This window comes from Microvirga subterranea, from assembly GCF_003350535.1.
Taxonomy (GTDB): Bacteria; Pseudomonadota; Alphaproteobacteria; order Rhizobiales; family Beijerinckiaceae; genus Microvirga; species Microvirga subterranea.
Map to the genome: position 1 here is coordinate 1 of NZ_QQBB01000005.1, position 56,098 is coordinate 56,098.

Here is a 56,098-nt window from a genome sequence, read left to right on the forward strand (position 1 = left end):
TTGCCTACGCCGGTCAGCGCGCTCCCGACGTGGTCGCCAACATCAAGTATGTCGGCACCTGGGGTGGCGCTCAGCTCTCCGGCGCGGTTCACCAGCTCCGCTCGGACAACCTGTTCACGAGCCCGATCACCGGTTTCTCCGACTTCCCGGACACCGAGTACGGCTTCGCCATCTCCGGTACGGCTCACGTGAACCTGCCGATGCTCGCCCCCGGCGACGCGGCCTGGATCGCGGCGACCTACGCCCGCGGCGCAGTGGCCTATCTCAACGGCGGCAACTCTGCTCTGAACTCCAGCCCGTTCAACGTGATCGGTGTTGGTGGTCCCGTTGCTCTGGTCGATGCTGTCGTGAACGCCACGACGGGTGATATCGACACGACCACTGGCTGGTCGGTCGCCGGTGGCCTGCGTCACTACTGGACGCCGCAACTCCGTCAGAACGTGTTCGGTTCGTACATGCGGATCGAGTACGGTTCGGGCGCTCAGGCGATCAACCCGGCAGGCTTCACGGTTGGTTTGGCCGACTTCAACGAGTGGCGCCTCGGCACGAACCTGATCTGGCAGCCGGTCTCCGGCCTGGATCTCGGCGTCGAGGTCATGTACGTGAACCTCGATCCCCGCGGTCGTGCGTTCATCCCGTCCTTCACCCCTGGCGTGCCGGGCGTGTCGTACGGCTCGGACAGCGCATGGGAAGGCCGTCTGCGCGTCCAGCGCGACTTCTGATCGGCTCTACCCGATTGGTTCAGAGAACCCCGGTGGCGACACCGGGGTTTTTGCTGCGCGCCTCTTTCCGGGCCCAGCCAGAAACGGGATCAGCCGCGGCGGCCTCGTAAGGCCGTATGCGTGCCGGGCGTCACGCGAACCGCTTGGCACCGGCGACGCACAGGACCACGAAGGCGGTGGCGGCGATCATCGTCCACGCGACGGGCTCGCGCAGCAGAAGGCCGGCGAGGGTCAGGCCGAAGAAGGGCTGGAGCAGTTGCAGCTGGCCGACGCCCGCGATGCCGCCGAGCGCGAGGCCGCGGTACCAGAACACGAAGCCCACCAGCATGCTGAACACCGACACATAGGCGAGGCCGAGCCAGGCGGGACCGCCGATCCCGGTCCAGGAGCCCGGCATCGTGGCGAGCGCGAGTGCGGCCATCATCGGCAGGGCGAGGAGCAGGGCCCAGGAGATCACCTGCCAGCCGCCGAGCCGCCGCGACAGCGCGGTGCCCTCCGCATAGCCGAGGCCGCAGAGCAGGACCGCCGCCACCATCAGCAGGTCGCCCGTCAGCGAGCCCGCGCCCCCGCCGGCGAGCGCGAAGCCCGCCACCGTGGCGGCGCCGAGCACCGAGAACAGCCAGAAGACCGGCTTCGGCCGCTCCCCGGCGCGCAGGACGCCGAAGAGGGCGGTCGCCAGCGGCAGCAGGCCGATGAACACGATGGAGCGGGCCGAGGTGATGTGCTGCAGCGCGAGCGCCGTCAGCAGCGGGAATCCCACCACGACGCCGAGCGCCACCACGGCCAGCGGCCGCAGGTCGCCGCGCCCGGGCCGCGCCTGCCTCAGGGCGACCAGGAAGGCCGCCGCCAGCAGGGCGGCGATCACCGCCCGGGCCGATGTGAGGAAGAGGGGCGAGAAGCCCCCGACCGCGACCCGGGTCGCCGGCAGGGAGCCGCTGAAGATGATCACGCCCAGGAGCCCGCTGCCCCACGCATCCGTCGTCCGATCCATGCCGCCTCGCTTTCGGACCGGATGCTAGGAGATCGAGGCTGGCCCGCACAGGCACGATGCCATACGATTTGGCAGAACTGTATGGATATGGACACCCACACACTCGGCGGAGCGCACATGACGAACGGGAACGAGACGCGCACCGGCGCCGTGATGGCGGCGATCCGGGCGAAGGTGGTGGGCCGGGCGCTCGTCTCCGGCGACCGGCTGCCCTCGATCCGGCGCTTCGCCGCGGCCATGGGCGTCTCGCCGTCCACCGTGGTCGAAGCCTATGACCGGCTCGCGGCCGAGGGGCTGATCCGCGCCCGGCGCGGGTCCGGCTTCTACGTCGCCGGAACGGCGCTGCCGCCCCTTGCCCTGGCGGAGGCGGAGCCACGGCGCGACCGGGCGGTCGACCCGTTCTGGGTCTCGCGGCAGTCGCTCGATGCCGATCCCTCGGCGATGAAGCCGGGCTGCGGCTGGCTTCCGGCGGAGTGGATGCCGCACGCCGCGCTGCGTCGCGCGATGCGCACGCTCGCCCGGGGAGGGGACGCGGCGCTGGTCGACTACGGAAGCACCCGCGGCTCGCCGGCCCTGCGCCGACTGCTGCTCGGCCGGTTCGCCGAGGGTGGGCTCGAGGCCTCACCCGACCGGATCATGCTCACCGGGTCGGGCACGCAGGCGATCGACCTGATCTGCCGTTTCCTGCTGCGGCCCGGCGACACGGTGCTGGTGGACGATCCCTGCTACTTCAACTTCCAGGCGCTGCTGCGGGCCCATCAGGTCCGGATCGTGGGCGTGCCCTACACGCCCGCGGGGCCCGATGTCGGGGCCTTCGAGGCGGCGCTGACGGCGGAGCGGCCGCGGCTCTACATCACCAACTCGGCGCTCCACAACCCGACCGGGGCGACGCTCTCGCCGCGGACCGCCTACAGGCTCCTGAGCCTCGCGGCGGCGCACGACCTGACGGTCGTCGAGGACGACATCTTCGCCGATTTCGAGCCAGAGCCCTCGGCGCGCCTCGCGGTGCTCGACGGGCTCGACCGGGTGATCCGCATCGGCAGCTTTTCCAAGACGCTCTCGGCCTCGATCCGCTGCGGCTACATCGCCGCCCGTGCCGATTGGATCGAAGGCCTGGTCGATCTCCAGGTCGCGACCAATTTCGGCGGGCCGAGCCCGGTCGCGACGGAGCTGATCGCCGGCGCTCTCGCGGGCGGCGGCTACCGCAAGCACATGGAGGAGCTGCGCCGGCGCCTCGCGCGGGCCCGGCACGACATGGCGGCCCGGCTGGAGCCGCTCGGCATCCGGCCCTGGCTCATGCCGCGCGGCGGGTTCTATCTCTGGTGCCGCCTGCCGGACGGCCAGGACTCCGCCGCGCTCGCCCGCATGGCGGTGGCGGAGAACGTGGTGCTCGCGCCGGGGAACGTGTTCAGCGTCTCGCAGACGGCCGGGTCCTTCCTCCGCTTCAACGTCGCGCAGTCGGGCGACCCGCGGATCATCGCTGTCCTCCGGCGCGCGATGGAGGCCCATCGGGCCGCATGACGGCCACGCCGTCGCGGCCGCTCCGGAACCGGGGCCGAGGCTGGGCCGTCTACCGACGGCAGCCATTTCACCGCGCCGGTGAACGCGCGACGCAGGGAGGATCCGGATGAACAAAGGGTTTGGCGTGACGGTTACGGTGTCGCGGCTGGGGGAGACGAAGACGGCTCCGCTGGTGGTCGTCGCGCTGGACGAGCAGGATGCCGAGCTCGTCGCCGTGCAGGCGGCCGGCCCCGACGCCTCCGCCGAGACCCTTCGCCAGCTCACCGACGAGGAGGTCGAGGCCTATGGCTTGGACCTTAAGGCTCACGGCACCGCGAAGGTCCTGCCCATCCTGAACCTGTGACGGGGTTTGCGCCCGTCGTCAGCTTTTCGTTGCGGCGATCGCGTAGCGGTGCTGGGTGGCGCGCTCAAGGCCCTTGAGCATCGACATGTGCTTCGCCTGCTCCCGGTGGATGCGCTTGAGGTCGTGATCGACCGCAATGTCGGCGAAACCGGCCTTGCGCAGCAGGTCCGCCACCTCGGCGGCCCGCGCCCCCTTGGAGAAATAGACCTGGCGCAGGATCCGCTCATGGGTCTCGCGCATGGCGTCCGGCCGATGGGGGGCCATCGTTCGTCCGGTCACCCGTTCGAACAGGCGGATCATGCGCTTCACCAGCGTGTCCGACACGAAGTCTCCGTCGACGATGAGGACCTTGCCGCCCGGCTTCAGGAGGGAATGCCATTCCTTGAAGGCGGCCTCGGGATCGACGAGGGTCCAGACCAGATGGCGCGTGACGATCACGTCGTAACTCTCGGGTTTTTCCAGCGTGCGCTCGGCATCGCCCACCACGAACCGGATGCGGGCGCCGCGCGAGGCTGCCTTGGCGCGGGCGCGGGTGAGCATCGCGTCCGACCAGTCGAGGCCCGTCACCTTGAAGCCCAATCCATCGAGCAGGTGCGAGATCACGCCCGTGCCGCTGGCGAGGTCGAGGGCGCTGCGTCCCTCGCCGGGGCCGAGATGGCGCAGGAACAAGTCCTGCCAGGCCTGTCGCTCGGCTTCAGAGAAGATCTCGTGTCCCACCTGCTGGTCGAAGGTCGCGGCGCGGGCCGACCAGTAGTCGCGGATTTCATCTCGAAGGGTGTAGTTCGAACTCATCGGACAGGCCTGTTCCGGTCATGCAATGCGGTGCGCTTTACATTTCGATTGCAACTCCGTCAAATTATAGTTGTTCTAAACTGTAGAATAGATCCATTCTAAACTGCGTATCGACTAGCGTTCATTGTAGAAGTTCTAAAAGATAATCCTTGCTATACTTGCGCTCCGGTCATAGGAGGAGCCGCCTTTTCCTCTCGGTGCGAGGTGCATCATGAAGCTTCCCCAACTGGCCGTCTGCGCCGCCCTGGCGCTCGTTTCGTTCCTGCCCGTGCCCTCGCGCGCGGCGGACAAGATCACGGTCACCGACATCACCGGCCGGACGGTCGAGGTCAAAGCGCCCGTGAACAAGGTGATCCTGGGCGAGGGGCGGCAGGTCTACTTCGTCGCGGCCCTCGACACTGAGACACCGTTCAAGCGCGTCGTCGGCTGGCGCGACGATTTCGAGAAGGCGGATCTCGACGGCTACAAGGACTACCTCGCCAAGTATCCGGAGATCGCGAAGCTGCCGACCTTCGGCGGCTCAAAGGAGGGGACCTTCGATATCGAGCAGGCCGTGGCGCTCGCCCCCGACGTGATGATCATGAACGTGGAGGCGAAGACCGCGACCGACGACGCGAAGCTCACCGAGAAGCTCGCCAAGGTCGGCATCCCGGTCGTGTTCGTGGATTTCCGCGACAAGCCGTTCGAGAACACCGAGCCGAGCATGCGGCTGATCGGTAAGCTGTTCGGCAAGGAGGCGAAGGCCGAGGAGTTCATCGCGTTCCGCAAGGAGCAGATCGACCGCGTCACCGAGCGCCTCGCCAAGGCCAATCCGGCAAAGCCCGTCGTCATGATGGAGCGCGCGGGCGGCTACACTGACGATTGCTGCATGTCCTTCGGCAACGAGAACTTCGGCAAGATGGTCGAGATCGCCGGCGGCATCAACATGGCCGGCAAGATCATTCCCGGCACCTTCGGGGTCGTGAACCCGGAGCAGGTCATCGCCGCCAACCCCGACCAGGTCATCGTGACCGGCTCGAACTGGGAACTCTACGTTCCCGGTGGCGCCTGGGTGGGCGTTGGGTCGGGAGCCGACGAGGCGAAGGCCCGCGACAAGCTCGCGGCGCTGATGAAGCGCCCGGCCTATACGGGCGTGAAGGCGGTGCAGAACAGGCAGGTTCACGCCATCTGGCACCAGTTCTACAACAGCCCCTATCAGTTCGTCGCCATCCAGCAGATCGCCAAGTGGCTGCACCCAGAACTGTTCAAGGACCTCGATCCGGACCAGACCATGAAGACGCTCTACGAGCGCTTCCTGCCGGTCGCCTACAAGCCCGGCTACTGGGTCTCCCTGACCGACAAGGAATAAGCCCTTGGCTCACGCGGCATCCGTTGCGGCACGACCGGGGCGCGGGACATACCGCGCCCTCGTGCATCGCAAGAAGCTCCTCCTCCTGGCGCTCGGCATCGTCCTCGTCTTGTCCGTCATCGCGGATCTGGGACTGGGGCCCGCGCGCTACAGCATGCGGGAGGTCGTGCTTGCGCTCGCCGGGTCCGAGGAGGTGTCGAACCAAGTCCGCGTCGTGATCTGGGACATCCGCATGCCGGTCGCCCTGATGGCGGTGGTCGTCGGCGCGGCGCTCTCGGCCGCGGGCGCGCAGATGCAGACGATCCTCAACAACCCGCTCGCCAGTCCGTTCACGCTCGGAATCTCGGCGGCCGCGAGCTTCGGGGCGTCGCTCGCCCTCGTGTTCGGCGTCGGCCTTCTGCCTTTCGCCATCGAGTACGTGGTGTCGATCAACGCGCTGCTCATGGCGATGGGCGCCGCCCTGTTCATCCACCTCATGAGCCAGCGGCGCGGCGTGACGGTCGAGACCATCGTGCTGCTCGGCATCACCCTCGTGTTCACCTTCAACGCATTGCTCGCCCTCGTGCAGTTTCTCGCCTCCGAGCAGGCGCTGGCGGCGGTGGTGTTCTGGACCATGGGCAGCCTCACGCGCGCGACCTGGCCGAAGCTCGCCATCACGACCGCCATTCTGGCCGTCGCGCTCCCGCTCTTCTTCCGCCGCGCCTGGGCGCTGACGGCTTTGCGCCTCGGCGAGGACAAGGCCGCGAGCTTCGGGGTGAACGTGCGCCGGCTCCGGCTAGAGACCATGCTGATCGTCAGCGTGCTCGCCGCCGTGCCCGTCGCCTTCGTAGGCACGATCGGGTTCGTGGGCCTCGTGGGCCCGCACATCGCCCGCATGATGATCGGCGAGGACCAGCGCTTCTTCCTGCCGGCCTCGGCGCTTGCGGGAGCCGCGATGCTGTCGCTGACCTCGGTGATCAGCAAGTCGCTGATCCCGGGCAGCATCATTCCCATCGGCATCATCACGGCACTGGTCGGCGTGCCGTTCCTGTTCAGCCTGATCATGACCAACCGGAGGCGCGCATGGTAGCCACCCTGCAACTCAACGACGTCGGCGTCCGCTATGGCAGGCAGGAGGTGCTGTCCGGCGTCACGACCCCTGTGATGAAGGGCGGCGAGGTGACGGCCGTGATCGGCCCGAACGCGGCCGGCAAGTCGAGCCTGTTCCGGCGCATCGCCGGGCTCCTCGCCGGGCCGGGCGAGATCGCCATCGGGGGCGTCTCGTCCTGCGGCGTCTGCTACATGCCGCAGGACACGTCCGTGAACACGGTGCTGACCGTCTACGAGTCGGTGCTTCTCGCGCGCAAGCAGGGCGGGCATCATCGCGTCCGCGACGACGATCTCGAGTCCGTGGACGAGGTCCTGGCGGACCTGCGGATCGAATCCATCGCCTTCAGGGGCCTGTGCGAGCTCAGCGGCGGCCAGCGGCAGCTGGTGTCGCTCGCCCAGACGCTGGTGCGCGAGCCGCAGATCCTTCTCCTCGACGAGCCCACGAGCGCCCTCGACCTGCACCGGCAGGTCGAGGTCCTGTCGCTGATCCGGTCCCTGTCGCGCAAGCGGCAGATGTGCGTCGTGCTCGCCGTCCACGACCTCAACCAGGTCCTGCGCGTGGCGGACCGCGTGCTCGTGATCGACGGCGGCACGATGGTGCGATGCGGTCCGGCCGAGGCCGTGATCACGCCCGACCTGCTCCGGGACATCTACAAGGTCGACGGCCGGATCGAGCGCTGCTCCCGCCTCTGCGCCCAGGTGATCATCGACGGTCCGGCGGCCCATTAGACCCGAGCCGGGCCAGCGCCCGCCGCCGAGGCAGGTCACTTCGCCCGCGAGCGGATTAGGAAGCTGTCGTAGGCGTATTCGGCGACCTGGAACCAGAGATATTCCTCGTTCCGGAACGCGCGGACGCTCTCGTAGATCTTCTTGAAGTCGGGGTTCTTGGCCGAGATCTCGTCGTAGAGCTCGTTGGACGACTTGAGGGCCGCATCCATGAGCTCCTGGCTGAACGGACGCAGCTGAGCCCCTGCCGCGACGAGCCTTCGGACCGCGGCCGGATTGCGGGCGTCGTACTTGGCCAGGACGTCGACATAGGTCTGCGCGGCGGCGGCATTGACGGCCGTCTTGTAGAGCTTGGGGAGGCTGTTCCAGCGGTCGATATTGATCATCACGTGGATGAGCGGCCCGCCGTCCCACCAGCCCGGATAGTAGTAGAAGGGCGCGACCTTCGCGAAGCCGAGCTTCTCGTCGTCGTAGGGGCCGACGAATTCCGCCGCGTCGATGGTGCCGCGCTCGAGCGCCGGATAGATGTCGCCCGCGGAGATCTGCTGCGGCACGGCGCCGAGGCGCTGGAGAACCTGCCCGCCGAGGCCGCCGATGCGCATCTTGAGGCCCTGGAGATCCTGGACGGTCTTGATCTCCTTTCGGTACCACCCGCCCATCTGGGCGCCGGTGTTGCCGGCCGGTACCGCGTACATCTTGTGCTTGGCGAAGAACTCGTTGCACAGGTCGAGGCCGCCGCCGTGGTACATCCATGCCGTCTTCTGCCGCGCATTCGGCCCGAACGGAAAATCGCACGGCAGCGCGAAGGTCGGATCCTTGCCGACGTAGTAATACGTGGTGGCGTAACCGGCCTCGACCGTGCCGTCCGCGACCGCGTCGGCGACCTGGAAGGTGCCGACGATCTCGCCCGCCGCGAAGGGCTGGATCTGGAAGCGGCCGTCCGTCAGCTCCGACACGAGCCGGGAGAACGTCTCGGCGCCTCCCCACAGGGTATCGAGCGACTTCGGAAAGGCGGATTGCAGGCGCCAGCGGATCTCCGGCGCGGACTGGGCGATCGCGGGCGCAGCCAAGGCGCTTGCGGCAAGGCCGCCGGTTGCGGTGGCCAGGAACTGACGGCGTTTCATAGGCGCTCCTCCTGTGGGCTCCAGGGTGCCAACTGTCCTGGCCGTCCGCTGCAGCCGAATCGTCATTGTGACGCGGGAAGCGAGGCTGGCAATTTCGCCAAAAGGGGGCACCCGGCCGTCCGCCTGGCTCTTTAGGGATGACGGGGGACCGGTCGATCCGGCCCGATGAACCCGCGTCCCTCAGGATTTCTCGCGGGGATTCGGAACAGATGACCGCATGGGTGGTTGAGGTCTGGATCATGCACCACGCTGCTGTCGTGCACGGGACTCGGGCATGCCGACGCGCGGCGGGCTTCCACTCCTCGTGAACGGTGCCTCCGGCCGCATCGGGCCCGGCTTCGCGCGTGCCTGGCGCCATGAAGCATCGGCCCGAGAAGGAGGGACCCCATGCGGCATGCCGACCCGACTGTTCCGACCCCCGCCTCAAGGGAGTTTCCCGTGCGCGATGCCACCTCCGGCGGCCCGCTCGCCGCCGCATGGCAGACCGTCGCGTCGTTCCCGGCGGTCTGCTTCATCCTGGCGCTGTTGAACGACATCGCCTATTGGCGCACCGCAAACCTGCAATGGCAGAATTTCGCCGAATGGCTGCTGTTCGCCGGGCTCGTCGTCGGTGGCGTCGTCCTCGTGGTCGAGGTCGTCGGGCTGCTGTTTCGCCGCCGCCTGCGGCCCCAGGGGTTCGGCTGGCTGCACGCCCTCGGCCTGCTCGTCGTGCTCGGTCTCGGGTTCGTCAACAGCCTCGTCCATGCGCGCGACGGCTGGACCGCGGTCGTGCCCCAGGGCCTTGCCCTCTCCGTGGCGATGGTGATCGTCATGATGATCACCGGCTGGCTCGGCCACGCCTCGGGCCGCCGCCGCACCGAGAAGGTCCTTTCCCATGGCTAGGCACGCCCGATCCCTCCGCGCCGCCGCACGATCCGGCTGCTGCCTTCTCGTCCTCGCCCTGGCCGCATGCAACGACGGATCGGATTTCGACACCTCCCAGCAGATCGGCCCGAATCCGGTGCTGCCGGAGCCGAACGGGCCGCTCTTGCAGGACCTCAAGGTCGCGACCATCGTCGGCTGGCGCGACGGCCAAACCCCCAAGGTCCCGGCGAGCCTCAAGATCACGGCCTACGCCAAGGATCTGTCGAATCCCCGCACCGTCCACACGCTGCCGAACGGCGATGTGCTCGTCGTCCAGGCCCGCGGCCCCTCCGGCGAGCCGAAGGTGCGGCCCAAGGACATCATCCGCGGCTGGATCATGTCGATCGCGCACGGCGACACGGGCACCCCGAAGCCGAGCAACATCGTCACCCTGCTGCGCGACTCCGACCGCGACGGACAGGTGGACGAGCGCCACGATCTTCTGAGGGACCTCCACTCGCCCTTCGGCCTCGCCTGGGCGGACGACACGCTCTACGTCGCGGCGACGGACGCCATTCTGGCCTATCCCTACGCCCTCGGGGCGAATGCGATCACGGCGCAGCCGCGCGTCCTGACGCCCCTTCCGGGCGGGCCGATCAATCACCACTGGACCAAGGACCTCGCGCTCAGCCCCGACGGCCGGTTCCTGTATGCGTCGGTCGGCTCGAACTCGAACATCACGGAGAACGGGCTGGAGGCCGAGAAGGGCCGCGCCGCGATCTGGCAGGTGGACCGGCAGACCGGCGCGGCGCGCGTGCTCGCGTCGGGCCTGCGCAACCCGAACGGGCTGATGTTCCATCCGCAGACGGGAGTGCTCTGGGCCGTCATCAACGAGCGGGACGAGCTCGGGCCCAACCTCGTGCCGGACTACCTGACCTCGGTGCAGGACAGCGCCTTCTACGGCTGGCCCTGGAGCTATTACGGCAATCATGTCGATGTGCGGGTCCATCCGCCGCGCCCCGACATGGTCGAGCGGGCGATCGCGCCGGACTACGCGCTGTCGAGCCACGTGGCGGCCCTGGGCATGACCTTCTCGACGGGCTCGGCGCTGCCGCCGGAATTCGCCAACGGGGCCTTCGTGGGCGAGCACGGCAGCTGGAACCGGACCGCCTACAACGGCTACAAGGTCGTCTACGTGCCGTTCGAGAACGGGCGCCCGAGCGGCAAGGCGCAGGATGTCGTGACGGGATTCATCGAGGGCGACGACGCCCATGGACGCCCGGTCGGCGTGGGCATCGACGGGACCGGCGCGCTGCTCGTGGCCGACGATGCCGGCAACAGGGTGTGGCGCGTCGCGGCGGCGGACGGGCGCGTCAGCCCGGGCCCGGTCGGCACCGACCAGGTGGCGCCCGGACGAGCGGATCTGGCGCCCGCGGGCCAGCAGCCCGCCCCACCCATGCACCGGGCGAGCCTCACGCCGTCGCCGACCGAGGTCGCACCTGCGGTGCTTCCCTACGGGGCGGGCAGCGGCGAAAAATCCCCGCCGCCGTCCCACTAGCGGGCCCGCAGGGCGGCGCGGAGCCGCACGAAATTCGCCTTATCGAACGGGCCTCGACCCCGTATGGTCCCCGGCGAACCAAGGCGGGCGCCATTCATGAGCATCGCGGATTTCGTCGGGCTGATCGGGGTTGCGGCCTATCTGTCGGCCTATGGGCTGCTGCAGCTCGGCGTCCTGAAGGTCGAGGACGGCCGCTACGCCCTGCTCAACGGGGTCGGCGCCCTCGCGATCCTCTATTCGCTGATCTTCGACTTCAACCTGCCGTCCTTCATCACCCAGACCGCGTGGCTGATCTTTACGGTCATCGGCTATGCGCGCTCCCGCTCCCGGCGGACGCGTCCGGAAGCCGCCCTGAAAGCTCCGGCGGCGGATTCGCCCGGCCGAGGGGCTGCGGTGCGCGGCCGTGCCGGATGACATGCCACCGGCCGTCCTCGTCCTGCGCCACGCCGTAGACGGGCAGGCTCCTGCGAGCCTCGGGCCGGAGAGGGAGCCTCATGGCGGCAATGTCGCGCAAGGCGCGCGTCACGAGCCACGTAACTCCGAGGACCGTCGCCGCCCGGGCGAGAAGCCACAGCGCCTAGATCGGAGGCGTCGCCCTGTGAAACTTGTTCAAGAGATCGGCGAACGCGCTGTAGGCCTGCGGCTCCATCGGCAACTCCCTCGGTGAGGTTGCCACCAAGGACGCCCTGGAGGCCGGGAGTAGTAAGAACCGCCGCTAGACGGTTCGCATTGGCTTTTGGGCTTTCGCCTTGGACATGCGCCAACACCCCCTGGCCATAGGGGCAGGAAGGCATCGTTTGCGGCCGATGCCGGCCGCTCAGGCGGGGCTTCTAGACTCCGGAGCCGGATGTGCCCGGCTTCATTGCCGAGATAACACGGGGAGAGGGCAGGGGGTCAATGGTTGCGTTACGGCCTTCGCGTCACCAATCGACCATCGTCGGCATTCAAGCTCGAAGACGTCCGCCTCGCGCCAGGGGCGCTCGTTCGATCATGCCTGTTGGACGTGCCTCCGCCAGCGGAGCTCAGACTCACAGCGGGTCTTTCCATCCGCCCGTCCGCTCAGAACGACCCGCCCGTCCTGAAGTCCCCGCCGCCGAAGGACCCACCAGTCCCGAACCCGTCGGGGGGCGGGATTGGCAATCCGCCACCAAAGCCCGAATCCCATGGACTCGGCCCATGGTGGAAGCCGCCGCGCAGGACCTGTCCCAGGATCGCGCCGCCGATCGCGCCCGTCAGGACGCCGCCCAGCACGTTGCCCAGGGCCGCCTCATTGCCGAAGGTTCCGTAGGGCGTGTCGTAGCCCTGATTCCGGAGCTCCTCCCATTCATGCTCGATCATGGCCCGTCGCTGGGCGGTCTCCTTGAGCTGACGATGGGCGTCCACCGCTTGGCGCAGCGCACGGGTGATCATCACGTCGACGGCCTGGATGCGCCGGACGATCTCCTCGTCGCGCGGCGTCGGCGTTACCAGGGCTTCCCGATAGAGCTGATCGAGATCCTCCCGTTCGTCGGCGGCGGCCAGCAGTTCGATGGCGTCGTGGTAAGGGGCATCTCCTTCCAGCACGGAGGTGTCGTAGGAGCGGTCCAGCTCCGTGAGGGACTGACGTGCTTCGGCGAGCCTGCGCTCGGCTTCCGCCAGCGCCGCGTGCGCCTTGGCCGCACCGGCCTCGGCCGCCTCGATGCCGGCATCGACGAGCGCCCGGCGCTCCAGCATCCGGAGACGATCCCTCTCCTGCCTCAGGTCGTCGAGGACGCGCCGGGCATGCTCGCGCAGCCGTTCGGGGATCTCGTTGAGCAGGGCGTAGTTGGCGCGCGCCCTGTCGTAGCCGACCACCCGCGCCACCAGACGGTCCATGGCGCGGGTGAACGGGTTGACCCGGTAGGCCGCCGTGCCGAACTTCCGGTTCCACAGATACATGAACAGCAGGTCGGCCTCGTAGGGACGGCGCTTCTGGTCCCGGTCGGCCTCCGCCTGCTGGGCCTTCTTCTCGGCCTGCTGGGCTTGGCCCGTGACCTCCTCGACCCGCGCCCGCGCCGAGAGCCATTCCGGGCTCGTGCTGACTTTTGCCTCGACCGCCTTGCGCAGCGCGTCCACGCCGGCCACGGCCTGCTCCAGGGCGTCCGTCGCGGATTGCCGCTGAACTTCTGCCTGGCTCACCCGCTCCTCCGCCTGCCGGCGCCGCTCCGTGAGCTGCCGCAACGCCTCCTGGCGGCTGTTAAGCAGGCTGACGGCCTGCCGTTCGGCGTCATCGAGGTGTCCGACGACGTTCTCCTGCGTGATGGCGTCGAGCTTCAGCCGTGCCAGGTCCCGGAACGCCTCCGTGCGCTCGATCCGCAGGCGGCCGACCTCCTCGGTCGCGGCCGCATAGGCGCGCTGGCACTTCGCCTCCTGCTGGCGCGCCTTCTCGATTGTCTGCTCGATCTGCGCGAGCGCCTGCCGTCCCGATATCATCGCCCTACCATTGTGTGATCGCGCCGCCCGAGACGGGCATCAGATAATCCACGTCGAGCTGGCCCCGGCGCTTCTCGCCCAGGCGGTTGCGCTGCACGATGCCGTCGTCGTTCTTGTCCCGCTGCACCTGCATGGCCGTGGCCTCGCTCACGCGCACCCCCCATTTCGACGTGGTCACGGTCCGGCCGTCCTCCTCGCTGGTCACGGGCAGGCTGAGAATGCGCCCGTCCGGGGAAACCGCTTCCACGATCAGGTAGTAGTTCCGCCCGGCCGGGTTGCGCTGCGGGACGCGCCAGACGCCGGTCGGCTCGCCCGGACGGGACACGATGCGCAGGACGTATTCGCGACGCAGATCCGCCCGCAGGACTTCCAGGTCGTTGATCGCCTGCCGGGCGCCGTCCGCGTCGCCCCGGGCCACGGCGGCCTTTCCGTCCGCCAGGATCCGGTCGGCCTGCTCCCGCGCCTTCGGGGCCTGCGCCTCGCGCAGGACGTCCTCGTATCCTTGCTCAAGGGCTGCCGGCAGCCTCTCGGCCAGTTCGATCCGGTTCCTCTCGGCCTGGGCCTGTTCCTGCGCGGCGCGCTGCCGGGCCGGCTCCGCCACGCCGAAATGGTAAGCGCCCCACCCGAATGCGAGCAGCAGCAGCAGGGTGAGAAGGCGACGCCCGAAGCGTCCGCGGTTGACCCATGCGGTGGCGACGGTGCGGGCAAAGCTGGGCCCGGGCGGCTCGTAGGCGAAGCGCTGCTCCTTGAGGGCCTGCACGCCTTCCACGAGAATACGGTCGGGCACCTCGATGCCCTGTCCGCGATAGATCTGCCGCAGCCGCTCGAGGAGCTGGGCGTCCCGCTGCTCCCCGCTCAGCTCGCGGCTGACGAGGCTCTCCTGGTGGCGGAGCGTGTCCACCACGTCCATGGCGAGCATCAGCTCGTCGAGGCTCTGGGGGGCCCTTCCGGTTGCTTGCCCGACTGGCGCGGCGAGCGTTTCAGCCATTGGCCGGCAGCGCCTGTCCCTCTGCGACGAGACGGGCGATCCGTCGCTTGCCGTCCTCGACCGCGTCGCGGATCTCGGCCGAATTCTGCGTCGAGAGCCGGCGCATCTCGCCGACGATCTCCAGGGAATGCTCCTGGAAGGAGATGACCGAATCCACCAGCTTCCTGACGGCATCGGCCCGTATGGTGGGGCCGTAGCCCGCCTTCACGGCGGCCTCGCCGACCTGATCGCCGATCTCGGCCAGCACCTCCAGGCTCCGGGAGACGCCCTCCTTCATCTCGTTCAGGGTCTGGGTCGCCTCATTGAGGCCAAACATGCCGGTGAACGACGCCTTCAGTGCCGTGAACACGGAATCGTTGGTCGAGAAAAACGAAACCGCCTGAGCATAGACGCGCTCCTTGGCATTGGTCATCTGCATCAGCCGGGCCATGATGACTTCGGAGGTGTTGTAGCTGACAGTCAGGTTATCGGAGAGATCCTTCGCGATCTGGTAGCGCTTCTCCTCGTCCTGGGTGCGGCGGAGCTGCTCGTCGCGGGTCAATTCGAGGCGGGCGCGCTCGGACACCTCCGTGCCCTTGAAACTGACGACTGCGTCGGACGCTCTCTGCAGCTCCGCCTTGGCGGCTTGGAGCTTCTGCTCCGCGGTCCGGAGCACCTCCAGCGCCATCACTTCGGCATGCTTGAGCGCGCCGCGGAAGTCACGGTAGGCGTCGAGGATGATCTGCTCGCGCTGGATCTGGTCCCGGGTCGACCGGGTTACGTCGAGATAGACCTTCTTAATGTCGTCGAAGCGGTCTGCGACGTCGCCGCGGGAGACCTTCATCCAGACGTTGGTGACGCGCTCCAGAAGGTCGATCTTCTGGTCCTCGAGCTGGTCGACCATCTTCTTCGTGTCGTCGCGAATGGAATTGAAGGATTCGGTGATCTGGCGATAGCGCTCGCCAATCTCCATCGCCTGTGTCTGCTCGCGCACGACCTCGTTGAAGACGTTGGTCTGGCCCAGGGTACGGGCGATGATTGCGATCCGGTCCTGATCGAGATCCGAGATCTTCTCCAGGAGGCCATTGATGGGGGCATCCATGGCCGCGGGTGGGACGATGCCCAGGTCCCGCAGGGCCATGGTGGCCTTGTCCAAGTACTGCATGGGACTTTTGACGACGAGGTCAGACATGGCGGCTCTTTCCAATCATTGCACGACCCCACAGCGGATTCGGGGAACGGGAGACCAGTGTTCCGCTTGCGGCGGCTGCGAAAACACAGCGGGCTAATGTGCAATCCGACCGAGGGTTCCCCAGCCGACCGTTTGGCTGAACTGCTGGGCGCGGATGGTAACCGCCGGCTTTCCCGATGTCACATGGCGTCATCCCATCGACAGCCCAAACATCGCCGAGGTGCTGTTCGACCGAGGCCCGACCTCGACCGCCGAGGGCCGCGCTGGGTCGAAGGCGGTCACCGAAGGAAGTCGACGGAAGGTCTGCACACAGCATGACCGCAAAGATTCGTCGATGCCGCTGCCCTGATGTCTCCCACCGCTATCCCTCCCGCCCCATCGGCCGCAGATCCCCACGACGGTCGGGGATGAGCTCGGAGATGGTTGGGTGGATTGCCTCGTCGCCGTCGGTGCCTAGGATGGCGGCGCCGGGGATGCGCTTCGTGTCCTGATCCGCCACGACCTTCATGAAGCTCTTGGTCTCGTCCTTCTCGACGGCGCGTCAGCCTCGCGTCATAGGCCGCTTGGGGGGGCAGGAGGTCGCGCCCTGCCGGGCGGCCGGGCGCCGAAATATTGATAGGAAGACAATCAGGAAGAAGGCCCTTCCTCTACGTTAATGATAAGGTCAGCTCTTCTGACTTTCTTTGTGCATCACAGCAAACCCTTTAATCTATTCAGCCGAATCGGCGCGAATACTACCGCAGAGCTTGAGCGTTGAGAATAGATGGCCACACATAGCTGGACGGCCAAAAACGCGTTTGCGTTCCTACTGCCCAAACAGAGAGCATCGTGCCTATGCCGTAGGCAAATCGGCATGCAGGAGGAACGGAATGAAGGCCATCTACAACGCTCTCTTTCTCACCGGAGCACTTTTCGTCGTAGCGCCGGCAGAAGCCGAGGACGCCGCGAAAAAAGTCGTCTCGTCCGCGTCGGCCCCTGAGGCCATCGGCCCTTATTCCCAGGCGATCCGCGTAGGAAACACCGTCTTTTTGTCCGGACAGATCCCGATCGATCCGCAAAGCAAGCAGCTGATGAAGGATGCCAGCATCGAGGACCAGACCCGCCTCGTCATCAACAACCTCAAGGCTGTCCTCGAAGCCGACGGCCTCTCGCTGGACCACATCGTCTCGACGACGGTCTACATGAAGGACCTCAACGACTTCGGGAAGATGAACGAGGTCTACGGCACCTTCTTCAAGAACGCGCCGCCCGCTCGGGCGACCGTCGAAGTGGCGCGCCTGCCGCGCGACGTGAAGGTCGAGATCGGGGCCATTGCGGTTCGCCCATGATTTCCAGGCGCCACCCAGAAGGCGTCAGTTCATAAAAAATGAATTTGTCTACGGGGCTCTCATTGAGGTGTGATGATGCAAGCCGATCGGACACTCGATTTCGACCCGAACCGTCGTTCCTTTCTAAGCGCTCTCGCCGCCTCGGCGGCTCTCGCCGGCCCGCTTGGCGGATTGGCCTCGTCCGGGGCCCTCGCGCAGCAGGCAGCGGCCGCATCCGCCCTGAAGGATGACGCCGCATTCTGGAATGAGGTGCGCGGCCTGTTCTCCCATAAGCCCGGCGTCCGTTACATGAACATCGGGACCGCGGGCTCCATGCCGGTAGAAACTCTCAACCTGCTCGATTCCGAAAACCGCCGGATGGCGCGCGAGTCGATGAGCGGCTACAGCAACTTCCTCGATCAGAGAAAGACCCTGGCGCGCAGCTTCGGGTGCGATCCGGATGAGATCGTCATGTCGGGAAACACGTCTGACGGGATGTGCCACTCGCTTCTGGGCCTCGTCTGGCTGCCCGGGGACGAGATCGTCACCACCAACCATGAGCACGGCGGCGGCAACGTCCCGATGGCGATCCTGCAGGACCGCTACGGCGTCGTCATCAAGCGCGTTACCCTGCCGGTCGGAAACAAGCAGACGGCCGAAGACTACGTCGAGCTCTTCTCGAAGGCGATCGGGCCGCGCACCAAGGCCATGGTGTTTTCCGCCCCGACCTACAAGACCGGCACCATGCTGCCGATCAAGATGCTGGCGAAGCTCGCTCAGGAGAAGGGTATCGTGAGCATCTGCGACGGCGCGCACGTGCCGGGCATGTTTGCCGCGAACTTCCACGACCTGGGCGTCGACTTCCTCGCAGGAGCCGGACACAAATGGCAATGCGGCCCTCTCGGCACGGGCATCCTCTATGTGCGCAACAAGGTCCTGCCGCAGTACAATCCGCGGCCGCTGCCGGCCTATTACCCGGTGGTGACGAGCAGCTACCCGCTCGCCGGAGGATTGCCGCCGCGTACGACGAACGACAAGGAGACGGACGATCTTGCGGCCCGCATCCAGAGCACGGGAAGCCGCAATGCTCCCGTCTACATGGGACTGGCCAAATCGTGCGAGGTCTGGGACCGGATCGGCAGGGACAAGATCCAGGCCTACACGATCAGCATGTCCCAGCATCTGAAGGAGAAGATCGCCGAGAAGTGGGGTGTCGATGCTCTCTACTCCCCAAAGGACGACCCGCGCTTGGTGTGCGCCCTGACGGGCTTCAATCCGTTCCGCAACCCGGAGCACGTTAAGGACAAGGCGCGATCCGACGCCTTCGTCAAGCGGATGCTGGACGAGTACGGCTTCGTGATCCGGAACGTCAACTTCCCGGTGCCGGGCTCCCAGCAGGAGCATTACGGGGTGCGCGTCTCCACGCATCTCTGGAGCAACATGGACGATGTCGACCAACTGGTCGACGCCATGTGGGACCTCTCCGGCAAGATGAACACCGTCTGACGCCCGACCCGAGGCTTCGATCCCTGAGCTGGCGCTGAACGCGCCAGCCTTTCCGACGCGCCAAAATCCCCGGCCGCAACCTCGGCAAGGAGGCATCATGTGCGGACGATGCCAACCGCTTCATCCCATGACCGGCCCTCCGCCAGGAGCATCATCGCCGGACCGCCGAAAGATCTCCGAATCCGCCGCTGCCGGGATCATCCCAGCGTATCCAAAAGGCCGCTCCTGCGCTTGTCGGATGCCGGCCGACATGTCTAACTTTGCAGTCTCCGTCGATCTGCGAGCCGATGCGTGAGGGGCCATGGATGCGCTGTCGTTCACACCGGGACTGACCCTGGTGAATGCCTTCAATGAAGAGACGTTCGTGTTCACCACGCCCGAGAGTGCAGAGGCGGCCGAATTCGAGGTCCGCCTGGGGCCGGGAGGCTCCGGCGGCGGCAATGCGATGGCCCATATCCATCCCAAGACGGACGAGACGTTCACGGTCCGGTCGGGCCTGCTGACGGTCTCCATCGATGGCCGCATGCATGAACTCCGGCCCGGCGAGACGATCACCGTTCCCCGCGGAAAGCCGCATTTCTTCCGCAATGCCCACCAAGGCGACACGGTGGCGATCATCCGCTTCACGCCGGCGCAGCATCAGCTGCGTTTCTTCATGAATTTCGCCACCATCGCACAGAACCACCCCGGATGGTTCGGCTCCAAGGGGGAGCCCAGCTTCCTGCTGATGGCGCTCACCCTCCACACCTTCAAGGACCACTTCTATGTGGCCGGCCCCCCGGTCTGGGTGCAGAAGATGCTCTTCGCAACGCTCGCGCCCTTTGCGCGGCTCATGGGCTACAAAGTCGTCGTCAGTCCCTGAGCGGGAGGGAAATCCAACCAGTCAATCCAGGCCGGCTCGGCCAAGTCCTTCGAGCAGGCGCGCCCGATCCTCGGCGCGGACGAAGCAGGATGTTGCCCCAACCCAGTCCCGCGAGATGTCAGGGACCAGCGACTTGAGCCGCCCGAGCAGGTCCGCGGCAGCCTCCCGGTTGTCCAGAAACCCGGCACAGGTCGTGCCGATGATCAGCGGATAGGCGTGGCCGGACCGCAGGCGATGCGCCTCCCGCGCATAATTCAATCCAAGCTCGTAATTCGCGCCCTGGAAGTAAGCCATGGCGTAGTAGAACTGGAAGTCGCCGAGAAAAGCCTCGCGCGGGCTCAGCCTGAGGGCGTAGTCGATGCAGGGAATCGCCTCCGCCGCGCGGCCTCCATTGGCATGCGCAAGCCCCAGCTGGCCGTGCGCAAAGGCGGAGTTGGGGTTGATCGCGACAGCCTGGCTGACCGCCGCCATCGCCAGGGCATCGTCACGCGTCGCGTAGGCCGTCATCGTCTGCGCCAGGTAGGCCCACGGCTCCTTGTCGTCCGCGGCGATGGCCTGCCGGACGACATCCCTGGCAAGCGCCAGGGCGCATCCCATGTCCTCCCACCCCTGGAACGCGCGCCACATCGTGATCCAGCCCTTCATGGCAAGCGCCTGGGCATAGTCGGGAGCCAGTCCGATGGCTCGGTCGAGCAGGGGGAGCATCTTCCGACTGCTCTCCTCGGACAGCTGGGAGCACAGGAACACCGTCCGCACGACACATTCCCAGGCATCGAGGCCATGATGCGGCTTAGGACTTTCGCGGGCATGCTCCGCCGCCAGGAGTTCCGGCCCAATGCGGCCGACGACGCTTGCGGTGATTTCGTCCTGAATGACGAAGATGTCGCCCAGATCCCCGTCGTACCTCTCGGCCCAGAGATGGACTTCGGAGGCCGCATCGATGAGCTGCGCGGTCACCCTGACGCGGTTGCCGGACTTGCGGATGCTCCCCTCGAGAACATAGCGGATCCCGAGCTCGCGCCCGATGGCGCGCACGTCCACGGGCTTTCCCTTGTAGGTGAACATCGTGTTGCGGGCGATCACGAAGAAGCCCTTGAGCTTGGACAGCGCGGTGGTGATGTCCTCGGTCAGTCCGTCGCTGAAGAAATCCTGCTCCGGGTCCGTGCTCATGGTGTTGAACGGCAGCACGGCAATGGATGGTCGGTCGGGAAGCGCGGGCCGGGGCGATGCCGTTCGTGCGGTCGCCCCTTCCAGAAGGGGGCGGTACAGTCGCACCGGCCGCTCCATGTTCTTGAGCGCCCGTTCGCCGAGGTACTCGTAGTCGCAGTCGAGCTTGCCCTGAAGGTGATCGTAGGCCGTTCCGGAAATGCAGATGCCGCCTGGATCCGCCAGGGCCTGGAGGCGGGCCGCGATGTTGACGCCGTCGCCGTAGAGATCCCCGTCGGCCTCGTGGATCACGTCACCGAGATTGACGCCGATCCGGTAGACGACGCGTCGGTCGGTTGGGGTATCGGTCTGGTTCTCGGCAACGCGCTTCTGAATGGCGACCGCGCACGCGACGGCATCGACGACCGAGCCGAACTCCACGAGCGCACCGTCGCCCATCAGCTTGACGATACGGCCGTGATGCGCGGCCAACAGCGGATCGATCACCTCCCGGCGCAGTACCTTCAGGGCCGACAGCGTCCCGGCCTCGTCCTGCTCGACGAGGCGGGAATAGCCGACGACGTCGGCGGCCAGGATGGCGGCCAGCCGCCGCTCCGCTCTTGCAGTCGCCATGGCCGTCTCTCCCTTGAGGAGATCCGCCGGATGAAGCCTGGGCGATTGACGCGACATGCACCGTCCGGCTGCCCGACACCGCGACCGTGCCGGTTCAGGATACCACCGGGAGGGTCGTGTGGCGACGCTGCGCTACCCCTCCCGCCCCACCGGCCGTAGATCGCCCAGCATCGTCGGGATCAGCTCCGAAACGGTGGGGTGGATCGGGACGGCCCATTGCAGGGTCGGGTAGTCCGCGCCGGCGTTCATCATGTCGAGGATGCCGTGGATGGCCTCGTCCCCGCCGGTTCCGAGGATCGCGGCGCCGAGGATGCGCTTCGTGTCCTGATCCGCCACGATCTTCATGAAGCCCTTCGTCTCGTCCTTCTCGATGGCGCGCCCGACCCGCGTCATCGGGCGCTTGGAGACGAGGAGGTTGCGGCCCGACCGGCGGGCCTCCGCCTCCGTCATGCCGACGCGGCCGAGCGGCGGGTCGATGTAGAGCGCATAGCCAGGAATCCGCGCGCTGACGCGGCGGGAGGCGCCGTCGAGGAGGTTCGCGGCGACGATCTCGTAATCGTTGTAGGCCGTGTGCGTGAAGGCGCCACGGCCGTTGCAGTCGCCTAAGGCCCAGATGCCCGGCACGTTGGTGGCGAGGCTGTCGTCGACCTCGATGTAGCCCCGCGCGTCGCGTTTCACGCCGGCCGCGTCGAGGCCGAGATCGTCCGTGTTGGGGCGCCGTCCCACCGCGAGCAGCACGTGCGAGCCGACCACCGTCGGCTCGCCCGAGGTGCAGTCCACGTCGACCGCGACGCCGTCCGCATGCGGCTTGAAGCCGATGCAGGTGGCGTCGGTGCGAACCGCGATGCCCTCCGCCGCGAGGATGTCGCGGATGGCGTCGGACACGTCCTCGTCCTCGCGCCCAATCAGGCGCGGTCCCTTCTCCACCACGGTGACCTCGGCCCCGAAGCGGCGGTGCATCTGGGCGAATTCGAGCCCGATATAGCTGCCGCCGACCACGACCAGATGCCGGGGAACGGCGTCGAGCTGCAGGATCGACGTGTTGGTGAGGAAATCCACCGTGCCGACGCCCGGCATGTCGGGCACGCTGGCGCGCCCGCCCACGTTGAGGAAGATGCGCGGCGCCGTCAGCAGCGTGTCGCCGACGCGGAGCGTGTCCGGCCCCTCGAAGCGCGCGTGGCCCTCGATCACCGTGAGGCCGTCCATGCCGCGCAGCCACGTCTCGACGTTCGTGCGCGCCTTGGTCGAGACCGTGTCGGCGCGGGCCTTGACCCGCTTCATGTCGATGGTGACGGGGCCCGCGGGCACGATGCCGAAATCCGCGCCGCGGCGGGCGAGATGGGCCGCATAGGCGCTCGCCACCAGGGTCTTGGTCGGCATGCAGCCGGTATTGACGCAGGTGCCGCCGAAGAGCTTGCGCTCGACGAGCGCGGTCTTCATGCCGGCGGCGGTGAGCCGCGCGGCGAGCGAGGGGCCGGCCTGTCCGGCGCCGACGATGATCGCGTCGAAGTCTTGGGTCATGGTATCGCTCCCACGATCAGCGCGGATCCGAGAACCGCGACCGCATCCTCGATCAGGGCGGCGGGGCGGTCCTTGCCCAACGCCTTCGCCAGCCGCGCCCGCACGGTCGCGCCGCCCAAGGTGCCGGCGACGGCGCCGACCGCCCCGGCCGCGAGCCCGCCCCAGAGCGACCCGCCCGAAGCGCCGATGGCCGCGCCCGAGAGCACCCCCGTGACGATGCGGGTGCCGAACCCGGCCGGCTCCTTGCGGCTCGGCGTGGAGGGCAGCTTGTCGACGATCAATTCCCCGATGGCGAGAACCGTCAGGATCCAGGGCGTGGCGCGATAGCCCAGGAAGGCGAGCCAGGTGCCTTCCAGGTGGAGGAGGCCGAGCGCCGCGGCCCAGCTCACGGCCGCGGGCGCCGTCATGGACCGCAGGCCCGCGACCGCGCCGATGAGGAGCGCCAACAGAACAGCCACCATGCCGCGTCTCCGTGATCGCGCCCGGGAAGGCCGGGCGGAAGCCGATTGCGGCGGCATGCTAGCATGCTCGGCCGTTCTTCGAAGGGGTCAAAAGTCGATGCCGGGGCAACGGAGCATCGAGCCGGTCGCATCGCGATCCGCTCGCGCCCCCGGCTCGCCTCAATTCGGCCCTAATGTCGAATGGGCGACACCGCGACGAAACCGGAGCCTACGAGAACGGGTCGATTGCCATGTTCGGCAGAGGAACGGTCGACACTCCGACACGCAGATCATCCCGGCTGCTCGTTCTGGCGGCCGTTCTGTCGGTCGGGTCTTCCCCGGCCGCCGTATCGCAGCCTCGATCGCCTTCTCCGGCCCGCGACGGGCCGATCCTCTTCGAGAACGTCCGGATCTTCGACGGCAGGACCGCGACCCTGTCGCCTGCCTCCCATGTCCTGGTGAAGGACAACACCATCGCGCGCATCTCCGCTGAGCCCATCGAGACCGGCGTCAATGCGGGCATCCGGGGCGTCGCCGGGAATGGACGCGTGCTGATGCCGGGCCTGACCGACATGCATTGGCATGCCATGATGGTGCGGCCGACTCCCGTGACGCTTCTGACCAGCGACATCGGTTACTCCAACCTGTTGGCGGGAGCCGAGGCCACGGCCACCCTCATGCGCGGCTTCACCACCATCCGCGACTTGGGCGGACCGTCCTTCGGGCTCAAGCGCGCCATCGACGAAGGATTGTTGCCGGGACCGCGCATTTACCCGTCCGGGGCCGTCATCACGGTCACAAGCGGCCACGGGGACTTTCGCCAGCTCTCCGACCTGCCGCGGACCATCGGCGGCATGCTCGCCCGCGTCGAGCAGCTGGGCGGAAGCATGATCGCCGACAGCCCGGACGAGGTGCGGATGCGCGTGCGCGAGCAGCTCATGCAGGGCGCCTCGCAGATCAAGCTCACGGCGGGCGGCGGCGTGGCGTCCCCGTTCTCTCCGCTCGACGTGACGACCTTCACCGAGGCCGAGCTGCGCGCCGCGGTCGAAGCGGCCGAGAACTGGGGAACCTACGTCTGTACCCACGCCTATACGCCCGCTTCTATCCGGCGTTCGATCGCGGCCGGCGTCAAATGCGTCGAGCACGGGCACCTGATGGACGAAGACACGGCCCGGCTCATGGCCGAGAAGGGAATCTGGCTGAGCACGCAGCCCTTCCTCGATGCGTCCCCCGCCAGCGGGCTCGGGCCGGCCGAGCAGGCGAAGCTCGCCCAGGTGGTCACCGGCACGGACCGGGTCTACGCCCTGGCGAAGAAATACGGGATCAGGACGGCCTTCGGGACCGACATCCTGTTCTCCGAGGCGCTGGCGAAACGGCAAGGCGCCATGCTGGCCTCCCTCGCGCGCTGGTATACGCCGGCCGAAGCGCTGATCATGGCGACATCGACGAACGCCGAATTGCTGACCCTGTCCGGCCTGCGCAATCCGTATCCGGGCAGGCTCGGCGTCGTGGAAGAGGGAGCGCTGGCGGATCTGCTGCTGGTCGACGGCAATCCCCTGGAAGACCTTGGCCTCGTGGCCGATCCGGACAGGAACTTCCTCGTCATCATGAAGGACGGCAGGATCTACAAGGATACGGTGCCCAAGTGAGTCTCTCAGCCGCTCAGTCCGGCCCGTCCGTGCGCGACAGCAGCTCGGGCGGCGGTGTGCGCCAGTCGAGAAGCTGCGGCGCGTGCCCGTGGCGGATCACCTGCCATCGGCCGCGCTCGTCCTGCACCACGCCGTAGACCAGCAGGCTTTTGGAGGGGGGGCGGCGCGCGGCACCAGGCTCGCGGCGATGTCCCGCAAGGCCCGCGTCACCAGCCACGCGACCCCGAGGATCGTCCTCATGCCCGCCCGATGCCGCGGCGGCTGTCCTACTCCTCCAGGATGAGGAACCGGCGGCCCGGGCAGGGGCTTCTTGAAACGGCAATCATGGCGCCCCAGCGCGATGTCCGCAGGGCGCTTCTTGGTGGAAAGACATGCTGTGGGTCGTTGTTCTCCTGGGCGCGTCCGGGCTGGCCGGTGGCTACGCCGCCGAGCGGGCGGTCGTTCCCAAACTCCAATATCGTCCGGGCACTCCTGATCAGGTGGTCGAGGCATGCCGGCAGGCCGCCATCGCGGCCGCCCGCGCGCATGCCGGCGAGATGGGCGCGGAGCTGGTCCGCGTCGATGCCGCCAGCGCCGGCGAGATGCGGCGGACGCGACGCGGCGGGCGGGCGCCCGTGGAAGTCGGGATCGTCTATTCGCGCTCCGGCGGGCGGGAAGCGCGCCAGGGCGTCGTCGAATGCCGCGTGGATGCGAGCGGGCAGGCGGCTATTGCGGATCTTGCAGGCGCAGCACGCTAGGCAGCGCCGGAGCGGCCGGCGGGCGGGGAGCGGGTGCGGACGGCCTGACGTCCGCGCGCCGCTCGGCACCGCTGCGGGCCACCCGCTGGGGGGGGGCGCGCGCCGCGACCGTTTTCTGAATCGATCCGGTGGTTCGCGGCGCCGCAGGGCGCGCGCTCTGGCGGCGCGGCGCGCCCGACGCGCTGGCCGCGGCGGGTTTTCGGGGCTCGGGCTTTGCTTCGGCGCTCGGTGCGGCCGGGGTGGGCCTGGCGCCTGCTGCCTCCTGCTGCTTCATGCGCGCGAGTTCGGCCTCGGCGGCCTCGCGCCCCTTGACGGCCGCTTCCAGCTCCGCCCGGGCGGCGGCGGCTTCCGCCCGCGTCTTCACGAGTTCTTCGAACAGGTTGGCGCGCACGCGGTTGAGCCGGGCGATCTCATCCTCCGGCGACGCGGCGGCGCCGGTCGCGGACGCGACGGCAAGTCCGATGGCTGCCACAGTGGCACACCCGCTGGAGCGCAGGATCATTCCGATCCGGGAATGTGACATTCGAGGTCCTCCCTTTGCTGTCCGCCACGGCGCGATTGCGACCGAGCGGCGATCCTGCTCTCCCGGCGTGCGGCCAGATAGATCCACCAAAGGTTTAAGCCTTAGGGAGAGTATTCTTGGCGTGGCGGCCCGGGGCGGCGGACGGGCCTGCGGCCCTTGGCGAACCATGGAGCCGGTGCGGAGCGCTTTCGGCACCCCATTCCCAGCGCCTCCATCCCCCGCTACAACTCCCCCATCTCTCCTCCCAGCCCGGACCCCGCCTCATGCCCGACAGCGCCGCCGATCGCTTTCTTCGTTACGTCGTCATCGACACCCAGTCCGACGCCGCGTCCAAGACCCAGCCCTCGACCGAGAAGCAGAAGAACCTCGGGCGGCTGCTGGTGGAGGAGCTTCTGGCCATCGGCGTGGCGGACGCGCATCTCGACGAGCACGGCTACGTCTACGGCACCATTCCGTCGAACAGCCCCAAGAACAACGTGCCGGTGATCTGCTTCTGCGCCCACATGGACACGGCGCCGGATTTTTCCGGCACCAACGTCAGGCCGCAGGTGGTGCGGAACTACCAGGGCGGCGACATCCGGCTGCCGGGGGATCCGTCCCAGGTCATCCGCGTCGCGGACCATCCGGTGCTGAAAACCCTGGTCGGCGAGGACATCATCACGTCGGACGGCACGACGCTGCTCGGCGCCGACGACAAGGCGGGCATCGCCGAGATCATGGCGGCGGCGGAGTTCCTCATCAACAACCCGGACGTGAAGCACGGCACGATCCGCATCCTCTTCACCACCGACGAGGAGATCGGCCGCGGGGTCGACAAGGTGGATCTGCAAAAGCTCGGGGCCGATTTCGGCTACACCATGGACGGCGAGACGGCGGGCACGATCGAGGACGAGACCTTTTCGGCCGACGCGGTGGAGATCGCCGTCAAGGGCGTGGCGATCCATCCGGGCTTCGCCTTCGGCAAGATGGAGAACGCCATCCGCATCGCCGGCGAGATCGTCGCGCGGCTGCCGAAGGACATGGCGCCCGAGACCACCACGGGCCGCGACGGCTTCATCCATCCGACCGGAGTCTCGGCCGTGATGGAGAAGGCATCCTTGAGCTTCATCATCCGCGACTTCACGGAGGAGGGGCTCAAAGAGAAGGAGGCGCTGCTGGAGGCGATCAGCAAGGAGGTCATGGCGGCCTATCCGGGCTCCAGCCACACCTTCACGGTCAAGGAGCAGTACCGCAACATGAAGGTGGTGCTGGACCGGCATCCGGAGATCGTCGACTACGCCGTCGAGGCGATCCGCCGGGCCGGCATGGAGCCTCAGCGCGGCAGCATCCGCGGCGGCACGGACGGCTCGCGCCTCTCCTTCATGGGCCTGCCCTGCGCCAACATCTTCGCCGGTGGCCACGCCTTCCACTCCCCGCTCGAATTCGTCAGCGCCCAGGACATGGACCGCGCCGCCCGCACGATCGTCGAGCTCGCCAAGCTCTGGGAGGAGCGGGCGTAAGGGCGCGCCCTCCACCTCTCCCGGTGGGAGAGGTCGGACCGTGAGGTCCGGGTGAGGGGGGCGGTGGTTTCAGAACCAAGCGCCTTTTCCCTCCCCCTTGCGGGGAGGGATCAAGGGTGGGGGCGGTGCGAGCGGGTGAGCGGGATCGAGGCGAAGCGCACCACTCACCCGCTCGCACCGGGAGAGGTGGAGGGCGGAGCCCTCAATCTCCTTCGTCCTCTCCAGACGGGAATGACCCGGGAGGCACCCCTCCCGATCAGGAAAACAAGCCTGATCCATTTTAGATCGCCTCTAAGGTGCGACGTGGCGCGTGACACCTGCGCGCTTTGGCTCTAAGACGCGCTGAAACATACGTTAGCGCCATGTCCCACAACACCTTCGGCCATCTCTTCCGCGTCACCACCTTCGGCGAGAGCCATGGTCCGGCCCTCGGCTGCGTCATCGATGGCTGCCCGCCCCGGATCCCGCTCGAGGCCGCCGAGATCCAGGCCGAGCTCGACCGGCGCCGTCCGGGACAGTCGCGCTTCACCACCCAGCGCCAGGAGCCCGACCAGGTGAAGATCCTGTCCGGCGTGTTCACGGACGAGCGCACCGGGCAGCAGGTCACCACGGGCACGCCCATCGCCCTGATGATCGAGAACGTGGACCAGCGCTCGAAGGATTATTCCGAGATCAAGGACAGCTACCGTCCCGGCCACGCCGACTACACCTACGACGTGAAGTACGGCATCCGCGACTATCGCGGCGGCGGCCGGTCCTCGGCCCGCGAGACGGCGGCCCGCGTGGCGGCCGGCGCGGTGGCCCGCAAGGTGCTCTCCGGCGTTACGATCCGCGGCGCGCTCGTGCAGATGGGGCCGCACGCGATCGACCGCAGCCGGTGGGATTGGGACGAGGTCTCCCGCAACCCGTTCTTCTGCCCGGACCCGGAGGCCGCTGCCTTCTACGAGGACTATCTCGACGGCCTGCGCAAGGAGGGCTCCTCCATCGGGGCCGTCCTCGAGATCGTGGCCGAGGGCGTGCCGCCTGGCCTGGGCGCTCCGGTCTACGGCAAGCTCGATTCCGATCTGGCGTCGGCGCTCATGTCGATCAATGCCGTAAAAGGGGTCGAAATCGGCGACGGCTTCGCGGCGTCCGCGCTGCGCGGCGAGGAGAACGCGGACGAGATGCGGCCCGGCAATGCGGGCGCGCCGACCTTCCTGTCGAACCACGCGGGCGGCATCCTCGGCGGCATCTCCACGGGGCAGCCGGTGGTGTGCCGCTTTGCTGTCAAGCCGACCTCCTCGATCCTGACGCCGCGCGCCAGCGTCACGCGCGCCGGGGCCGAGGCCGAGGTGAGGACCAAGGGGCGACACGACCCCTGCGTCGGCATCCGGGCCGTTCCGGTGGGCGAGGCCATGGTTGCCTGCGTTCTGGCAGACCACCTCTTGCGCCACCGGGGCCAGGTCGGCGCTGCCATTCCGTGGCCGTTCCAGTAAAGCCTGTCGCGGTGCACGACAAACAAGGAAGCCAGATGACGATGAACAGCGTCACCGAAGCCATCGAAGCCTTCGCGCAAGGAGAGATCGTCATTGTCACCGACGACGACGATCGCGAGAACGAGGGCGACCTCATTGTCGCCGCCTCCCTCTGCACGCCCGAGAAGATGGCCTTCATCATCCGCAACACCTGCGGCATCGTCTGCGCGCCGCTGACGGCAGCCGACGCGAGGCGTCTGCGGCTCGACCCGATGGTGGCCTCGAACGACGCACCCCTCGGCACCGCCTTCACGGTGACGGTCGACGTGAAGCACGGGCTCACCACCGGCATCTCGGCCGAGCAGCGCTCGAACACCGTGCGGGCGCTCGCCAACAACAACATGGGCGCCGCAGATTTCGTGCGTCCGGGCCATGTCTTCCCGCTCATCGCCAAGGACGGCGGCGTGCTCATGCGTTCCGGCCACACGGAGGCGGCGGTCGATCTCTGCAAGCTGGCGGGCCTGCCGCCGGTCGGCGTGATCTGCGAGCTCGCCAACGACGACGGCACGGTCATGAAAGGCGAGCAGATCGACGTCTTCGCCGGGAAGCACGACCTCAAGCGAATCTCTGTCGCCGATCTCATCGCCTATCGGCAGGCGCGCGAGAAGCTCGTCGAGCGGATCGCGACCTTCCCGGTCGAGACCCAGTGGGGCTCGTTCACGGGCTACGCCTACTCGACGCCGTTCGACAGCGTGCAGCACATGGCGCTCGTCCACGGCCGCATCGGCGACGGAACGAACATCCCGGTGCGCCTCCACCGCGCCAATGCGCTGACCGACGTGTTCGAGGGCGGCAAGACCGTGAACGCGGCCCTGCGGCGCTTCGTGAAGGAGGGCAGGGGCGTTCTCGTCTACCTGCGCGACGGCACCGCCGGCGTGCCGACGACGAATTTCTCAGACCATGACACGACGGAGTCCGAGGCCATGCGCTCCAATCAGTGGCGCGAGATCGGCGTCGGGGCACAGATCCTCAAGGAACTCGGCGTCGTCTCCATCCGCAATCTTGCCACATCCTCCCGCTCTTACGTTGGGCTGAGCGGGTTCGGCATCGAGCTTCTCGATCAGGAGCCGATCGAGAACTGACCGACCGTTCACGCCGATTTCCCGTTTCCGGCTCCCAGAGCCTTTCGCTAGACAGTCCGCCCTTGATCCCTATCCCCGATGGAGCCGGGCAAGAGCATGGCACCACCATGCAGCGCCCGGCTCAGGAACGATCGCATCTCACTGCATCGGAGATTCCCACGGATGAATCGTGGACTCTGATCAAGGCTGTGCGACTCGTTGCAGACCAGATCTTGAACGGGCGGCCAATGCGCGACGCCTTGCGTCTGGGGGGGCGTCTCGTGGCAGCCAGGCTCATGTCGGTCATGACCTTGGTCGTCGCAGCTTGGCTGGTCGACATCGAAACCTTCGCGGAATTCGGCGTGTACCAGACCTTGGCGACGCTCGCCTCGATCGCGCTTTTTTTGCGCTACGATGCCGCCATCCTTTCATCACGGGTTGAGAAAGACGCGGAGGACGCTCTCCGGTTTTGCGTTCTGATCGGTGTGTTGCTCTGGTCCGGCTTTGCCATCGCGGCCGCACTGGCAGGTAAGATGGGACTGATGCGAGAGCAGCTGACTCTGCTTCTGCCCCTTTCGATTCTGGTCCGGGGCATTCTGTGTCTATCCCTGGTGCTGACAACGCGAAGCGGAGACTTCAAGGGGATCGGGCGAGCGACGTTGATCCAGTCGGCGGTTCAGCCAACAACTCTCTTGGTTCTGGTTCTATCTCCGCTTGAGGACGTGTTGTGCTTCGCCATCGCCGATATCGTGGGCCATGCCAGCAGCGCGATCTTTCTCATGCTACAGCGGCGTCGAACATTCGCGAAATTGCGAGGCGGATGGTCGAGTTCGTCATTTGCGAGCGTCGCGAAGAATTGGAAGGCGCTTCCATTCTATAATCTTCCCAGCTCATTCTTCTCCCTTGCCTTCGTCATGTCTCCGCTCCTGATCATGCCGATGGTCGCGAATGCGGTTTTTGCCGGGCACATTGCGTTGGCCTACCGCATCTTCGATGTGCCTACGCAGATCATCACGGCTGCCTCGACCCCAATTTTCCTCAACAAGTTGCGCCCCATGGAGGAAAAGCCGAGTCCGATCTTCGGCCGCCATATCATGTTAGGTCTGATCGTCTTTCTCGGCCTTGCTTATGCTTTGATGGCCGCCTGCCTGATCCTTGCAGACCCATTGCTGGAAGGGTCTGAACTCGCTGGCCTTGCCGATGCTGTCCCGCTCGTAGCCGCGTTCCAGCTCTTCGTCGCCCTCGCGGCCCCGCTGAACGATTCCTGCTCGCTCTATCTGCAGCAGAAGCGTCTCGTCCTGATTCAGGCCATGTCGCTGTTCGTCGGGATCTACGCGGCCTTCCTGGCCACGCGAATGTCCCCGGAGGGTGTCCTGGCGACGCTGGCCGTCGTTTCCGCCTGCCGCGCCCTGGCCCTCGGGGAGCTGCTCCGCAAGCTCTCTCGCCTCAGTAGCCTCAGCTTCGTCCAAGAGCCGCTCAAGCCCTGAGGTCGCGACCCATCAGGGCGTCCATGTGGGCGGCCGTCGACTTTGCCAATCCCTCGAGGTCGTAGCCGCCCTCGAGCAGGGAAACGATCCGCCGGCCGCAATGCCGGTCGGCAAGATCCATGAGCCGCACCGTGGCCCAGGCGAAGTCCGTCTCCGTCAGGTTCAGGCTCGCGAGCGGGTCGCGCCAATGGGCGTCGAAGCCGGCTGAGATCACGATCAGGTCCGGCTGGAAGGCATCGATGCGCGGCAGGACGAGCCCGTCCATCACCTCCCTGAAGGCCTCGCTTCCGTCGCCGGAGCGCAAGGGAGCGTTGACGATGGTGCCGTACTCGCCTTCCTCAGAGGCGGCGCCGGTGCCCGGATAGAGAGGCGCCTCGTGCGTCGAGCAGTACATGACGCTGCCGTCGCTCCAGAAGATGTCCTGCGTGCCGTTGCCGTGGTGGACATCCCAGTCGAGGATCGTGACGCGCTCCGCCCCGTAGCGCGCCTGGGCATGGCGGGCGGCGATCGCCGCGTTGTTGAAGAAGCAGAAGCCCATGGCCCTGGTGCGTTCAGCATGGTGGCCCGGCGGGCGCATCGCCACGAAGGCGTTCCTCACCTGGCCGCTCATGACCTCGTCCACGGCCAGGACGGCGCCCCCGGCGGCCCGGAGCGCCGCCTCGAAGGTTCCCGGCGACATCACCGTGTCCTCGTCGACCCGGACCATGCCCTCCCGAGGGCTGATGTTCCGCAGGAAAACCACGTGTTCCTCCGGATGGGCGAGGGTGAGGCTCTCCATCTCGGCCATCGGGGCCGATTCTCGGATCAGGCCCGAGAATCGCTCCTTCTCCAGCATGCGCTCGATCGCCAGGATCCGGTCGGGCCTCTCCGGATGCCCGGGGGGCGTCTGATGCTGGAGCGCGGCCGGGTGAGTGATGTAGAGCGTGGACATGAGGGCTCTTGCGCGTGTCGAGGAATGCTAATGTCGCAGCGTCACGAGCGCCTGTCCATGTTGTTGCAGCGCAACACTCTTCGCATGAAAGGCGTGGCAAGGTGGTGCGGAACGATGATTCGCTTTTCTTTCCGCGAATTGAAACTAAGTAGCGTCTCCTAAACCGTGCCGCCCATGCGGCAAATCAGAGCTTTTCCGATGCGCGTTCTTCGCCTGACCCTCCTCCTCGTCACCGCACTTCTCGCCGGGTGCAATTTCAAGGGCGTGCCCGATCCGCAGGTTTCGTCGCGGGACTCCGAATGGCTGGCCGAGGTGCCGAAGGCGCAGGAGGACCTGCGCTACGGGCGATATCTGATTGACGATCCGACAGGGGAGGCGCCCGGCACGATCGTGGTCGATACCAAGGAGCGCTTCCTCTACTACGTGATGGCCGGCAAGAAGGCGGTCCGTTACGGCGTGGCGGTCGGCGACGAGGCCTATGGCTGGACCGGCACCGCCCGTGTGGCCCGCAAGGCCGAGTGGCCGGACTGGAACCCGCCGGCCGAGATGAAGGCCCGCTGGCCGCATGTTCGCTACACCAAGGGCGGACCCGAGAACCCGCTCGGCGCCCGCGCCCTCTATCTCTACGAGGGCGACAAGGACACGCTGTATCGCATCCACGGCACTAACGAGCCCGAGAAGATCGGCCTCGCGGTCTCTTCCGGCTGCATCCGGATGCGCAACATCGACGTGATCGACCTCTACAACCGCACCGACGTGAACGCGAAGGTCATCGTCCGGTAGGAAGAAGGCGCCCCGCTCAGGGCGCCTCTTGGGACGTTGAGGCAGTCGGCGTCAGTCGACGATCGCCTCTTTGCGCAGGATCGCAGGCAGTTCCTGGCTCTTGGGGAGGCGCGGCTGTTCCCTTACCGCATGCACGGCGGCCGCAAGAGCCGGCAGCGCGACGGGTTTGAAGGCCGGCGTTTCGGGCTGGGCGACGGGCGGCTGGCGGCGCGTCGTGCGCGTTGCGGTTTGCTGGGTCATGTTTCTCTCCCTGGTCGTTGGGACCATGTGTCATGGCTTGTTGCCATCTTCCGGCCGGTCGTGACCGCATCTGGGCAGAGCCATGATTTTTTGCTGGCTTGGCTGGACATGCTCCAGACAGGCTTAACGGAAGCTTAACAGAGTTACACAACTCCGTAACCCTTCCTGACGGGTCTACCGGCCTGCGGCGCGCTCACGGCGGGCGAAAGCCTCTCCGTCCCGCAGGCCCATCTCGTAGGCTTTCCGGATTCCTGCCGGGTTGGTGATGTCGAACTGCCCGATCGGCACCGGCTCCGAGGGCTGGATGTAGGTGCGGCCGGGGATGTGCGGAAAGGCCCGATAGAGCCGGGACAGGATGACGAGGGTCTTTCCGCCCCGGTCCTCGACAGCCTGCAGCGGTTCCGCCGGCACATTGTCGACGAGGCCGCCGTCGAGCGCCGCCATGCCGCCCACCCAGCCGACCGGCATGAAGGGTGGCACGCTAGCGCTGGCCATGAGGGCCGCCGACAGCTCGGCCGGCGAGGCGAGATCCCGAACCCGCACGAATTCCGGCCGGAAGCCGATCGCCCTGCCGCCTCTCGGATGAACGGGTGCGCGCCACTTCTTCTCGATCTGGTAGGTCGCGATTCCGAGCGGGATCGCCAGCGCGAGAGGCAGCCGGCGTGGCTTGCGGGCAAGGCCGATCAGGATGTCCGGGCCCTGCTTCAGGCGCTCCAGCGCCGCGTCGTCGATGATCGCTTCGATGAGGGAGCGGTACATGAGCGAAACGGGCCAGGGCGAGCCTTCCCGGCGCCACGCGCGCCATTCGAAGTTGCGCCGGCCGGTGCTGCAGCCCTCCGCCACCATCTCATTGACGCGACGTCCGAGCCCGAGAAGGCTGTAGCAGGCCGACCACGCACCGGCGCTCACGCCGGCGACGACCTGCGGCTTCAGATCGAGAAGCGGTCCCGCGGACTCCCAGAAGCCGCCCTGCCAATAGCAGCGGTTGCCTCCTCCGGCGAACGCGACGGCATCGAACATAGAAGCCTATCTCTCGAGCTTGGAAGGGGGCTGTTCCTCCGCCGCGCGGGCCAGGTCGCGCCAGGCGACGACGATACGCTCCAGGTCCGCCAGATCCCGGGCCGGCAAGGCCCCGAGCGTTCCCTGAACATAGGCGCGCTGGAGGGCGATTCCCTTCTCGGCGAGGTCGCGGCCCTTCGCGGTCAGGTGCAGGGCATTGGATCGCCGGTCGCCCGGAATGGCGCGTCGTTCGACCAGTCCCGCTTCGACCAGGCGGTCGACCAGACCCGAGACATTGCCCTTGGTGACATAGAGCCGTTCGGCCAGTTCCTGCTGGCTCAGGCCCTCGCGCTCGGTGAGCGTCGAGAGCAGGTCGAACTGCGGCACGGAGAGGCCGAGCGTCTTCAGTTCGGTGGCGATGGTGGTCAGGGCGCGGCGATGCAGGCGGATGACGCGGAACCAGACCCGAAGCGGATCGGCCGCTTCGTTGGCGGCCGGTGCAGTGGTGGGAGACGCGGACACGGACAAAGAAGGGCTCCTCGCGAGACGGCCATAGTTTACGTCAGAACGTTCGCGATCGTCATCCAGCCTTTTGGGCTTGCACCAATCAGCCGACCTTCGGGACGTCGTCTCCCGGCGGTTCGGACGGCTCAGGCGGTCGTAAGCCGGACTTGTGGTCGGGAGATGGGGTGTCGGGCTGCGGCGGCGCCGGGACGTCGGGTTGGCGCTTGTCAGGTGCAGGGCCATCGGACATGGCGGATTCTCCCGTCACTGCGTGCCCGGAGGCGGCACATAGGGAACGTCGTCCGGAGCAGGTCCCTTGTGATCGGCGGGGCTGCCGTCCTCTGGAACAGGATCGAGGTCGGGAAGCTCGGGCAGGCCCTCGCTCGGGTCACGCTCCCGCGACGGGATATCATCGGGCCGGGACGTACCGGACATGCGGTTCTCCGTCTCATGCTGGCTCTTAGGCAAGCCGCTGGCGCCCGCTCCGTTCCCGATGCAGTGCTGCTCTTGAGCGGCTTTCTGTCGGCACGGAACCGGGTGAGCTTCCGGCGCCTCGGGAGCGCCGAAGGGAACCAAAGCCAAGCTCGGGCTTTTCTGTCCGCCCACCCGGTGACCGATCAGCGTCTCAAACTCCTTGAGCGGCAGGTGCCGGCCCGATCCGGCGCGCCGCTTTTCCGCGATGGGGAGTGGCGCGCGCTCAAAGAGATTTGTAAGACGACCTGATGCGCCATCTCATTCTCGAGGAACCATACTCCCGGCCGGCGAAGTGGTCGCCCATGCTGGCATGGTTCGCCCTTGCCGTGACCATCATGGCCGTTCTGCTGATCAGGTTCGGCCGTATCGACTATGCGTCCGGCTTCGTAGCGCTCGGAGCCGGCCTGACGACCGCCGTCGTCGCGGTCCTGATGTCCCTGCTCGCCTTCGTGCGGATCTGGCAGGAAGGGCGGCGGGGCTTAGGAAGCGCCATCCGGGGCATGCTGATCGCCTTCCTGGTGCTGGGCTATCCGTCCTGGCTCGCCGTCAAGGCCGTGACCCTGCCGCCGATCAACGACGTCTCCACCGATACGGAGGACCCGCCGGCATTCTCGCGTTCCCGCGTGGCACTGGAGGCCCGCGGCGGTCGTGTCCCGCCCGATGTGGGTCCCGAAGTCCGCGAGGCGCAGCGGGAAGCGTATGTGCAGATCGCGCCGCTGACCCTCGACCTTACGCCCGACGAGGCCTTCGCGCTTGTGCGCAAGGCCGCGACCAATCTGGGCTGGCAGGTGATCGAGGCCGTGCCGCCCGGCGGCCGCATGGGAACCGGGCGCCTCGAGGCCATCGACCGCACGTTCTTCCTGAAGCTGCCCGACGACGTCACTGTCCGGATCCGGCCGCGGGCCGACGGGACGCGCATCGACATCCGCTCAGCCTCCCGGATGGGCAACCATGACCTAGGCACCAACGCCAAGCGGATCCGGGCCTTCCTGGAGGAGGCCTCGAACCTCGCCCTCGCCGCCAATTGATCAGGCTGGCGTCACGCCAGCCAGTACTCGCTGTCGAGAGAGGGCATGCCCTCCGTGGTCACCTGGCCCTTGGCGACGAGGTCCTCCAGGTGAGCGAAGACCGACAATCCCGCGGCGCCAACGAGGGCCGGCTTCAGGCCCTGATAGATGGCGGCCACGATGGCCGGGATCGTCCGGTCCCCGGCGGCGAGCCGGTTAAGGATCGACACCTCCCGCTGCCGCCGGTGGTGGATCAACGCTCGGACGAAGCGCTGCGGGTCCTGCACAGGGCCGCCGTGGCCGGGCCAGTACACGGCCTCCTCGCGTCCCTTCAGCTTGTCCAAGGAGGCCATGAAGTCGCTCATAGAGCCGTCCGGCGGCGCCACGACGGTTGTCGACCAAGCCATGACATGGTCGCCCGAGAACAGGGCCTTCTCCTCGGGTAGAGCGAAAGCCAGGTGATTGGCCATGTGCCCCGGCGTCGCCAGGGCCGACAGGCTCCAGCCAGGACCCGAGATCACGTCGCCCTCGGCAAGCTCCCGGTCCGGGGCGTAGTCCCGGTCGGAGCTCGTCTCGAGCATGTTGACCTCGCCTTCGAAGAGGGGGCGGGCGCTACGGTGCGGCGAGCAGCCGACCAGCAGAGCCCCCGTCGCATCCTTGATGGCCTTGGCTGCAGGGGAGTGGTCCTTGTGGGTGTGGGTGACGAGGATGTGGGTCACCGTCTCGTTCCGCACCGCGTCGAGCAGGGCCGCCACATGGGTCGGCTGGTCGGGCCCGGGGTCAATGATCGCCACATGGCCGCGGCCGACGATGTAGCTGCAGGTTCCCGTGAAGGTGATCGGCCCCGGATTGTCGGCCACCACCCGGCGCACGAGCGGGCTGACGCGCACGCATTCGCCTGCCTGGCCAGGGGGGCGGATGTCGAAGGTGAGGTCGTCTGCCATGGAGCCGGTCCTGGAAAATGGTCTGGGCACGAATATGGGGCGGCGGCGCCCCGGCTTGAGGCGACCGCTCGACACCCCTATAAGGCGTCGTGAACCGCCTGCGAATGGCGGAACGAGATCTGGAGCATAATGATGTCCACCGGCGCTACCGCCCTTGCCACTCCTTCCACCCTGATGGGCCTCCTCTGGCCCGCCCGGAACGATGCGCGCTTCGCCGCCATCCGCGCCGTCGTCCTCATGGTCGTCGGTTCCGCGCTGCTGACCCTGTCGGCCAAAGTGCAGGTGTCGCTGCCTTACGTTCCCATGACGATGCAGACCCTCGTGGTCTTGCTGATCGGCGCGACCTACGGCTGGCGCCTCGGCGGCGCGACCGTCGCCCTCTACCTGATGCAGGGCGCCATGGGCATGCCCGTCTTCGCGAACACCCCGCCTATGCCGGCCGGGATCGGCTATTTCGCAAGCCCCACCGGCGGCTTCCTCTTCGGCTTCCTGGCCGCGGCTCTGGTGATGGGCGTCATGGCCGAGCGGGGCTGGGACCGTTCGCTCCTGCGCGTCACCGTCATGATGAGCATCGGCCACGCTGTGATCTTCGTGTTCGGCCTGGCCCAGCTCTCGCTGGTCATGCCCTTCGCCAAAGCGTGGACGGTCGGCGCCGCGCCTTTCGTGGCGGCGACCATCGTCAAGACGGCGCTCGCCATCGCCCTGATGCAGGCGGCCTGGAGCATCACGCGCCGGAACGGTTCCGCGCGCTGAGGCGACGCCTGCAGGTCACATGAAATGGGAAGCCGCCTTCGGGCGGCTTCTTCCGTTTGGAGGGGCGTTCAGCCGACCGAATGCACGAGCCGCAGGCTCGGCTTTGCATGGCCCTGGCGGAAGGTGAGGCTGATCCAGTCACCGTCGCCGTTGCCCTCGACCGTGTGGTAGCCGAGCTGCTTGGCGAGAGCCCGCGCCTGATCGGAATTGGCGCGCGAGATCCAGCGGGTGAACTCGACACTGCCCTGGTCCATCAGGACGGCGAGCATGCCGATCTCGACACCCTGGTCGAACTCCTCGCTGCGGCCGGGGAAACGCAGCCGCAGGCCTTCGTCGAGATGAATGTGACGCATGGTTGGCCCCCATCGATAATCGCCGTTTGTCGGCTTCTTTGGCATGAGAATAAGCGATCCGGGCTTTTCGTAGAAGGGCGGCAAGGCGGCGCACGCGCAAGCCCGCCGTGCGTCGGGAGGAACCTCGGCGGCAAATCGCTCATTAGCTCAGGGAAACCGCCGAAAGTGACGGCAGGACGGCGCCGCGAGCCTGCCTTCCGCCGCCGATCCTTGCGAGGGAGGGACCCATGACCCACCGAACCATCAATGCCCTGTTCGACGACTACGATCATGCCGCCGAGGCGATCCGGCGGCTCGAGGCTTCCGAAATTCCCCATCTCGACATCAGCCTAGTGGCGGGCAATCTCGGGGGCGCGTATTCGCAGCACGCCAACCGATTCTTTGAAGATGAAGACGAGGACGGCGATTCGGCCGGGACGGGCGCCACGATCGGCACACTGGCCGGCGGCGGCGCAGGGCTTCTCGCGGGCCTCGGAATGCTGGCGATCCCGGGGATCGGTCCCGTGGTGGCTGCCGGCTGGCTCGTCTCGACCCTGGTCGGAGCCGGAGCGGGTGCCGCGGTGGGCGGTCTTGTCGGAGCCCTTGCCGACAGGGGCGTCAGCGAAGAGGAGGCGCATCGCTACGAGGAAGGCATCCGCCGCGGCGGCGTGCTGGTCACCGTCGGGGTCGACCAGGGTGACACCGACCGCGTTCGGACGATTCTGGACGAGGCAGGCCGGGTCGAGGTCGAAGACCGTGAGGAGGCGTGGCGTTCGGAAGGCTGGGCGCCGCCCATCGGCGCGGCCGCTTCAACCACCACCGGTCTGACCACCGACCTGATGCCGAACCCGCTCGATGACGAGGAAACCCCGACGGAGGTGGAAGTGGAGACCGAGCGGCTCCGCCGGATCGGCGGAACCGACAGGGATCGACGGTAGGCTGGACTACGCAAGGGCGGTGGACTCCCATCCCTCGCGTAACAGCACACTGCTTAGGCGGCCCGACGGCCGCGCAAGTTGTCGAGCGACCACGCGCCGCCGCCGGCTGCGACCATGAACAGGAAGACGAAGCAGTACAGAATCGCCGCATCCCCGCCGTTCAGGACCGGGAACGGGCTGCGCGGCGCATGGGCCATCCAATAGGCTACGGCCATCATGCCCGAGAGAATGAACGCCACCGGGCGGGTGAAGAGGCCGAGCAGCAGAAGCGCCCCGCCCACAGTTTCGAGAATTCCTGCCAAGCCGTAGAGGCTGAAGAGCGCCGGCGCCGGATTCGGTGAAGCCGGAAAGCCGAACAGCTTCTGGGTGCCGTGCGCCATGAAGATCAGGGCGGACACGATCCGCAGGATGCTGAGAAGGCGAGGGGCCCAGACGGTTTCGAGAAGGGCTGTGTTCATGAAGGCATCTCCGTGGAAGCGAGGCGGGACCGGGTGATCCCGTCCCGCCGGGATGCGAAGCGGTTAGCTTTTCAGCTTCGCTCTTTCCAGCAGGAGGCGGCGGCATCTCAGTCACGACTTGCTTACCGCGTCACAAGCGGGCGCCCACTGGGCGGCCCGTTGCGTCCGCTCACAGGACGTCGACAATGATGCGCTGGGAGATCGGGATCGCGTCGGTCGGGGAGCGCACGACGAAGACGCCTTGGCACGTCGTCGTGACCGGATAGATCGGCGTGCGGTGCCGGTCGACGCCGACCATGTAGTTGACGGTGTAGTAGGTGTCGCCGCCGACGAGAGCCGTTTCACGCCCCTCGAACACGTATCCGATCTGGGTCGGATTGATCCGGTAGACCGCCTTCGGCGGCCCGAGCGCAGCGATCCGCTCGGAGATCGGACGACCGATATAGTCGGAGCAGGACACGGCGAGCGTCTCATGGATCGTCGGCGCGCAGCCCGCATGGGCGAGCGCCAGACCGGCAATGACAAGATGGATTCTCACGACAGCCTCTCCCGTTTCTAGGAATATGTAGCTGCCATCGATTAAGAGACGCTTAGGCGCCCTCCATGTTCGAACAGGAACGACCGGGCATTCTTGCAGGATTGAGTGATATCCGCTCTACGTTAGCCAAGGCCGATCGACCGCACCGGATCGAACCTTCCCGACCATTGCATTTTGGGCGGCGCCATGAGTGAATGTCGTCGGGGGCTGCCTGTCCCGTTGAAGGGAGGCACTCATGAAAACCTATTACGTGTTCCAATCGGCCACCGCCCCTGGCTTGCGCGGCTTTACGGATGAACCCCGAGGGGAGGCATTGCCGCCTGAGAACGGACCTTGGGCTGTCGTTCAGGAGGTCGGCCCTGATGAGGAGTGGGCTCTCGACGTCAGCAGGGCCGTGGTCGCCGCGGGAATCCTCGAGAACGGGTTTTATCTGTGGGGGCCTGTGAGCCAACCCGCCTTGGCGCATCCGATCATCGAGAGCGACCGGGTCGAAGGAACGGCGGTCTTCGACCAGCAGGGAACCCAGATCGGTACCATCAAGCGCCTGCTGATCGAGAAGGTGAGCGGGCGCGTCCTCTATGTCGACGTCACCTTCGGGGGCTTTCTGGGCATCGGCGTCCATCATCACACGGTTCCGTGGGACAAGCTCTCCTATGACCGAGAGCTTGAGGGCTATCGCACGGACATCACCGAGGCGCAGGTCCGGGCGGCTCCGGCCTTCTATGGCGACGACGAGGTCTGGCCCGACCGGCAGCGCGAGCGGGAGATCCGGGACTACTGGCACGACTTTCCCCGTGGGCCGATATGACCTGACGAAACAAGGAGATGGCGCAGAATAGCAACCACAAGCCCGCGGGTTTTCACCTATGTCAAAGCGGCTCACTTCATTGTGTGGCAGATTATACAATCAATGCTTGGGGAGGTCCGCCATGGGGACTTGACGCATCTCGTGTGCCTGGATGCGTACAACGAGGCGTCCAGTCGTCTCGAATCGGCCCGGGTCCGATACACCAAGGCTGCCCGAGCTCTCGCAGTTTCGCGGGAAAAGCTCGACCATGTCGTGGAGCGCGCCTACCAGCAGCAATCCTTCAGTCCGATCGAGGACCTCTTCGTGGAGGAGGAGGCCGCCCTGGCCGTCTACGAAGAGGCCGTCGCCGAGCTGGCGCGCGCCGAAGGCCGCTGGTGGTCGCTGCGCATGGCCTTCGCCTACGAGCAGGAACAGATGAGAGCGGGGAATCCGCCCGAGCGCCGGCTGAACTGAGTAGCCCGATCGAGGGAACAATCGGCCCCTGGGGCCGTTGACCTCACGACCTTCATTGACGTCCCTCTGGATGAACTCAAGGCCTGGCGGAGCAATCCATCGGGCCTTTTTCTTTTTCGTGCGGCATGCGCGAACGACCGGTCGCGTCGGAATGGGCCGACGCTGGGGCTGGTGAGGGGAGATGCGCACGATCGCTCACGTCCGAGCTCACGGGTCAACACGCTGAGGAGAAAGGGTGGTGTGGTTAGACTTCGTGCTTGGTGACGGTCCGGGTCCACCGTCGAAGGACAAGGTGTCTGGTTATTCGGGTGCTTCGAGGGTTTCCCGCGCCCAGAGAAACTTTTTGATCCGCCGCTGGATGACGATAGGCCCGCCTTGAATCGTTTGGTCCTGAAGGATGCAAAGTAGAAGCGTGTCGCGCCCTTACTCCTGGGCTAAGGCCCAGGATTTGGGTAGTTCGGGGAAAGACAATCGTCTGTTCCTGAATGTCGCGTGGGTAGGCTTTCGGAACCTTGATTTCATCCATACACGGAGCCATCGGAACGGCTCGGGTATAGCTCGCAACAAAATTCACGATGGAAAAGTGCAGAGACAACGATTGCGCCCACGATTGTCTCTGCAATCCTGGTGGTTCGGCGTACGGTCGCAAGGAAAAACGTCTCTGCAGCCAAGGCAAAGAAGCTAAGCGTGAAAAGCGGCTGCAGTCACAGAAACTGATGCCGTCACGAGGGGACCATGCCCCACCGGGGCATCTGGGTACGGCCCATGCTGACGGTTGTGTAGAGAAAGTGCGCCCCGACTAGGCGGCCGCCAATGCCAGGGCGCGTGCAGTCGTGCGAACCGCGCGTCCTGTTTAACAACTCAGTTCAGTCTGTCAACGCCGCGAATTGGCCACGTCTCTTCTCTCATGACGAGGGTACCATGGCCGCAAGGGCGTTCGAGAGGCCGCTTCGCCGCGTCCCCGTTTGTATCCTTGCACCCATCACTCTTAGCCCGCGGCTCCCGAGCGCTAGGTCCAAGGATTGAATGCTGTGCCTGATCCAGCCCCGACCAAGACGCTAATCGAATAACTCGCCTACGGAGCTAACTAAGCATTGTTAGAGCATCGGACGAAAAGCGGATCCACGGCGCTCCGCGTCTCTCCACCGGGCAAAGGTGGGAACTAGACGGGTCCGACAAATCGTCCGATGCTCTAAGATCCTCCAGTGCTGTTCAGATGGAAGGGCCCATGTCAGCCGCTGATCTTGTCAACCGCCTCTAGGCTGCCTCCGAACATGACGATGGGATTCCGCCAGCTGAGGCCCAGGCTCTGTTCATCGAGGCGGCTGAGATGATCGAGCTGTTGAGGTCGCTGCTGGAGCCCATGAAAGAAGACGGGCTGGCGGACATGCGGCCCCAAGGTAGCGCCTACTTGGAAGGGCCGCGCTTGGGCCGTTGAAATAGCTCCAGACGCGACCATTGGCCCAGTTCTCATTAATGATAGGAAAAGGTAAGGTCGACGCTGATGGCCGCGAGGGGCGCCCTCAGCCGTGCCGATCCTCAAATGTAGAATATGCCGTGATCGATCTTGGGAGCGATCAGTGCCTTGCCTTCAGCACTCTCTGCAAATGCCACAAGGACTGACTCTCGTGACCGGCCGTCTTCGAGTTTATTGACCCAGTTCTTGAACCCGGCCCGATCAGGATCGCGATCGAGCATGTTATGGTACAGAAGATCGACATACTTTTCATTCGGCATCTTCGATATCGAGCCGAACTTGGTCTTGAATTCCTTCGAGTTGAGGAACTTTTTTGCGATCCCCTGAATCGTGTTCTTGTCCTCGTCCAGGGCCGCAATCCATCGACCTAAGCCTTTCGGATCAGCATCGCGATCGAAGGCCGCTTGATACAAGCGGTAGGCCTTGCCCGCGTCGCCATTTTTATCAAAGGCAACAACACCGTAAGAGCCGCCGTTGAATGCGAAGCGTTCAACATTATTGATCACATCGGTCTGGCTGCTGCCATCCCTCTTCGTGATGACGAATGCTGTTCCGTCATTGCTGAAATGATAATCGCCCATGTCATCAGCTAGGACCACGGCATCGAGGCCTCTTCCAGCATCGACATAGTTGCTGGCGCTGTTGAGGACGATCACATCGTCACCTCGGCCGGTGAGCGCGTTCTCGATCAACGACTGCTCGTTGCCTTGATAGAGGAGTGCGTTTCCGATGTTCCCTGGCGCCCAAGACGGACCGTCCGTCAGTGGCCTGTTGTTCGCCAGCTGCTTCTCGCTGAAGGTAGAGAACCCGCCAGGGCGGAGATCGATGCGCACGTCCTCGGAGAAGTTGCGAACATCATACGTGTCGATGCCGCCGCCGTCCCAGATAGTCTGAAAAATGACCTTGCCTGTCGGTCGGCCTTGGCCAACGCCATTCAGGAACATCTCACCGGTGGTCTTGCTCCATGAGTAGACTGTATTGCCACTGTTAGTGGTGTAGTCAGCGCCATAGAGAAACTGCAGAGCCGCGATATCGTTCTGCATGTAAGTCTGAGGCTGATTGAACCTATCCGCCTCATAGTTGATTTTGAGATCAAGCGGGTCGGAGCGGTAGGTCATCAGCGACCACGCTTGGCCATCGTGCTGCAGCGGGACAGGAGGCGTCCCGGGACGGTAAACCGCCAGCCCAAACTCTTCGGACATATCCACGCCATTCAGGTCCTGGTGCCCGTGCTTCAGCCCCAGCGCGTGGCCGATCTCATGCATGATCGTGGCGTGCCCCCAGTTGCCCTTGGCCGGGGTCAGGTAGAACGGCTGATTGGTTTGGCCGAACCAAACGTCTCCTGCCTGCGGGAGATCTGATGGAGGATCACCCTGAGCTGACTCGACGGTCCTGCTCTTCGTCTGCGCAAACCGAAGGACCGCGTGATCGCCGGGCGTCTCAGTCGTCTCGACGAACGACAGGTTGGTATAGGAGTCGACGAGGCTCAGCGCGTAACGTACGGCATCTTGCTGTTGGGCGTTGAACGGTACGAACGTCTGGTTGCGACCGTCAGCATAATTGTCGCCGTAGAGCGCGCCGCTCGTGGGGAAGCTGAACGTCAGCTGGTCAATGGCCCATCGTGAGCCGAAAATTGTACCGTCGATGTCTGGGCTGCCAGAGATAAAGAACGTTCCGTTGCTGCTCTGGTAGATTGGATAATACTCGACCGTGCCCGCATACGCCCCTGTGGCGCTTAGCGCCTGATTATGACTGCTCATCCTTGCCCCGCTAGGAATATTTCGCAGAGCGATGAGTGCGTGAGGAGTGTTAGCGGTACGTTAAGATCAATTTAGGGCGCGCCAAGCCGTGCTACTTTGACGCCGACACATTGCTCTCAGAGGATCAGCAATGCTCTGGCGAGCATGTGCGCAAGTGCTTCACGTACGCACTAGAGTTTCCTGATGCGTTCCGCGGGTTGGCACGGGGAGGTTTGGTCATGCCGAGGCAGTGCATTGAAGCGTGAGACCGGCATCGCAACTTAGGCGTCACGTCCCGAGAGGTAAGCCCTTGCAGCCTTGATAGCAGAGTCACACCGAGGCGACGTGCTGCTGAGTACATCCTCGGGCGCCGCTGTGCCAACCCAGACCTCGATGGCTGTCGTCACAGCCCATGCGGGATCAGCCACAACTCGGTCGGCAAGAACGGGAAGGGAAGTCGTAGCGCAGGCTCTTACGTCTGCAATGACTGCCTGAGGAGCCCGTACTTGCGCCAGGCGCTCATTTATCTCGGCCTGAAGAGGATCGACAATCATTATGTTGACGACGGCAGCTAAAATTTCCTGGATCATATCCACCTCGACCGCCGGCAGTCGGATCAAATGAGATCCGACATCACGCAAGTGCCAGCGGCTTACGTCAGAGGGGCCCGGATCAGGGTCCTCCCCAAGGTAAGCAGTGCCCGTTAGGGTTCAAGGCCGGTGGTCTTGACGGCTAGTGATGGTGGCAAGGCAGTCGGGGGGGGGGGCTGTAATATAGTTTCCGGTTGAGTGGTGGCAGGTTTGCCATTCTCGTCACAGGCTCAGCGGCAGTCGTAGACTTGGCGGTTCATTCGGGCCTAACGTTTGGCTCAACCTATCTACCGGGAAGATGAGTTTCAGAGAACTTGCGGGAATGATGGTCGGAGTGGCAGGATTTGAACCTGCGACCCCCACGTCCCGAACGTGGTGCGCTACCAGACTGCGCTACACTCCGACACCGAGAAATCCTCGGGAGGCCGGTCTTATAGCGGCGAGGGGGTGAGGCCGCAAGAGGAGAAATCGCGTTTGATGCCGATTATTGACCCGCCGCAAATCAAGGTTGCCAGAGCAGGCGGTCCCGATTATGTACTCCGCCACACCAGCGGTGGGGCGTCGCCAAGTGGTAAGGCAGCGGTTTTTGGTACCGCCATTCCCAGGTTCGAATCCTGGCGCCCCAGCCAGTGGAATCGGTATCCGAGCGCGAACAGAGACAGAATCGTAGCTGCTAAGGTTAAAGGGGCTACAGACGCACTGTTCGCACACGAGTTTGCACATCATCCCCAGTGTCGCGATGCTTCAAGGATTGCCTTTCTGAGGCCATAGTTTCTCGCTCATTGCCGAGCCTCGCAGGTGATCCTGCGTCTACGGTTCCTCCAATAAGTGAGTGGGTTCATGGAAGCGCATACGAGCAATAAGGTAGCAACCTATAAGGTGACGAGCGGAGTGCTCGGCGTCTTGGCACTGCTTGGTTGGGGCCTCTATGGCTATTCCCTTAGCTCCTCAGGTACCGAAGAGAGCCGCCTTCGTGAGCAGACGACCCGCCTCCAGAATGACCTGAATCAGCTGAACACGGAGCATCGTCGGGTCACCGCAGAATACGAGCAACTCCGTCAAAGCGCCGGGGACCTGCAAGGCGTTCAAGGACAACTGGCATCCGTCCAGGAACAGGTAAAGAGCCTGGAACAGGCACGGGCACAGTTGACGGAATCGGTGGCTCAGGCACGGTCCCAGCTTACATCATCGACAGCCCCTTCCGCAGACGACGCGAGAGCGTCTCAGACGGGCACTGCCAATCCGTCGACCGGCCCAGTACGAATAGATGCCGCGCAGGAAGCCCTGACAAGGCTCGGATATGGGCCGCTTACGGCTGACGGGAAAATGGGTTCTAGGACGCGCCGAGCCATTGAAGCCTTTGAGCGAGCCCAAGGCCTGGCTGTGACCGGCAGCTTGGAGCGGGCGACCGTGCAAGCCCTTGAGGCAAACTCTGGAGTATCAATTCAGTGATGCCCGGCCAACGCACACTGGTGCCAGAGGCGCTTTCGATTTGAGCCGCAAATGCAGCGGTCGGTCCTCTCAACGGGGATTGCCCTTTGTTGCAACCGTGGCTCCCTCTTCGAGTGCAGGTAGATCCCTGACGGTCACGCCATGGCAGCGCTCTTGATGGTCCGCGGCTCGCCTCTGAGCACGAGCGCTCTCGCGACACGATCCAACCTTCTGCTCCAACCAATCTGGACCGTGGGCATCTGAGGGTTTAGAGGCGTGGGAACGTCTCCTGTTGGCGGAGGCTGGGGATTAGACTAAAAGAGAGGCGCTGATGGGCGGGAATGATACGAACAGGGTTCAGGAAGCGGGCGCATCCTCTCTCAAGTTTGGCACCAGTGGGTTGCGGGGTCTTGCCGTCGAACTGGCAGGGCTTCCAGCCTACGCTTACGCGCGAGCCTTCGCGGAGGTTCTCAAGAAGGATGGTGCGGGCGCCGAATCTCAGGGGCGCATCCTGATCGGGCAAGATCTTCGGGAAAGCAGCCCGACGATTGCGCGGCTCTGTGCCGCGGGGCTGCAGGACGCGGGCTCGGAGCCCATCAATTGTGGTCCGCTTCCAACGCCTGCGCTCGCTCTCCACGCCATGCGGCTCGGATTGCCGGCGATCATGGTGACGGGAAGCCATATCCCGGAGGATCGCAATGGGTTGAAGTTCTATCGTGCCCAGGGTGAGATCAACAAGCAGGATGAAACGCGCATCCTCGCGTCGCACGCCGAACTGGGCGTTCAATCGCTGCCGGATGCCGCAAAGTCGATGTCCATGCCTGCTGTGGATGAGGCAGCTCTTTCGGCCTATAAGGCTCGGTACCTCGATTACTTTGGCTCACAGGCTCTGCGCGGCCTCACCGTCGGCGTTTATCAGCATTCTTCCGTTGGGCGGGACGTGATGGTCGAGATCCTCGAATCCCTTGGTGCGAGGCCTGTGCCACTCGGGCGGGCAACGAGTTTCATACCCGTCGATACCGAGGCCCTCCGCCCTGAGGACGAGATCCTGGCGCGCACGTGGGCCGGCGAACAGGCCCTTGATGCCATCGTCTCCACGGACGGTGACGCGGACCGGCCCCTCGTAGCCGATGGGGCGGGCGTTTTCCTGCGCGGCGATCTTCTTGCCGCGATCACGGCACGGTACCTTGGGGCCGACACCATCGTGACGCCCGTGACATCAAACTCGGCCTTGGAGGCATCTGGGACTTTTGCAAATATTATTCGCACCAAAGTCGGCTCTCCTTACGTCATCGAGGGAATGACGGAAGCTGCTCGCTTCGGAGGACGCGTCGTGGTCGGGTTCGAGGCCAATGGTGGTGTTCTGCTCGGCTCATCCGTCCGGCACCGAGACCGCATGCTTGCGGCGCTGCCCACTCGAGATGCCATGCTGCCGATCCTGTGCGCTCTTGCACAGGTCAAAGCCTCAGAGCGGCCACTCGCGGACCTCGCGGCCGGTTTCGGTTTCAAGGCGGCTGCTAGCAACCGGCTGAAGGACGTATCCACGGAGAAGAGCGCCGCGTTTATGACACGGCTGAAGCAGGACCGCGCCTTTCTGGAAGCACTGTTGTCCCCCGTGGCGGATATCGCCGTGGTCGATGGTCGCGACGGCCTGCGAGTCTCGCTCGCAAACGCTGAAGTGGTGCATTTCCGCGCCTCGGGCAATGCGCCGGAGCTCCGGGTTTACGTTGAGGCGGCGACTCAAGCACGCGCTGAAGACCTTCTCACGTGGGGGCTCCGCATCGCGGAGCAGCATGTCAGGCATGGGTAGGCCGTTGACAAGGCTTCACAATGCAGGCCCCTCAGGACTGAGGTAACCCGGTGAACCCGTGCCCATGGAGGCCTACGACGGAACCAGTGTCCCTGGCGTCCATCGTGGGTCTGTCCATGGATCCTTGTAGCTGTCCTTTGGGAGGCGAGCCGTGGGTGACCACAGGGACAGCCCGGACAACGTGGCCCCGTTCGATGGATGTGTCGCAATCTCATATGGCTCTGGCTTGCATGCCACGCTCGTCTTGGTTGCCGCTGTGGGCGTTTCCCGGATGCCGACCTGCATGATCCTGCGGCTCACATCCATCCACGCGACCTAGCCTTACCATCGAGCCGTCGGTATACACGGTGCTCGGAAGTGCGAAAGGGGACCACGCGTTGTCGATTCCAAGGTTTCATGTCGTTGCCGCGGCAGTATTCATGCTTGCCGTCGTATTCATCGTCAATGGAACCCTTCCAGGCTTGTTGGCTCCAACAACAGCCCAGTTGTTCTGGACGATCGGCTTCGCACAGTCCTTCATCAACGATGGATTTTCCATATTTGCGCACAATTTCGGTGCGCCTCAGCCCGCCGCAATATCATTCGGCTTGGCGGGAGCGTTGCCTGCCTCTGCCTTTCTGAAACTGGGCCTGTCGGCGGCCGACGCCTATGCGGCTTCATTCGCGCTCTGGCTGACGGTGGCATTCGGAGGCGCATACAAGCTGACACGGCGGCTGGGCGGCGAAACACTGATGTCCCTGATGTCGGCCACCGTGTGGTGCACGATGCAGGTAGTGTGGTACCACCATGGATATTCCATGCTCGCCCTCGGGATCGCCCTTCTTCCGTTCTATTTCTACAGTTCAGTCCGCGTCCTCGATCGTCCGACGAGCCTGACCAATTTCATGCTGTTTCTGTTTACCTGCCTGGTTTCAGTATTCATGGACGGCTATACGTACATGATGTTCGCTGTGGCCACGGGCTTCGCTCTTTTGTTTTCTCTTCTTCAGGGGCGAAACAATAATCTGATCAATGTCGTCTGCAAGTTTGCTTCCATAGGACTGGGCCTTCTGGCTTCTTACGTTCTTTACGTACTGTATATCGGGCAAGCTGAATTTGATCCTGCTCCGCTGGACTTCTTTCGCGGGTGGGGAGCAAACCTCGAGTTTTTCCTCATCGCCACGAAAGGGTTCTTGTTCCTGCCCGACCTGATCGGATTGAGCGACGCGCGAGCACCGCGTGAATACTTTGGCGATAGCTCGGTGTTCCAATCGACCTTCTCGGCAGCAATCATTATTGCCGCGATTTATGGTGTCGCTACGGGTAAGGGTGACCGGAAGGTGATGACCCTCTTCGGTGTCATCGCTTTATTCGGATTCTATATGGCTTTGGGACCGTCCGTTAAGTTCTTGACGTATCGTCCGGAGGGCATGGGTCAGCTAATGCCCGAAAGCTACGGATGGTTGTCTACGGGGAGTTCTATTCTGTCTGAACATCTGCCCGGATTCAAGAATATGCGCGCAAGTTACCGGTGGATGGCGTTGGGCGTCTTCGGGTGCTGGGCCATTCTCGCCATAGTGCTTTCAAGCAAGCTTCGATCAGTCAAACAGAAGATGATCGTGCTACTTGCGGTCTTAGTCTTCAACATTCCGGCTTTGGGGATCTTTCGCGGCTATCTTGATGCGCGAGCCGACATCTCCTCCCGAGATGCGATCGTGCAGGAATTGGCCGCTCTTGTAAAAAAGGGCGAGAACATTGCATTTCTGCCGTATCGGAATGACTTCCTGGTCAATTATCTTGCAAGCAAGGTTGGCATAAAGACCTATAATATCGGCGGCGACAAAAACCTGGCCTCTGCTCGAGAGAACTGGCCGGATACCGTGAAGCGTTTTACCCAGGATGAGATTGACCCTGACTTCCTCTCCAATGTCAGGGCCGTTCTGGAAAACGAGGACGCAGATGCCGTCGTGCTTCCCTATATCGACCTGCTCTGGGCCGCGCACAGTGGGCCACTCAGGTATGTCTATAAGGATGAATTGTCAGCCATCGCCGCAAAGCTCGATGCGGATCCTCGCCTGTCGGCGTCCTACAGTGACCATTTTGCCGTCATCAGGCTGAATCCAGGTCTCAAGGGAATGGGTGAGGCTTGGGTCGCACAGAGCTACGATCCAAGGCAACATGGTAAGCCGATCAAACTGGAGAGGGGCTCATCGGTATCGTTCACCACAGACGGTTTGAATCCTGAATTCATGTTGCACCGAGGCTGGTCTCGCCTTGAGTCGAAGGGGATTTGGTCAACGAGGAGCGTGTCCAATGTGCTGCTTGAGTTGCCAAAACAGCAAGACCTGAATTTGCGTGTCGAACTCACGCCTTTCGTTCCGCGGCCAACGGATCGAATGACGATGCAATTGGTGATGAATGGAAACGTCGTGCTTGAGCGTACCTATGTTGGGCAAGGCGAAGGCCCCTGGCGTGTGGCCGTCGAGAACGTTGCACTGCCGTCATCGATCTTGAGCGCAGACGGAGTGAATGTCTTGGAATTCAAAGCCACGCCGCTTTTGTCGCCGACAAAAATTGGCATTCAGGATCCGCGAACGCTCGGCGTGATGCTCCACAGGATCGGTGTCGACTAGCTGAATTCGATTAGACACGAGCCATGCGCGGACTGGCCCTTTTGTACAGGGGCCGGGCCGAAGAGGTAGGCCTGCAATCAGTGAGGACTTTGCAGCCCGAGATCCAACGCGAATGCCCGCGCGTTCGGAGGCGCGGTCTCTTGTGTTCATAGATGGTCAGCATCCCATTAGGCCAATGAGAGGCTGTCTCCGGTCTCCGATAGGCACAAAGCACAGTCGGACTGCTCGACCCGTCACCGGGATGGCGAACGCGCGCCACCGGGCAAGATGTCACTTGACCTCAACCGGGTGACTTTTACGTTGCAGTGAAGCGATCACAAAGAAGAGCAAATCGCCGACCACCGTCACGACCCTCCCTAGAACGACAGCGAGCAACAACTCACTCTCACCGATCAGCCCGTTCAGCAGGAAGATTAGTACAATCTCCCGCACCCCCACTCCCGCAGGTGCGCCAGGAGTAAGCAGGCCGGCAAGCCAAGCCAAGACGTAGGCGCCGCAAAGCATGATCCAGTTTGCGCTGGATTCAACTCCAACTGGGAACGTGACGCCGACCAAACAAACGAACAGCATCCCTGAAATGCCAAGGAAGCCAACATACCAGCCGAAAGCCCATACTGCCGCCGGACCGAGGCAGGCTCTGAGGGCCACAGCACCCACAATGAGTGCCAATGCAAAAACAATGGCCCCGAGTTCAAGTGGTAGCGCGGGCAACATCAGAGGGAGTGCTAGCGACCCGAAAAGCGATCCTGCAGACGCGATAAGCGCCAGTTCCCATATGGATGATTTCGCAAGGGACCATCCAGGTAGACCCGCAGCCATCCCAACAGCCTGCCGGCCCGCGAGATGGAAGATGTTGCCTGGAACATACTTAGCGAGTTGGGTGATGCCGTAGGCTCCAATCGCCCAGAGGCGTGACGTGGCTGTCCCAAACTGGCCAAGTAAATTCCACCAGGCAAGAGCTAGCATAACATTCGAGAGGCCATAGACGACTGCGCAAGACCCTATGACCCACCAGATCTCGCGATCGAAGTCCTTGAAGTTAATCTGGCCGCTATAGCCGCGCAGGCGAATCACAACGAACAGGATGCCGATCGCAGCGAGAGCGCTACCGGCCCAATGCAGGTACTTTTTCATGCCAGACGAAGCATTCCTCACTGACGAGGGCGGCACAACAGCATGGTCCAGGGGAGGGGACTCCTGATCTTGACGACCTCGAAGTACTTGGAGACGAGATTCACAAAACCTGTTCTTGACCAGTGTTGAACGTGTCCGGGAGTATTGCCCAGGTCCGGGATGTATTTTCCCCGTGCCACGTTAAGGACGCGCCATAACGGCTCGCGAGGGACACTCACGATTAGATGGCGTCCAACGACCCGCTGCAGGGCCTGCAGTCCGGCTTCAGGGCGTTCCAAGTGCTCTAGAACCTCGCAGCAAACGACAAGGTCGGCTCTATCGCGGCCTGGTTCAAGGTCATATATGCTTTGCACCTCAAACAACTCCGGCGACAAGCCTCGCTCCGAGGCGTTCTCGCGGGCCATCTCGATCACGCGCGTGGAAAAATCGCTTCCGCGGGCGGCGATACCTTTTTCATTCCAGCGCAACACCCAATAGCCTTCGCCGCAGCCGACCTCGTGGATCGCTGTTGGGGCCGCGACGGCAACGAGGTCTGACAATGCTGCTTCGAAGCGCCCCGTCATCCATTGGACGATCGGGTTCCGTGAGCCGTATTTGTCAAATGTATTGCCAATAACAATTCCGCTTTCTTCGGCACCACCGGCAATCTTTACGCTCATCGGCTTACCTTTCTCGAACCCTCAATCCTGGCGAATTAACCCCAACTATGTGCTCTACGGTCCGAGCCCGGGCTATAGAGCTAGAGCTGCAGATCGCGCCCTTTTAGCGGCTGGCCGCCACGTCCTCTAGACTCTTGTCGACATTCTGCGCGCGCACGCGGTGGCCCGGGAGAGAAGCTGGCTCACGCATCGTCATGTCTTCAAGATAGACCGTGTTATGGCCCATATCGGTTGGGGCACGCTTGACCGTTACGCGGATGTCCTCGAGGAGTTTCCTGTTCGCCGCCAAAAGATCGGCCAAAAACGCGACGAGAATGGTTTGGAAGCCCATGCCAAGCAGCACGGAGGCCAAGATGAGCGATTGGACGTGGCCGTCGCCATTGCCGTTGAGAAAATAGAAAAGAAACCGGAGGCCGATCAGGAAACCCAGAAAGAACAGAGTGGCACCAAGAACGCCAAAGAAGCGGAAGGGTCTGTAGATGACGAAGATGCGGACCATCGTTCCGATGGACCGCTGGATGTAAGATGGAATGCTCTTCAGGAGACGCGACGGGCGCAGATCCTCGTTGACGCGGACGGGAACGGACATGATCGCCATGTTCTTCTGCCCCGCTTGGATGATTGTCTCAAGCGTGTACGTATAGTCGCTGAACACAACCAGTCGTTGTGCGGCCGCTCGGCTCATGGCCCGAAAACCGCTGGGGGCATCGGGGATGCTCGTGCGGCTGACCACACGAACGACCCAACTGCCCAGTTTTTGCAGGAATTTCTTGGCCGGCGAGAAATGCTCGATCGTGTCGATCGGGCGTGCGCCAACCACAATATCGGCCTTGTGCTGAAGGATCGGGCTCACGAGAGCAGGAATGTCACCCGCATTGTACTGGTTGTCGGCATCGGTGTTGACGATGACATCTGCTCCGCGCTCAAGGCACGCTTCCAGACCCGTCATGAAGCCGCGGGCAAGTCCCTGATTGCGGCTGTGGCGAACCACATGATCGACACCGTTCTCAAGGGCGATGCGGGCCGTGTCGTCAACGCTGCCGTCGTCGATCACCAGCCATTCGACGGTGTCAAACCCGGGAACCTGCCGTGGGAGTGCGGCCAGCGCAATCGCAAGTGTCCCAGCCTCATTATAGCAGGGGATTTGGATAATCAGCTTCACGGTCTACAACCCCCGTCGGCAGCAGTGTAAAGAAGATATATAACGTTAAACGTCATGCCAGTTGCGAATTACTGGAACTAGTTGAGCTTCTCAAGGGATCTATTCGACATTTGAAACAGTGTTCGAATGTTCCATTGTTAACAAACGCCGTAGACATTGCGAGGGGATCGGTCAACACCTAATTGCAGCGAAGCCGCGCATGGCCGTGTTACCCGCTGCTTTGGTCTGTTCCATCGATAGGCTGATCTGCGCAGCAACCTAGGCGTCAGCCCGCATTTGGGTCGGCTGAGCTATCCATCTCTCGGCCTGCGACAATGCAGTGGTCTAGGCAGGCCGGGATCGCAGGATGACGGTCTAGAAGGTCAGGCCTTTTGGCCAGGGTGCCCAAAGGGTGGGTCGTTGACAGGGGCTGAATCTGCACGGTATGTGCAAGCCCCAACGAGCCCGCCGGAAGCTGTTCCAGACCCGATCCAGTATCCTGATGGACTGATCGGTGAGCCTGCGCAACCCGGTTGGTCCCTGAGTAAAACCATCGTGGCGTCGGTTTTATGGTCACGGCGCTTTAGGTCATAAAATCGGAGACTAACTGAATGACGACGTCGAAGAAGGCCCTGATCACCGGCGTGACCGGTCAGGATGGTGCCTACCTTTCCAAGCTTCTGCTCGACAAGGGCTATGAGGTCCACGGCCTGCTGCGCCGCAGTGCTTCGGCGGATGTCGTCGATTCCCGCCTGAAATGGATTGGAGTCGCCGGTAAGATTGTTCTTCACGACGGCAATCTCACCGATCTATCCGGCCTTATCCGTGTGCTGAACGAGGTTCGTCCGACCGAGGTCTACAACCTCGCCGCGCAGTCCTTCGTGAAGTCCTCATGGCAGCAGCCGCTCCTGACCGGAACCGTGACCGGCCTCGGCGCCGCGAACATGCTCGAGGCGGTCCGACTCGTCGCCCCCGAAGCGCGCTTCTATCAGGCCTCTTCCTCGGAGATGTATGGGCTGATCCAGGAGCCGGTCCAGTCGGAGACGACGCCGTTCTATCCACGCTCCCCGTATGCCGCCGCCAAACTCTACGCCCACTGGATGACGGTGAATTACCGCGAGAGCTTTGGCCTGCATGCCTCGAGCGGCATTCTCTTCAATCACGAGTCTCCCCTGCGTGGGATCGAGTTCGTGACCCGCAAGATCACGGATGCCGCCGCGCGGATCAAGCTCGGTCTCCAGGACAAGGTCGCTCTCGGCAATCTCGATGCCACCCGGGACTGGGGTCATGCCCGCGACTACGTCAAGGCCATGTGGCTGATGCTCCAGCAGGACACGCCCGATGACTACGTGGTTGCGACCGGCCGCACCGTCTCGGTCCGAGATTTCTGCCGACTGGCCTTCGCCCATGTCGGGCTGAATATGGAAGACCACGTCACGGTCGACGAGCGGTTCCTCCGCCCGGCGGAGGTCGATGTTCTGCTCGGCAACCCGGCTAAGGCAAAGGCGAAGCTCGGGTGGATGGCCGAGACGAGCCTCGAGGACTTGGTTGCTGAAATGGTCGAGGCCGATCTCGCTCGCCTGAAGACCCACGAGCATCTCTGAGCCGATCGGTCCATTCGAGATGCGGATTCTCATCACAGGCGCTGGAGGCTTCGTGGGGGGCTACCTTGCGCAAGCCCTTCGGCGTGTCTGTGATGAGGCTAACGTTGTGCCAACTGGGACGACATCGGGAGAACACCCGATCCTTGGCTCTGTTACAGCGATGGACATAACGGACGTGGCTGCCGTT

The 56,098-nt window shown here is 64.8% G+C and carries 54 protein-coding genes, 2 tRNA genes and 1 pseudogene (1 of these 57 cut by a window edge); 30 read left to right on the forward strand and 27 right to left on the reverse strand.

Translation table 11 applies throughout. The features are described from left to right. On the forward strand, positions 1–722 hold a 722-nt coding region (locus DES45_RS13275; protein WP_210210214.1), incomplete at its 5' end, for a porin. Positions 723–852: 130 nt separating this feature from the next. Here DES45_RS13275 and DES45_RS13280 read toward each other — a convergent pair. Next, the gene (locus DES45_RS13280; RefSeq protein WP_114770512.1) at positions 853–1,713 is read right to left on the reverse strand and encodes a DMT family transporter; all 861 of its coding nucleotides are present in this window, start codon (positions 1,711–1,713) and stop codon (positions 853–855) included. A 117-nt stretch (positions 1,714–1,830) separates the two neighbouring features. Between DES45_RS13280 and DES45_RS13285 the strand changes: the two genes are divergently transcribed. Further along, complete coding sequence (locus DES45_RS13285) at positions 1,831–3,234, forward strand: aminotransferase-like domain-containing protein (RefSeq protein WP_245571713.1); 1,404 nt, start codon at positions 1,831–1,833, stop codon at positions 3,232–3,234. A gap of 106 nt (positions 3,235–3,340) precedes the next feature. Then, positions 3,341–3,577, forward strand: coding sequence for a hypothetical protein (locus DES45_RS13290; RefSeq protein WP_114770514.1), 237 nt, complete (start codon positions 3,341–3,343; stop codon positions 3,575–3,577). A gap of 18 nt (positions 3,578–3,595) precedes the next feature. Here DES45_RS13290 and DES45_RS13295 read toward each other — a convergent pair whose 3' ends face one another. Next, the gene (locus tag DES45_RS13295) at positions 3,596–4,369 is read right to left on the reverse strand and encodes a class I SAM-dependent methyltransferase (RefSeq protein ID WP_114770515.1); all 774 of its coding nucleotides are present in this window, start codon (positions 4,367–4,369) and stop codon (positions 3,596–3,598) included. 211 nt (positions 4,370–4,580) lie between these two features. Between DES45_RS13295 and DES45_RS13300 the strand changes: the two genes are divergently transcribed. The 3 genes from DES45_RS13300 to DES45_RS13310 are packed head-to-tail and all read left to right on the forward strand — an operon-like array spanning position 4,581 to position 7,535. Further along, positions 4,581–5,717 carry an ABC transporter substrate-binding protein gene (locus DES45_RS13300; protein ID WP_114770516.1) on the forward strand — a complete coding sequence of 379 codons (1,137 nt, stop codon included), beginning with the start codon at positions 4,581–4,583 and terminating at the stop codon, positions 5,715–5,717. A gap of 4 nt (positions 5,718–5,721) precedes the next feature. Then, positions 5,722–6,786, forward strand: coding sequence for a FecCD family ABC transporter permease (locus DES45_RS13305; protein WP_114770517.1), 1,065 nt, complete (start codon positions 5,722–5,724; stop codon positions 6,784–6,786). Continuing rightward, positions 6,780–7,535: an ABC transporter ATP-binding protein gene (locus DES45_RS13310; RefSeq protein ID WP_114770518.1), complete on the forward strand. Its 756-nt coding sequence runs from the start codon at positions 6,780–6,782 to the stop codon at positions 7,533–7,535. Before DES45_RS13305 ends, DES45_RS13310 begins: the two co-directional genes overlap by 7 nt. A gap of 35 nt (positions 7,536–7,570) precedes the next feature. Here DES45_RS13310 and DES45_RS13315 read toward each other — a convergent pair whose 3' ends face one another. Further along, on the reverse strand, positions 7,571–8,656 hold the full coding sequence (locus DES45_RS13315; protein ID WP_114770519.1) for a TRAP transporter substrate-binding protein: 1,086 nt from the start codon (positions 8,654–8,656) through the stop codon (positions 7,571–7,573). Between the two features lie 387 nt (positions 8,657–9,043). On the opposite strand from DES45_RS13315, the gene DES45_RS13320 reads away from it, so the two are divergent. The 3 genes from DES45_RS13320 to DES45_RS13330 all read left to right on the forward strand — a co-directional run bounded on the left by DES45_RS13320 (position 9,044) and on the right by DES45_RS13330 (position 11,471). Beyond that, the gene (locus DES45_RS13320; protein WP_114770520.1) at positions 9,044–9,538 is read left to right on the forward strand and encodes a DUF2231 domain-containing protein; all 495 of its coding nucleotides are present in this window, start codon (positions 9,044–9,046) and stop codon (positions 9,536–9,538) included. After that, positions 9,531–11,057, forward strand: a complete 1,527-nt coding sequence (locus tag DES45_RS13325; RefSeq protein WP_114770521.1) for a PQQ-dependent sugar dehydrogenase — start codon at positions 9,531–9,533, stop codon at positions 11,055–11,057. The genes DES45_RS13320 and DES45_RS13325 overlap by 8 nt, the downstream gene beginning before the upstream one ends. Positions 11,058–11,153: 96 nt before the next feature. After that, on the forward strand, positions 11,154–11,471 hold the full coding sequence (locus DES45_RS13330; RefSeq protein WP_245571714.1) for a CBU_0592 family membrane protein: 318 nt from the start codon (positions 11,154–11,156) through the stop codon (positions 11,469–11,471). A 645-nt stretch (positions 11,472–12,116) separates the two neighbouring features. Here the strand turns inward: DES45_RS13330 and DES45_RS13340 are convergent. From DES45_RS13340 to DES45_RS13360, 4 genes and pseudogenes are all read right to left on the reverse strand, one after another. Further along, the gene (locus DES45_RS13340; protein WP_114770522.1) at positions 12,117–13,508 is read right to left on the reverse strand and encodes a coiled-coil domain-containing protein; all 1,392 of its coding nucleotides are present in this window, start codon (positions 13,506–13,508) and stop codon (positions 12,117–12,119) included. A 4-nt stretch (positions 13,509–13,512) separates the two neighbouring features. Continuing rightward, positions 13,513–14,496, reverse strand: a complete 984-nt coding sequence (locus DES45_RS13345; RefSeq protein ID WP_114770523.1) for a DUF6384 family protein — start codon at positions 14,494–14,496, stop codon at positions 13,513–13,515. After that, positions 14,489–15,667: a cell surface protein gene (locus DES45_RS13350; RefSeq protein WP_114770524.1), complete on the reverse strand. Its 1,179-nt coding sequence runs from the start codon at positions 15,665–15,667 to the stop codon at positions 14,489–14,491. The genes DES45_RS13345 and DES45_RS13350 overlap by 8 nt, the downstream gene beginning before the upstream one ends. A gap of 361 nt (positions 15,668–16,028) precedes the next feature. Next, positions 16,029–16,193 (reverse strand): annotated as a pseudogene (locus DES45_RS13360) (pyruvate/2-oxoglutarate dehydrogenase complex dihydrolipoamide dehydrogenase); the annotation flags it as partial. A gap of 343 nt (positions 16,194–16,536) precedes the next feature. Here DES45_RS13360 and DES45_RS13365 point away from each other — a divergent pair. The 3 genes from DES45_RS13365 (at position 16,537) to DES45_RS13375 (ending at position 19,342) form a co-directional block, all read left to right on the forward strand. Further along, positions 16,537–16,995, forward strand: a complete 459-nt coding sequence (locus DES45_RS13365) for a RidA family protein (RefSeq protein ID WP_114770526.1) — start codon at positions 16,537–16,539, stop codon at positions 16,993–16,995. A gap of 72 nt (positions 16,996–17,067) precedes the next feature. After that, positions 17,068–18,480, forward strand: a complete 1,413-nt coding sequence (locus tag DES45_RS13370) for an aminotransferase class V-fold PLP-dependent enzyme (protein WP_114770527.1) — start codon at positions 17,068–17,070, stop codon at positions 18,478–18,480. Positions 18,481–18,781: 301 nt separating this feature from the next. Beyond that, entirely contained in the window at positions 18,782–19,342 is a 561-nt protein-coding gene (locus DES45_RS13375) for a cupin domain-containing protein (RefSeq protein WP_114770528.1), read from the forward strand. A gap of 21 nt (positions 19,343–19,363) precedes the next feature. Here DES45_RS13375 and DES45_RS13380 read toward each other — a convergent pair whose 3' ends face one another. From DES45_RS13380 to DES45_RS13390, 3 genes are all read right to left on the reverse strand, one after another. Then, the gene (locus DES45_RS13380; RefSeq protein WP_114770897.1) at positions 19,364–21,121 is read right to left on the reverse strand and encodes an adenylate/guanylate cyclase domain-containing protein; all 1,758 of its coding nucleotides are present in this window, start codon (positions 21,119–21,121) and stop codon (positions 19,364–19,366) included. Between the two features lie 132 nt (positions 21,122–21,253). Then, entirely contained in the window at positions 21,254–22,642 is a 1,389-nt protein-coding gene (locus tag DES45_RS13385; RefSeq protein WP_114770529.1) for an FAD-containing oxidoreductase, read from the reverse strand. Further along, positions 22,639–23,100 carry a DUF4126 domain-containing protein gene (locus DES45_RS13390; protein ID WP_114770898.1) on the reverse strand — a complete coding sequence of 154 codons (462 nt, stop codon included), beginning with the start codon at positions 23,098–23,100 and terminating at the stop codon, positions 22,639–22,641. The genes DES45_RS13385 and DES45_RS13390 overlap by 4 nt, the downstream gene beginning before the upstream one ends. A 233-nt stretch (positions 23,101–23,333) precedes the next feature. Between DES45_RS13390 and DES45_RS13395 the strand changes: the two genes are divergently transcribed. Beyond that, complete coding sequence (locus DES45_RS13395; RefSeq protein WP_114770530.1) at positions 23,334–24,731, forward strand: metal-dependent hydrolase family protein; 1,398 nt, start codon at positions 23,334–23,336, stop codon at positions 24,729–24,731. A 13-nt stretch (positions 24,732–24,744) separates the two neighbouring features. Here the strand turns inward: DES45_RS13395 and DES45_RS13400 are convergent, their stop codons facing one another. Continuing rightward, positions 24,745–24,948: a hypothetical protein gene (locus DES45_RS13400; protein WP_114770531.1), complete on the reverse strand. Its 204-nt coding sequence runs from the start codon at positions 24,946–24,948 to the stop codon at positions 24,745–24,747. Positions 24,949–25,102: 154 nt separating this feature from the next. On the opposite strand from DES45_RS13400, the gene DES45_RS13405 reads away from it, so the two are divergent. After that, positions 25,103–25,468: a hypothetical protein gene (locus DES45_RS13405; RefSeq protein ID WP_114770532.1), complete on the forward strand. Its 366-nt coding sequence runs from the start codon at positions 25,103–25,105 to the stop codon at positions 25,466–25,468. Here the strand turns inward: DES45_RS13405 and DES45_RS13410 are convergent. Then, a complete protein-coding gene (locus DES45_RS13410; RefSeq protein WP_114770533.1) occupies positions 25,437–25,991 on the reverse strand; it encodes a hypothetical protein in 555 nt (184 codons plus the stop codon). The two genes, DES45_RS13405 and DES45_RS13410, sit on opposite strands and share 32 nt — an antisense overlap. 263 nt (positions 25,992–26,254) lie before the next feature. On the opposite strand from DES45_RS13410, the gene pepT reads away from it, so the two are divergent. The 4 genes from pepT to DES45_RS13430 all read left to right on the forward strand — a co-directional run bounded on the left by pepT (position 26,255) and on the right by DES45_RS13430 (position 31,552). After that, entirely contained in the window at positions 26,255–27,490 is a 1,236-nt protein-coding gene (gene pepT, locus DES45_RS13415) for a peptidase T (RefSeq protein ID WP_114770534.1), read from the forward strand. A 362-nt stretch (positions 27,491–27,852) separates the two neighbouring features. Further along, positions 27,853–28,965 carry a chorismate synthase gene (aroC, locus tag DES45_RS13420; protein ID WP_114770535.1) on the forward strand — a complete coding sequence of 371 codons (1,113 nt, stop codon included), beginning with the start codon at positions 27,853–27,855 and terminating at the stop codon, positions 28,963–28,965. Between the two features lie 35 nt (positions 28,966–29,000). Then, positions 29,001–30,086, forward strand: coding sequence for a 3,4-dihydroxy-2-butanone-4-phosphate synthase (ribB, locus tag DES45_RS13425; protein WP_114770536.1), 1,086 nt, complete (start codon positions 29,001–29,003; stop codon positions 30,084–30,086). A 275-nt stretch (positions 30,087–30,361) separates the two neighbouring features. After that, a complete protein-coding gene (locus tag DES45_RS13430; RefSeq protein ID WP_147282403.1) occupies positions 30,362–31,552 on the forward strand; it encodes a hypothetical protein in 1,191 nt (396 codons plus the stop codon). Here the strand turns inward: DES45_RS13430 and DES45_RS13435 are convergent. Next, a complete protein-coding gene (locus DES45_RS13435; protein ID WP_114770538.1) occupies positions 31,542–32,483 on the reverse strand; it encodes a histone deacetylase family protein in 942 nt (313 codons plus the stop codon). The two genes, DES45_RS13430 and DES45_RS13435, sit on opposite strands and share 11 nt — an antisense overlap. Before the next feature lie 198 nt (positions 32,484–32,681). On the opposite strand from DES45_RS13435, the gene DES45_RS13440 reads away from it, so the two are divergent. Then, positions 32,682–33,266 (forward strand): L,D-transpeptidase, encoded by a 585-nt coding sequence (locus tag DES45_RS13440; RefSeq protein ID WP_114770539.1) that lies wholly within the window; start codon positions 32,682–32,684, stop codon positions 33,264–33,266. Positions 33,267–33,317: 51 nt separating this feature from the next. Here the strand turns inward: DES45_RS13440 and DES45_RS13445 are convergent, their stop codons facing one another. The 5 genes from DES45_RS13445 to DES45_RS25160 form a co-directional block, all read right to left on the reverse strand. Further along, a complete protein-coding gene (locus DES45_RS13445; protein WP_114770540.1) occupies positions 33,318–33,506 on the reverse strand; it encodes a hypothetical protein in 189 nt (62 codons plus the stop codon). Between the two features lie 174 nt (positions 33,507–33,680). After that, on the reverse strand, positions 33,681–34,526 hold the full coding sequence (locus tag DES45_RS13450) for a patatin-like phospholipase family protein (RefSeq protein ID WP_114770541.1): 846 nt from the start codon (positions 34,524–34,526) through the stop codon (positions 33,681–33,683). A 6-nt stretch (positions 34,527–34,532) separates the two neighbouring features. Then, the gene (locus DES45_RS13455) at positions 34,533–35,033 is read right to left on the reverse strand and encodes a MarR family winged helix-turn-helix transcriptional regulator (RefSeq protein WP_425374285.1); all 501 of its coding nucleotides are present in this window, start codon (positions 35,031–35,033) and stop codon (positions 34,533–34,535) included. 79 nt (positions 35,034–35,112) lie between these two features. After that, positions 35,113–35,259 carry a hypothetical protein gene (locus DES45_RS25705; RefSeq protein WP_245571716.1) on the reverse strand — a complete coding sequence of 49 codons (147 nt, stop codon included), beginning with the start codon at positions 35,257–35,259 and terminating at the stop codon, positions 35,113–35,115. A 14-nt stretch (positions 35,260–35,273) separates the two neighbouring features. After that, positions 35,274–35,444 carry a hypothetical protein gene (locus DES45_RS25160; RefSeq protein WP_170151491.1) on the reverse strand — a complete coding sequence of 57 codons (171 nt, stop codon included), beginning with the start codon at positions 35,442–35,444 and terminating at the stop codon, positions 35,274–35,276. Between the two features lie 287 nt (positions 35,445–35,731). Here DES45_RS25160 and DES45_RS13465 point away from each other — a divergent pair, with 287 nt between their 5' ends. Beyond that, a complete protein-coding gene (locus DES45_RS13465; protein WP_114770544.1) occupies positions 35,732–36,511 on the forward strand; it encodes a DUF1499 domain-containing protein in 780 nt (259 codons plus the stop codon). Between the two features lie 11 nt (positions 36,512–36,522). On the opposite strand, the gene DES45_RS13470 is transcribed toward DES45_RS13465, so the two are convergent. After that, on the reverse strand, positions 36,523–37,434 hold the full coding sequence (locus tag DES45_RS13470) for an MBL fold metallo-hydrolase (protein ID WP_114770545.1): 912 nt from the start codon (positions 37,432–37,434) through the stop codon (positions 36,523–36,525). A 129-nt stretch (positions 37,435–37,563) separates the two neighbouring features. Between DES45_RS13470 and DES45_RS13475 the strand changes: the two genes are divergently transcribed. Further along, positions 37,564–38,187 (forward strand): biotin transporter BioY, encoded by a 624-nt coding sequence (locus DES45_RS13475; protein WP_425374286.1) that lies wholly within the window; start codon positions 37,564–37,566, stop codon positions 38,185–38,187. Between the two features lie 68 nt (positions 38,188–38,255). Here the strand turns inward: DES45_RS13475 and DES45_RS13480 are convergent, their stop codons facing one another. Then, positions 38,256–38,540: a hypothetical protein gene (locus DES45_RS13480; RefSeq protein WP_114770547.1), complete on the reverse strand. Its 285-nt coding sequence runs from the start codon at positions 38,538–38,540 to the stop codon at positions 38,256–38,258. A gap of 227 nt (positions 38,541–38,767) precedes the next feature. On the opposite strand from DES45_RS13480, the gene DES45_RS13485 reads away from it, so the two are divergent. Further along, complete coding sequence (locus DES45_RS13485; protein WP_114770548.1) at positions 38,768–39,457, forward strand: hypothetical protein; 690 nt, start codon at positions 38,768–38,770, stop codon at positions 39,455–39,457. Between the two features lie 53 nt (positions 39,458–39,510). On the opposite strand, the gene DES45_RS13490 is transcribed toward DES45_RS13485, so the two are convergent. Both DES45_RS13490 and DES45_RS13495 read right to left on the reverse strand, forming a co-directional pair. Continuing rightward, positions 39,511–39,915: a DoxX family protein gene (locus DES45_RS13490; protein ID WP_114770549.1), complete on the reverse strand. Its 405-nt coding sequence runs from the start codon at positions 39,913–39,915 to the stop codon at positions 39,511–39,513. Between the two features lie 169 nt (positions 39,916–40,084). After that, complete coding sequence (locus tag DES45_RS13495; protein WP_114770550.1) at positions 40,085–40,453, reverse strand: hypothetical protein; 369 nt, start codon at positions 40,451–40,453, stop codon at positions 40,085–40,087. 235 nt (positions 40,454–40,688) lie between these two features. Between DES45_RS13495 and DES45_RS13500 the strand changes: the two genes are divergently transcribed. Continuing rightward, entirely contained in the window at positions 40,689–41,261 is a 573-nt protein-coding gene (locus DES45_RS13500; RefSeq protein ID WP_114770551.1) for a PRC-barrel domain-containing protein, read from the forward strand. A 129-nt stretch (positions 41,262–41,390) separates the two neighbouring features. Next, entirely contained in the window at positions 41,391–41,714 is a 324-nt protein-coding gene (locus tag DES45_RS13505; RefSeq protein ID WP_114770552.1) for a hypothetical protein, read from the forward strand. A gap of 1,539 nt (positions 41,715–43,253) precedes the next feature. Here the strand turns inward: DES45_RS13505 and DES45_RS13515 are convergent. Both DES45_RS13515 and DES45_RS13520 read right to left on the reverse strand, forming a co-directional pair. Beyond that, a complete protein-coding gene (locus tag DES45_RS13515; protein ID WP_114770554.1) occupies positions 43,254–44,951 on the reverse strand; it encodes a DUF4214 domain-containing protein in 1,698 nt (565 codons plus the stop codon). An 895-nt stretch (positions 44,952–45,846) separates the two neighbouring features. Further along, positions 45,847–45,923 (reverse strand) — tRNA-Pro (locus tag DES45_RS13520). A 151-nt stretch (positions 45,924–46,074) separates the two neighbouring features. Here DES45_RS13520 and DES45_RS13525 point away from each other — a divergent pair. The 4 genes from DES45_RS13525 to DES45_RS13540 all read left to right on the forward strand — a co-directional run bounded on the left by DES45_RS13525 (position 46,075) and on the right by DES45_RS13540 (position 51,373). Further along, positions 46,075–46,149 (forward strand) — tRNA-Gln (locus tag DES45_RS13525). 211 nt (positions 46,150–46,360) lie between these two features. Further along, the gene (locus DES45_RS26335; protein ID WP_114770555.1) at positions 46,361–46,972 is read left to right on the forward strand and encodes a peptidoglycan-binding domain-containing protein; all 612 of its coding nucleotides are present in this window, start codon (positions 46,361–46,363) and stop codon (positions 46,970–46,972) included. Between the two features lie 310 nt (positions 46,973–47,282). Next, a complete protein-coding gene (locus DES45_RS13535; protein ID WP_114770556.1) occupies positions 47,283–48,761 on the forward strand; it encodes a phosphomannomutase in 1,479 nt (492 codons plus the stop codon). Positions 48,762–49,180: 419 nt separating this feature from the next. Continuing rightward, a complete protein-coding gene (locus DES45_RS13540) occupies positions 49,181–51,373 on the forward strand; it encodes a hypothetical protein (RefSeq protein ID WP_114770557.1) in 2,193 nt (730 codons plus the stop codon). 270 nt (positions 51,374–51,643) lie between these two features. Here the strand turns inward: DES45_RS13540 and DES45_RS13545 are convergent, their stop codons facing one another. The 3 genes from DES45_RS13545 to DES45_RS13555 form a co-directional block, all read right to left on the reverse strand. Continuing rightward, positions 51,644–52,507 carry a hypothetical protein gene (locus DES45_RS13545; RefSeq protein ID WP_114770558.1) on the reverse strand — a complete coding sequence of 288 codons (864 nt, stop codon included), beginning with the start codon at positions 52,505–52,507 and terminating at the stop codon, positions 51,644–51,646. Positions 52,508–52,524: 17 nt separating this feature from the next. Beyond that, positions 52,525–53,166, reverse strand: coding sequence for a class I SAM-dependent methyltransferase (locus tag DES45_RS13550; RefSeq protein WP_114770559.1), 642 nt, complete (start codon positions 53,164–53,166; stop codon positions 52,525–52,527). A 103-nt stretch (positions 53,167–53,269) separates the two neighbouring features. Beyond that, complete coding sequence (locus tag DES45_RS13555; protein WP_114770560.1) at positions 53,270–54,328, reverse strand: glycosyltransferase family 2 protein; 1,059 nt, start codon at positions 54,326–54,328, stop codon at positions 53,270–53,272. Between the two features lie 590 nt (positions 54,329–54,918). Between DES45_RS13555 and gmd the strand changes: the two genes are divergently transcribed. Continuing rightward, entirely contained in the window at positions 54,919–55,911 is a 993-nt protein-coding gene (gene gmd / locus DES45_RS13560) for a GDP-mannose 4,6-dehydratase (protein WP_114770561.1), read from the forward strand. Positions 55,912–55,930: 19 nt separating this feature from the next. Further along, positions 55,931–56,098: the start of a GDP-mannose 4,6-dehydratase gene (locus DES45_RS13565; protein WP_114770562.1), read on the forward strand. 792 nt of this gene lie beyond the right edge of the window; the window shows 168 of its 960 coding nt (coding positions 1–168); it begins with the start codon at positions 55,931–55,933; its stop codon lies off the right edge, out of view.

Coding starts and splice junctions, on each gene's coding strand:
- DES45_RS13280 (WP_114770512.1), bottom strand. CDS start 1,713: ATGGATCGGACGACGGATGCGTGGGGCAGCGGGCTCCTGGGCGTGATC.
- DES45_RS13285 (WP_245571713.1), top strand. CDS start 1,831: ATGACGAACGGGAACGAGACGCGCACCGGCGCCGTGATGGCGGCGATC.
- DES45_RS13290 (WP_114770514.1), top strand. CDS start 3,341: ATGAACAAAGGGTTTGGCGTGACGGTTACGGTGTCGCGGCTGGGGGAG.
- DES45_RS13295 (WP_114770515.1), bottom strand. CDS start 4,369: ATGAGTTCGAACTACACCCTTCGAGATGAAATCCGCGACTACTGGTCG.
- DES45_RS13300 (WP_114770516.1), top strand. CDS start 4,581: ATGAAGCTTCCCCAACTGGCCGTCTGCGCCGCCCTGGCGCTCGTTTCG.
- DES45_RS13310 (WP_114770518.1), top strand. CDS start 6,780: ATGGTAGCCACCCTGCAACTCAACGACGTCGGCGTCCGCTATGGCAGG.
- DES45_RS13315 (WP_114770519.1), bottom strand. CDS start 8,656: ATGAAACGCCGTCAGTTCCTGGCCACCGCAACCGGCGGCCTTGCCGCA.
- DES45_RS13320 (WP_114770520.1), top strand. CDS start 9,044: ATGCGGCATGCCGACCCGACTGTTCCGACCCCCGCCTCAAGGGAGTTT.
- DES45_RS13325 (WP_114770521.1), top strand. CDS start 9,531: ATGGCTAGGCACGCCCGATCCCTCCGCGCCGCCGCACGATCCGGCTGC.
- DES45_RS13330 (WP_245571714.1), top strand. CDS start 11,154: ATGAGCATCGCGGATTTCGTCGGGCTGATCGGGGTTGCGGCCTATCTG.
- DES45_RS13340 (WP_114770522.1), bottom strand. CDS start 13,508: ATGATATCGGGACGGCAGGCGCTCGCGCAGATCGAGCAGACAATCGAG.
- DES45_RS13345 (WP_114770523.1), bottom strand. CDS start 14,496: ATGGCTGAAACGCTCGCCGCGCCAGTCGGGCAAGCAACCGGAAGGGCC.
- DES45_RS13350 (WP_114770524.1), bottom strand. CDS start 15,667: ATGTCTGACCTCGTCGTCAAAAGTCCCATGCAGTACTTGGACAAGGCC.
- DES45_RS13365 (WP_114770526.1), top strand. CDS start 16,537: ATGAAGGCCATCTACAACGCTCTCTTTCTCACCGGAGCACTTTTCGTC.
- DES45_RS13370 (WP_114770527.1), top strand. CDS start 17,068: ATGATGCAAGCCGATCGGACACTCGATTTCGACCCGAACCGTCGTTCC.
- DES45_RS13375 (WP_114770528.1), top strand. CDS start 18,782: ATGGATGCGCTGTCGTTCACACCGGGACTGACCCTGGTGAATGCCTTC.
- DES45_RS13380 (WP_114770897.1), bottom strand. CDS start 21,121: ATGGCGACTGCAAGAGCGGAGCGGCGGCTGGCCGCCATCCTGGCCGCC.
- DES45_RS13385 (WP_114770529.1), bottom strand. CDS start 22,642: ATGACCCAAGACTTCGACGCGATCATCGTCGGCGCCGGACAGGCCGGC.
- DES45_RS13395 (WP_114770530.1), top strand. CDS start 23,334: ATGTTCGGCAGAGGAACGGTCGACACTCCGACACGCAGATCATCCCGG.
- DES45_RS13405 (WP_114770532.1), top strand. CDS start 25,103: ATGCTGTGGGTCGTTGTTCTCCTGGGCGCGTCCGGGCTGGCCGGTGGC.
- DES45_RS13410 (WP_114770533.1), bottom strand. CDS start 25,991: ATGTCACATTCCCGGATCGGAATGATCCTGCGCTCCAGCGGGTGTGCC.
- pepT (WP_114770534.1), top strand. CDS start 26,255: ATGCCCGACAGCGCCGCCGATCGCTTTCTTCGTTACGTCGTCATCGAC.
- aroC (WP_114770535.1), top strand. CDS start 27,853: ATGTCCCACAACACCTTCGGCCATCTCTTCCGCGTCACCACCTTCGGC.
- ribB (WP_114770536.1), top strand. CDS start 29,001: ATGACGATGAACAGCGTCACCGAAGCCATCGAAGCCTTCGCGCAAGGA.
- DES45_RS13430 (WP_147282403.1), top strand. CDS start 30,362: ATGTCGGTCATGACCTTGGTCGTCGCAGCTTGGCTGGTCGACATCGAA.
- DES45_RS13435 (WP_114770538.1), bottom strand. CDS start 32,483: ATGTCCACGCTCTACATCACTCACCCGGCCGCGCTCCAGCATCAGACG.
- DES45_RS13440 (WP_114770539.1), top strand. CDS start 32,682: ATGCGCGTTCTTCGCCTGACCCTCCTCCTCGTCACCGCACTTCTCGCC.
- DES45_RS13445 (WP_114770540.1), bottom strand. CDS start 33,506: ATGACCCAGCAAACCGCAACGCGCACGACGCGCCGCCAGCCGCCCGTC.
- DES45_RS13450 (WP_114770541.1), bottom strand. CDS start 34,526: ATGTTCGATGCCGTCGCGTTCGCCGGAGGAGGCAACCGCTGCTATTGG.
- DES45_RS25705 (WP_245571716.1), bottom strand. CDS start 35,259: ATGTCCGATGGCCCTGCACCTGACAAGCGCCAACCCGACGTCCCGGCG.
- DES45_RS25160 (WP_170151491.1), bottom strand. CDS start 35,444: ATGTCCGGTACGTCCCGGCCCGATGATATCCCGTCGCGGGAGCGTGAC.
- DES45_RS13465 (WP_114770544.1), top strand. CDS start 35,732: ATGCGCCATCTCATTCTCGAGGAACCATACTCCCGGCCGGCGAAGTGG.
- DES45_RS13470 (WP_114770545.1), bottom strand. CDS start 37,434: ATGGCAGACGACCTCACCTTCGACATCCGCCCCCCTGGCCAGGCAGGC.
- DES45_RS13475 (WP_425374286.1), top strand. CDS start 37,564: ATGATGTCCACCGGCGCTACCGCCCTTGCCACTCCTTCCACCCTGATG.
- DES45_RS13480 (WP_114770547.1), bottom strand. CDS start 38,540: ATGCGTCACATTCATCTCGACGAAGGCCTGCGGCTGCGTTTCCCCGGC.
- DES45_RS13485 (WP_114770548.1), top strand. CDS start 38,768: ATGACCCACCGAACCATCAATGCCCTGTTCGACGACTACGATCATGCC.
- DES45_RS13490 (WP_114770549.1), bottom strand. CDS start 39,915: ATGAACACAGCCCTTCTCGAAACCGTCTGGGCCCCTCGCCTTCTCAGC.
- DES45_RS13500 (WP_114770551.1), top strand. CDS start 40,689: ATGAAAACCTATTACGTGTTCCAATCGGCCACCGCCCCTGGCTTGCGC.
- DES45_RS13515 (WP_114770554.1), bottom strand. CDS start 44,951: ATGAGCAGTCATAATCAGGCGCTAAGCGCCACAGGGGCGTATGCGGGC.
- DES45_RS26335 (WP_114770555.1), top strand. CDS start 46,361: ATGGAAGCGCATACGAGCAATAAGGTAGCAACCTATAAGGTGACGAGC.
- DES45_RS13535 (WP_114770556.1), top strand. CDS start 47,283: ATGGGCGGGAATGATACGAACAGGGTTCAGGAAGCGGGCGCATCCTCT.
- DES45_RS13540 (WP_114770557.1), top strand. CDS start 49,181: ATGCTTGCCGTCGTATTCATCGTCAATGGAACCCTTCCAGGCTTGTTG.
- DES45_RS13545 (WP_114770558.1), bottom strand. CDS start 52,507: ATGAAAAAGTACCTGCATTGGGCCGGTAGCGCTCTCGCTGCGATCGGC.
- DES45_RS13550 (WP_114770559.1), bottom strand. CDS start 53,166: ATGAGCGTAAAGATTGCCGGTGGTGCCGAAGAAAGCGGAATTGTTATT.
- gmd (WP_114770561.1), top strand. CDS start 54,919: ATGACGACGTCGAAGAAGGCCCTGATCACCGGCGTGACCGGTCAGGAT.